Below are 56,861 nucleotides of genomic sequence, written 5' to 3'. Positions count from 1 at the left end.
CACGGTCAGCCAGCCGCCGTAGGGGGCGAACAGTGCCGCGGCGACCATGACCAGCGCTCCGACGAGTGCCAGGAACGGGGCCGTGAAGCCGCCGCCGGGACGCCGCAGCACGGCGGCGACGGCCTGGGCCGGCGGACCGGAGTCGGCGAGGTCGGCCAGTGCTCCGGCCGCGCGGTCGGTGCGCTGCGCCTTGCGGGTCAGCGAGCGGAGCAGCCGGCCGGCCGTCGTGTAGCAGGCGGCCAGGGCGCAGCCGATGAGCAGGGCGTAGAAGACGATCCGGGGTGTCGTCACGGCGGTGAGCACGGCGATCATGGCCCAGCGTTCGCCGATGGGCAGCACTATCATCCGGCGCAGCCAGACCGTCCAGCCGACACTGTCGAGCTTGTCGGAGAGCGCGGCGGTGGGGCTCGTGTTGGACACCGCGTCGTGGTTGGCCTCGTTGAACGAGAAGTCGACGACATGGCGGCATGCCTGGAGGACCATCGCGCCGAGTGCGAGGACCCAGACGTCGTCACCGCCGCGGGCGGCGCCGAGGGCGAGGCCCGCGTAGTACGCGTACTCCTTGGCCCGGTCGAAGGTGGCGTCCAGCCAGGCGCCCATCGTCGAGTACTGCAGCGAGTAGCGGGCGAGCTGCCCGTCGGTGCAGTCCAGGACGAAGGAGAGCAGCAGGAGCACTCCGGCCGCGACGTAACCGCCGCGGGTGCCGGTCGCCGCGCAGCCGGCCGCGATCAGCGCGGTGATCAGCGAGGCGGTGGTGACCTGGTTCGGGGTGAGGTTGCGACGGGCGCACCAGCGGGCGATGTAGCGGGAGTACGGGCTGATGAAGTACGTGGTGAAGAAGCCGTCGTGGGCCTTCACCGCGCTGCGCAGCCGTACGGCCTCGTCATCGACGGCGGCCACGGCGGCCCCCGCGGCGGTCCGCTCGTCGGGCTCGGTGGGTACCGCGGCCGTGAGTGAACCGAGCTCGGGGCGTTGCACGGCGGTGCCCTCGGCGTCCAGGGCCACGGCCAGCCGGCCCGGCACCGTGCGGTCCTCGGCGACGGGTGCCGCGCCGGGCGCGACGGGGCTCCCGGCGCCGACGGCGGCCACGGCCCTACGTAGGGCGCGGAGCAGGGCGGGGCGGGCCTCGGGCTGCGCGGTGAGCGCTCCGGGGATCGACGCGGCGGCGAAGCGGGGGTCGGTGAGTCCGAGCCTGAGGGCGTGGACATGGCCGACGAAGCGGGGGTCCACGAGCGCGACGCGCTGGCTCGCGGGGACTGCGGCGAGCAGCTCGGCGGCCTCGGAGGCGTCGGCTGCGGCAGTCACGTCAAAGCCGAGTGACCGCAGATCGTCCTCGAGCGACGACCCGGGTACCGGCGCACCGGTGAGAATGGCGGTCGACAGACGAACTCACTCCTTGGTGCTGACGGGAACGGCACGACATGCGGCCCGTACGGGGCCGACGGCACGTCGGCTGAGGCTATCGGATGAACGGAAGACCGAGTTCACCGGCCGTTTGTGCTCCGTTCGGGCGAATCGGCCATCATGCGGCGCCGTTCACGATCATCATTGTCGATCAATGCCTCGAGCCACAAACCGCGTCCGGGAAACGCATAAGCTGCCTGCATGACGTGGTTGATCACAGGCGGGGCCGGTTACATCGGGGCACATGTGGCACAGGCCATGACAGGGGCCGGGGAACGGGTCGTCGTGCTCGACGACATCTCGACGGGTATCGAGGAGCGGCTGCCCGCGGACGTGACGCTGGTGCGGGGTTCGGCCGCGGACCGCGCGGTGCTCGACCGGGTCCTGGCGGAGCACGCCGTCACGGGTGTGGTGCATCTCGCTGCGAAGAAGCAGGTCGGTGAGTCCGTCGAGAAGCCGCTGCTCTACTACCGGGAGAACGTGACCGGGCTCGCCGTGCTGCTGGAGGCCGTGGTCGCGGCCGGCGTGCGGCGCTTCCTCTTCTCCTCGTCGGCGGCGGTGTACGGCGTCCCCGACGTGGAGTTCATCACGGAGGAGACGCCGTGCGCGCCGATCAACCCGTACGGCGAGACCAAGCTCGCAGGGGAGTGGCTGGTGCGCGCGACGGGCCGGGCCCACGGCATCTCGACGGCCTGCCTGCGGTACTTCAACGTGGCGGGGGCCACAGAGCCGGGGCTGGCGGACACGGGAGTCTTCAACGTCGTACCGATGTTCTTCGACCGGCTCACACGGGGCGAGGCGCCGCGGATCTTCGGTGACGACTATCCGACACCGGACGGTACCTGTGTGCGCGACTACATCCATGTCGCCGACCTGGCGGACGCGCACCTCGCCGTCGCCCGGCATCTGGACACGCATCCGGACGGCGGGGACCTCACCGTGAACATCGGCCGGGGTGAGGGCGTGTCGGTGCGCCGGCTGGCCGAACTGGTGGGTGAGGTCACCGGGCTGCGCACGGAGCCCTTGGTCGAGCCGCGCAGGCCGGGTGACGCCGCGCAGGCGGTCGCGTCGGCCGCCCGGATGACCGGGGAGCTGGGCTGGACGGCGCACCGCGGCATGCGCGAGATGGTGGAGTCCGCCTGGGAGGGCTGGTGCCTGCGCCACCCGGAGGCCCGCTCCGCCGCACAGTGAGAGCCGGCACGCGCGCACGGCTCTGACCTGCACTCGTTTCCGCAGGTCAGAGCACATGACAACGGCTTTCAGTACCGTGTTGCCCGCTCCCCCTCCCCCGTAGTTCACTGGCCGCACCGGGCGCGGTTCGTCCGGTCGGACCGAGGCATACAGAGATACGACGGGTTGGCGGAGGCGTTGGCATGGGGGCTGGCCACGATCACGGGCATGTGCACGGAGGCCCGCTTCCGACGGGAACGGCCGCCGCCGCGTACCGGGGCCGGCTCCGGATCGCCCTGGGCATCACGCTCGGCGTCATGGTCATGGAGATCGTCGGAGGGCTGCTCGCCAACTCGCTCGCCCTGATCGCGGACGCGGCCCATATGGCGACCGACGCGCTGGGGCTGGGCATGGCCCTGCTGGCCATCCACTTCGCCAACAGGCCCGCGGGCCCCAACCGCACCTTCGGTTACGCCCGTGCCGAGATCCTCGCCGCACTGGCCAACTGTCTGCTGCTCCTCGGTGTCGGGGGGTATCTGGTCTTCGAGGCCGTCGACCGCTTCGTCAGCCCGGCGGAGACCAGGGGCGGCCTGGCCGTCGCGTTCGCCGCCGTCGGCCTGGTGGCCAACGTGGTCTCCCTGTCCCTGCTGATGCGCGGGCAGCGGGAGAGCCTCAATGTGCGGGGCGCCTATCTCGAGGTCGTCGCGGACACTCTGGGCTCGGTGACGGTGATCGTCTCCGCGGGCATCATCATGGCCACCGGCTGGCAGGCGGCCGACCCCGCGGCCTCACTGCTGATCGGCCTCATGATCGTCCCTCGGACGGTGAAGCTCCTCCGGGAGACGCTCGACGTGCTGTTGGAGTCGGCGCCCAAGGGGGTCGACATGGACGAGGTGCGTGCCCACATCACGGCCCTGCCCGGCGTTCTGGACGTCCACGACCTGCATGCCTGGACGATCACCTCGGGCATGCCCGTCCTGTCCGCCCATGTGGTCGTGCAGCAGGAGATGCTGGATTCGATCGGTCACGAGAAGCTCCTGCACGAACTGCAGGGCTGCCTCGGCCACCACTTCGACGTCGAACACTGCACCTTTCAGCTGGAGCCCAGCGGGCACGCCGAGCACGAGGCCAGGCTCTGCCACTGAAACAGCGGGCGCCCGGGGGCGTCCGCTGCTAGGGTCTGCGTCGATGTCTCCGGGACCGGAGACCGGTGACGAGTGAAGGCGTTGAGTTCGATGACTGTCGCGACGGCGGCTGCCCTGCGCAGCGAACAGTCCATCCTCATCTCCCGGGTCACCGGCTGACCGCTCGGCATTCCGCACGCGGCGTCGGCCGGGGCCCTGTCACAAAGGGTTTCCTGCCTTGACCGACCACATGTTCCACGCTTTCTTCGAACTGCACCACCGGCTGCCCCGGCAGAGCCCCGGCTCCGACGCCACGACGCGACGGCTGCTCGCCATGGCGGGCTCGCTGCCGGACCGCCCGCGCGTCCTGGACCTGGGCTGCGGCCCGGGCAGGGCGGCCCTCCTGCTCGCCGCCGAGGCGGGCGCGCAGGTCACGGCCGTCGATCTGCACCAGCCCTTCCTCGACGAGCTCACCGAGGCCGCCGAGGCGCGCGGGCTCGGTGACCGGATCCGTACCGTCCGGGCGGACATGGCCGATCTCGTCGGGCCCGGCTTCGCCGACGGGTCCTACGACCTGGTCTGGGCCGAGGGTTCCGTGTACGTCATCGGGTTCGACACCGCGCTGCGGGACTGGCGGCGGCTGCTCGCCCCCGGCGGCACGATGGTGATCACCGAATGCGTCTGGACCACCGGCTCCCCGTCTGCCGGGGCACGCGCCTTCTGGGACCCGCAGGCCTCGCTGCGGCCCGTCGCGGAGAACACCGCCGCGGCCGTGGAGGCGGGCTGCCACGTCCTCGGCGTCATGCTCCAGCCCGACAGCGACTGGGACGAGTACTACGTCCCGCTGACGGACCGGGTCTCCGCGGCGGATCCGTCGGCCCCCGGCATGCCGGAGGCGCTGGCCGCCACCCGCGAGGAGCTGGAGGTGCGCCGCCGCCACGGGTCGGAGTACGGCTACGCCGGCTATGTGCTGCGCCCCTTCGATCCCCGCTGGCCGGCCCGCCCCGAGACGGCCGCCGACCACGACGCGGTGCACGGGGTGGTGTCGGCCGCCTTCCCGACCCGGGCCGAGGCAGATCTGGTCGACACGCTGCGCACGGACCCCGGCGCGTGGCTGCCCGGCCTGTCGTACGTGGCCGAGGCCCCGGACGGCTCCGTCGCGGCCCACGCCCTGCTGACGCGGTGCCGGGTCGGGGACGTCCCGGCGCTCGCGCTGGCCCCGGTGTCCACCGCGCCGGACCACCAGCGCGCGGGCGCCGGGAAGGCTGTGGTCCGGGCGGTGCTGGACGCCGCACGGCTGCGCGGGGAACCACTCGTCCTGGTGCTCGGACACCCGGAGTACTACCCGGTCTTCGGTTTCGAGCCGGCGTCGCGGTTCGGGATCAGGCCGGGCTTCGGGGTGCCCGACGAGGCGATGATGGCGCTGGTCCTCGATGATTCCGTGCCGGTGCCCGAGGGAGTGATCCACTACCCGGCGGCCTTCGGGGTCTGACGGGGTGCCCCCTCCGCACCGCCCCGCCCTCCGGGGCGGTGCGGGAGGGACATGCCAGCACCCGCAGTGCGGACAAGCGGCTTTTGTACGGCAGACTTGACCGCACTCGAGGGGTCCGGCGCACGAGGCCGGGTACCAAAGCGAAGGATGGGTATGCCGACCACACCAGCCACCGCGGCGCACAGCTCGTCGAACGGCACAGCAGACGCGATCATGCTCGAACTGGTCGACGAGAACGGCACCACCATCGGCACCGCGGAGAAGCTCGCCGCTCACCAGGCTCCGGGCCAGCTGCACCGGGCGTTCTCCGTCTTCCTCTTCGACGAGCAGGGGCGGCTGCTGCTGCAGCGCCGCGCGCTCGGCAAGTACCACTCCCCCGGCGTGTGGTCGAACACCTGCTGCGGGCACCCCTACCCGGGAGAGGCTCCGTTCGCGGCGGCCGCCCGGCGGACGTACGAGGAGCTGGGGGTCTCGCCCTCACTGCTCGCCGCGGCGGGCACGGTCCGTTACAACCACCCCGATCCGGCTTCGGGCCTGGTGGAGCAGGAATTCAACCACTTGTTCGTCGGCATGGTGCAGGAGCGCCTGCGGCCGGACGAGGAGGAGGTCGGCGAGACGGCGTTCGTGACCGCGGGCGAGCTCGCGGAGCGGCACGCCGCCGCGCCGTTCTCGGCGTGGTTCATGACCGTGCTGGATGCCGCGCGGCCCGCGATCAGGGAGCTGACGGGGTCGTCCGCGGGCTGGTGAAGGCCGCCGCGCAGGGGCGGTCAGAGCTGCGTCTTCAGGGGCAGCGCCGCCCAGATGATCTTTCCGCCGCCCGCAGTGTGCTCGACGTCGCAGGTGCCGCCTGCCTCCGTGGTGATCTCCCGCACCAGGAGCAGCCCCCGGCCGCCGGTCTGCGCGTAGTCGGTGACCAGCGCCGTCGGGCGGTAGGGATGGTTGTCCTCGACGGCGACCCTGATCCACTCCGCCCCGACGGCCACCTCGACCGCCAGCTCGGGGGAGAGCAGCGCCGCGTGCCGGACCGCGTTGGTGACCAGCTCCGACACGATCAGCAGCAGCCCTTGGAGGATGTCGTCCTCGAGGGGTACGCCCTGACGCTCGAGCAGGTCACGCACGGCGTGCCGTGCCTGCGGCACCGAGACGTCGACGGCGGGGGCGGTGAAGCGCCACACCCCCTCGTACGACACGGGATCGGCCGGAACTCTCCCACGGCTCTCCATGGACCGCCACCCGCTCTCGACTCGCATGCCACTGGCCATCGGGTAATGAGTGTCGGGAAGAGTGTGGTCCGGATCGCGGCACTGACCACAAGTGGTCACGTCCGGACGTGATATGACCGGGTGAGTATGACGGCGTCAGGTGATTGGACTGCTTCTCACCTTCTTCGGGCGTCATCTGGTCCGTCAGCAGGCTGACGACCCGTCGCCCGCCCACGCCGATCGCGATCAGCCCGAGTCCGTCGACCAGCACCAGCAGGACGCCGAGCAGGGCGAGCCCGCCGAAGCTCCTGCAGAGTTACCTGCCCCCCGGTCGTGGGCCAGGCCGTCGACAGCTCCTCACGGTGCGTGCATGCTTCATGGCCCCTTCTTGGTCATAGGTTCGCGCCGTGCGGATAGCATCCGCCGCATGGACCTCAGGGAGCAGGCGGCCAGGACGGAACCCGGGCTGGAGCACGCGGTCGTGGAGGGCGTCGCCACCGTCGTCATCAGCAACCCCGCCAAGCGCAATGCGATGACCGCCGACATGTGGCAGGCGCTGCCCGTACTGCTGGAGAAGCTGGCGGCCGATCCCGGCGTACGCGTCCTCGTGCTCACCGGCGCGGGTGACACCTTCTGCGCAGGCGCGGACATCGCCTCCCTCCAGAACCCCGGAGGGAGGCCGCAGGCGCTCGCCGTCCGGGCCGAGGAGGCCCTGGCGGCGTTCCCCCGGCCGACGCTGGCCGCCGTACGCGGCTACTGCGTGGGCGGCGGCAGCCAGCTCGCGGCCGCCTGCGATCTGCGGTTCGCCGAGGAGGGTGCTTCCTTCGGCATCACCCCGGCCAAGCTCGGGATCGTCTACCCCTCGTCCTCGACGCGCCGACTGGTCGCGCTGGTCGGGCCGGCCGCCGCGAAGTTCCTGCTGTTCTCCGGGGAGCTGATCGGCACGGAACGGGCGCTGCGCACCGGGCTGGTGGACGAGGTCCTACCGGAGGGCGGGCTCGATGAGCGGGTGCACGCGTTCACACGGATCCTGGCGTCCCGTTCGCAGCTGACCCAGGCCGCGGCGAAGGAGTTCGCCGACGGCCGCGAGGACCGGGACGCCTACTGGGCGGGACAGGCAGGCGGCAGTGGCGACACCGCCGAGGGGGTCACCGCCTTCCTGGAGCGCCGCACTCCGTGCTTCGGCTACACGACGGAACCGGGCCCTGTCGCGCCTGCGTCGGGATGAACCGGCTCTCGGCCCGCCACTTCCCGGCCAGGGCCGCCGAGGCCTTCTCCGGTGCCCCGCGTCGTAGGGCGGCCGGGGCGGGACGACGGCGGTCCGCGCGGACGGTCCTTTCGCGGAAGGTCTCATGGGATGACGGGCTGGGTGCGGAATCGGCGCCGGTGTTGCGCGGGCGCCGTCCCGAGGGCTCCGACGACGGTACGGGGCGCATCGCCCGAGGGCTGCCGCCCCGGGACTACCCCACGTACCAACCAGTCGGTAACGTGCGGGCATGAGTACTCTTCCCCCGCGTGCCGGACGCCGCTGCCACAACGCGCTCAACCCGCTGCATTCCTGTGTCTACTTCTCCCCCGACCTCGGCAAGGAGTTCGGGGAGCTCGGCATCGACGACGAGAGCCGGGTCTACTTCGCCGCGCGCGGCGCGGCTCTCGGCGCGGCCGGGGCGGGTACGGTCACCGCCACCTTCTACAACTTCAACCACGGGCTGGTGGTCCGCCATCTGCCCGCCGTCTGGTCGGAGATCACCCCGCAGGCGGCGCTCGACGCCCGCCTGCGGGCCGCCGACTCGACGCTCCGCCGGGTGCTCGGCGAGGAGGCCCTCGCCTCCCCTGAGATGGCGGAGGCGGCCGGGCTGGCCCTGCGCGCCGCCGAGGCCTGCACCCGCCACGCCCGCCCGCTGTACGCCGCGCACGCGGACCTGGACGTGCCGGACGAGCCGCACCTGGCGTACTGGCACGCGGCGACACTGCTGCGTGAGCACCGCGGGGACGGGCACCTGGCCGCGCTGCTGACGGCCGGCCTCGATCCGCTCGAGGCTCTGGTCAGCCATACCGCCACCGGCAAGGGCATGGCGCCGCGCTGGATCCTCGCCACCCGTGGCTGGCGGCGCGCGGACTGGGACTCGGCGGTGGAGCGCCTGCGTGGCCGCGGTGTGCTGGACACGGCGGGCGAGCTGACCGACGCGGGCACGGCACTCAGGGCGGAGCTGGAGGAGGCGACGGACCGCATGGACGCCGCACCGTACGAGCACCTGGGCGCAGCCGGTGTGGAGCGGCTCACCGAGCTGGGTCGCGGATTCCTGTTCGCTGCGGCCTCCGCCGGGGCGTTCCCCGACGATCTGGTCGGCAAGGGCTGAGCCCGGACACGTTTACGACGGGTGGAACCGGCCAGGCGGTAGTCACACCCTACGAAGGAGGCACACCATGTTCCGTGCGATCGCAAACGCTCTGAGCACCGTCGGATCGGCCGTGGCCACCGTGGTGACTCTGCCCTTCCGGCTCCTGGCAGGACTTTTCGGTGGCGCATCGCGCAGCGGCAGGACCCGGCGCGCCTGACCGCACCGTTGGAGAGGATGTCGGGGCCGTGATCGACCAGGTCACGCGACACGGCCCCCGGCCACCCGGCACAATGCAGGCGAAGGGGACCACCCGGGTGTGGACCACCCCAGTGGCACAGCCAGCACAGCCAGTACGAGAAGGCGAGTCGGGAAAACCGTGACGACGTCCATCGAAGGCAGGATCGCCGAGGAGCTCGGCGTACGTGAGCGTCAGGTGAAGGCGGCCGTCGACTTGCTCGACGGCGGGTCGACCGTGCCGTTCATCGCGCGCTACCGCAAGGAAGCGACCGAGATGCTCGACGATGCGCAACTGCGCACGCTCGAGGAGCGGCTGCGATATCTGCGGGAACTCGAGGACCGCCGCTCGGCGGTCCTCGATTCCGTACGGGAACAGGGCAAGCTCGACACCGCCCTGGAGGCGCGGATCCGGGCGGCCGACACCAAGGCGCGGCTGGAGGACATCTACCTCCCTTTCAAGCCGAAGCGCCGGACGAAGGCGCAGATCGCGCGCGAGGCGGGCCTGGAGCCCCTGGCCGACGGGCTGCTCGGCGACCCGTCCGTGGAGCCGCTCGCGGCGGCCGCGGCGTTCGTCGACACCGAGAAGGGTGTGGCGGACCCCGCGGCGGCGCTGGAAGGTGCCCGGGCGATCCTGACCGAGCGCTTCTCGGAGGATGCCGATCTGACCGGTGAACTGCGCGAACGCATGTGGTCGCGCGGCAGGGCCGTCGCGAAGGTACGGGACGGCAAGGAGGAGGCGGGCGCGAAGTTCGCCGACTACTTCGACTTCTCCGAGCCGTTCACCGCGCTGCCCTCGCACCGGATTCTCGCGATGCTCCGGGGTGAGAAGGAGGACGTGCTCGATCTGGTCCTGGAGCCGGAGGAGCCGTCGCAGCAGCCGGGCCCCTCATCGTACGAGAACATGATCGCCCGCCGGTTCGGCGTGGCGGACCGGGGCCGCCCCGGGGACAAATGGCTGGGTGACACGGTCCGCTGGGCCTGGCGGACCCGGATCCTCGTGCATCTCGGGATCGACCTGCGGCTCCGGCTGCGTACCGCGGCGGAGGACGAGGCCGTACGCGTCTTCGCCTCGAACCTGCGCGATCTGCTGCTCGCCGCGCCGGCCGGTACCCGGGCGACTCTGGGGCTCGACCCGGGTTTCCGGACGGGGGTGAAGGTCGCCGTCGTGGACGCGACGGGCAAGGTCGTCGCGACGGACGTCATCCATCCGCATGTGCCGGCGAACAAGTGGGACCAGGCACTGACCACGCTGGAGCGTCTCGCCAAGGAGCACCAGGTCGATCTGATCGCGATCGGCAACGGTACGGCCTCCCGCGAGACCGACAAGCTCGCGGGTGAACTGTGCGACAGGCACCCGGAGCTGAAGCTCACCAAGGTGATGGTCTCGGAGGCGGGCGCCTCCGTGTACTCCGCTTCGGCCTTCGCCTCGCAGGAACTCCCGGACATGGACGTGTCGTTGCGCGGCGCGGTCTCGATCGCGCGTCGGCTGCAGGACCCGCTGGCCGAGCTGGTGAAGATCGACCCGAAGTCGATCGGCGTCGGCCAGTACCAGCACGACCTGTCCGAGGTGAAGCTGTCACGCTCCCTGGACGCGGTCGTCGAGGACTGTGTCAACGGCGTCGGGGTCGACGTCAACACCGCGTCGGCGCCGCTGCTCTCACGGGTGTCCGGCATCGGATCCGGGCTGGCCGAGAACATCGTGGCCCACCGGGACGCGAACGGCCCGTTCCGCTCCCGCCGTGCGCTGAAGGACGTGGCGCGGCTGGGCCCCAAGGCGTACGAGCAGTGCGCGGGCTTTCTCCGGATCCGGGGTGGCGACGACCCCCTGGACGCGTCGAGCGTGCATCCCGAGGCCTACCCCGTGGTGCGGACGATGGTGAAGCGGACGGGCGGCGACGTCGCCTCGCTGGTCGGCAACACGGACGTCCTGCGCTCGCTTCGGCCTGATGACTTCGTGAACGAGAAGTTCGGTCTGCCGACGGTGACGGACATCCTGAGGGAGCTGGAGAAGCCGGGCCGCGACCCGCGTCCGGCCTTCCGGACGGCCACGTTCAAGGAGGGTGTCGAGAAGCTCGGTGACCTGGCCCCCGGGATGGTGCTCGAGGGCGTCGTCACGAACGTGGCGGCGTTCGGCGCGTTCGTGGACGTCGGCGTCCACCAGGACGGTCTCGTCCATGTGTCGGCGATGTCGCGGACGTTCGTCAAGGAACCGAGGGATGTCGTGAAGCCTGGCGACATCGTGAAGGTGAAGGTCATGGACGTCGACATCCCGCGCAAGCGGGTCTCGCTGTCGCTGCGTCTGGACGACGAGGTCGGGGCGGCCCAGGGCGGCGGGCAGGGGCCCGGGCGCGAGAAGAGCGGGCAGGGGCAGGGTGGCGGCGGAGAGCGCCCGCCACGTCAGCGACAGGGCCAGGGCCAGGGGCAACGTCAGGGGCAGGGCGGTGGCCAGGGGGCCCGTCAGGCCAGCGGCCAGGGCCGTGACCGGCGCGGGGGCGGCGCCCAGGGTGGCGCGCGTCCGGCGGCCGCGCCGGCCAACAGCGCGATGGCGGACGCGTTGCGGCGTGCCGGGCTGAGCGGTTCCGACTCGGGCGGCCGCAAGCGCTGATCCCGGACCATGGCGGACGGGCGGGCAGGAGGCTTCTCCTGCCCGCCCGTCGCTGTATCTGATCGTTCGTCCCGTTGTATTGACCGCGCCCTGCACGTGACGTACGGTCACGGCGATTCATGTACACGAACTCGGTTCATCATGCAAATTGCTGGTGTGGAACCGGGGATGGTCTTCACCACCGCACCACCCACCGACAGGTGCCTGCGGAGGACACCGCAGGCGGTGAAAGGGACGCCTAGTGAATACAGGGAATCAGCAGGTCAGGAGACGCGGCGGCCGGGCGGCCGCCGTACTGGTCGCCGTCGTGTCACTCCTCGTCGCGGGCCTCACCGCGCTGTTCGCGACCGGCACGGCAGCAGCGGCCCCGGCCGCAGGCTCGTACAGAGTGGCGAACGCCGCGAGCGGGCTGTGTCTGGAGGTGCCCGGCTCCGGCACGTCTGCCGGCGTGCAGCTCAGCCAGAGCACGTGCGACGGCGGCGCCGACCAGACCTGGAAGCTCGCGGCCTCGGGCAGTGGCCACACGCTGACGGCCTCCCACAGCGCCAAGTGCGCCGGGGTACGGGGAGCCTCCACCAGTGCGGGCAAGGCGGTGGAGCAGCAGGACTGCAGCGGAGCGGCGACCCAGCTCTGGACACTGACGGCGGTCAGCGGCAACACCTACCGGGTCGTCAACAGCAACGGCGGCAAGTGCCTCAACGTGAAGGACAGCTCGACGGCGTCGGGCGCCCTGGTCCAGCAGAATTCCTGCGACTCGGTGACGAGCAAGAGCTGGACCTTCACGGCGTCGGGCTCGGTCCCCACGGACCCGCCGGACCCGACCGACCCGCCGGACCCGACGGACCCGCCCACCGACCGGCCGTCCTGGCCGACGGCGAACGGCAGCCAGGCGGTGTCTTCCACGATCGAGGTCTCGGGCACGTACGACGGGGGCATGAAGCGCCTCTACGGCAGCGGTGACCTGGGCAGCGGCGGTCAGGACGAGGACCAGCCCCCGATGCTCAAGCTGGCGGACGGCGCCACCCTGCAGAACGTCATCCTCGGGGCCCCGGCCGCCGACGGTGTGCACTGCGCGGGTACCTGCACGCTCAGGAACGTCTGGTGGGAGGACGTGGGCGAGGACGCCGCGACCTTCCGCGGCGGCTCCTCCTCGACGGTCCGCACGATCGACGGCGGCGGTGCGAAGCTGGCGGAGGACAAGGTGTTCCAGCACAACGGCGTCGGCACCCTGGTCGTGAAGAACTTCCAGGTCGACGACTTCGGCAAGCTCGTCCGTTCCTGCGGCAACTGCTCCACGCAGAACGCCCGGCACATCCAGCTCCAGAACATCTGGGCGACGGCCCCCGGCACGAGCCTCGTCGGCATCAACACCAATTACGGCGACACTGCCCGGATCTCGGGTGTCACGATCTACGAGGACGGCGACCGTGACATGAAGATCTGCACCAAGTACAGGGGCACGACGAGCGGCGAGCCGAGCGAGATCGGCTCGGGCGCGGACGGCACCAACTGCGTCTACTCCTCGTCCGACATCAGGTACGTCGACTGACGCGACCCTGGCTGACCGGCCCCGCTCCTCCCGTGCGACGGGACGGAAGGAGCGGGGCCTCGCGTCACCCGGCCTCGGTGACCTTGCCGTCGGCGACCTCGACGCGGCGGGTCGTGTGCACCGCGTCGAGCATCCGCCGGTCATGGGTGACCAGCAGCAGTGTCCCGGTGTACGCGTCCAGCGCCGACTCCAGCTGTTCGATCGCCGGCAGGTCCAGGTGGTTCGTCGGCTCGTCCAGCACCAGCAGGTTGACTCCCCTGCCCTGCAGGAGCGCGAGACCCGCCCGGGTGCGTTCGCCCGGGGAGAGGGTCATGGCGGGGCGCAGCACGTGGTCGGCGCGCAGGCCGAACTTGGCGAGCAGGGTGCGCACCTCGGCCGGCTCGGTGTCGGGAACGGCGGCGCAGAAGGCGTCCAGCAGACTCTCCGTGCCGTGGAACAGCTTGCGGGCCTGGTCGACCTCGCCCACCACCACGCCCGAGCCCAGCGAGACGTGGCCCGCGTCGAGGGGGAGACGGCCGAGGAGGGCGGCCAGCAGCGTGGACTTGCCCGCCCCGTTGGCCCCGGTGATGGCGACCCGGTCGGCCCAGTCGATCTGTAGAGTCGCCGGCCCGAAGGAGAAGTCCCCGCGGACGACGGCGGCGTCGCGGAGGGTGGCGACGACCGATCCGGAGCGCGGCGCGGAAGCGATCTCCATGCGGAGCTCCCACTCCTTGCGGGGCTCCTCCACGACGTCGAGGCGCTCGATCATGCGCTGGGTCTGTCTGGCCTTGGCGGCCTGCTTCTCGCTGGCCTCGCTGCGGAACTTGCGGCCGATCTTGTCGTTGTCGGTGGCCTTGCGGCGGGCGTTCTTGACGCCCTTGTCCATCCAGCCCCGCTGCATCTGGGCACGGCCCTCGAGCGCGGAACGCTTGTCGGCGTACTCCTCGAACTCCTCGCGGGCGTGTGCGCGGGCGCGTTCGCGCTCCTCCAGGTAAGAGGCGTAGCCGCCGCCGTAGAGGTTGATCTCCTGCTGGGCGAGATCGAGCTCGAGGACCTTGGTGACGGTGCGCATCAGGAACTCGCGGTCGTGGCTGACGACGACGGTGCCGGCGCGCAGTCCCGACACGAAGCCCTCCAGGCGCTCCAGACCGTCGAGGTCCAGGTCGTTGGTGGGTTCGTCGAGCAGGAAGACGTCGTAACGCGACAGCAGGAGCGAGGCGAGACCGGCGCGGGCCGCCTGGCCGCCGGAGAGCGCGGTCATCGGCAGGTCGAGGCCGATGGTGAGGCCCAGGTCGGCGGCCACCTCCTCGGCCCGCTCGTCCAGGTCGGCCCCGCCGAGGGCCAGCCAGCGCTCCAGGGTGTCGGAGTAGGCGTCGTCGGCGCCCGGCGCCCCGTCGACCAGTGCCTGGGTCGCGGCGTCCATCGCGGCCTGGGCCTCGGCTACCCCGGTGCGGCGGGCGAGGAACTCCCGTACGGACTCGCCCGCCCGGCGCTCGGGCTCCTGCGGGAGGTGCCCGACGGTGGCGGTGGGCGGGGAGAGCCGGAGCTCGCCCTCCTCCGGCCGGTCGAGCCCGGCGAGGAGACGGAGCAGCGAGGATTTGCCGGCGCCGTTGGCTCCGACGAGACCGATCACGTCGCCGGGCGCGACGACGAGGTCGAGCCCGGCGAAGAGGGTGCGGTCACCGTGCCCGGCGGCGAGTTCCTTGGCGACGAGAGTGGCAGTCATCAGGGTCCGATCCTAACCAACCGTTCCTATCCAGTGTGCATAAGTGAGTCCTGGACCCACTGATGTGTTCCGGGCGCGTCCCGAACGGTGTTGGATGCGCTGGGTTGCCGCTTTCGCGTCCCGTTCGGTGGCACGCCTCCAGGGGCGTGGTCCGTTACGGGTGGGCGGGTTCCCTCACGCCCTCGTGCACCTGGTCCGGCCTGGACGGTCCGATACCCCACACGATCACTCCGGTCGTGTGGGGGCGGTGCCGTCCGACGCCGGACCGGGTGTCCGAGAGCGCGTCGCCCGATCGCGATACCGGCGGCATCATGACGGGACATTCTGCGACGCGGGGTGACCAGCGGCCGGGGCGCCTGCCATCGGACACCGGGTGGGGCTGCGGCCGGCCCGGGACGCCGGGGTGCGCATCGAGGCGGAGGAACTGCCCGGGTGGCCGACTGCTCGTGCACGACTACGGGCACGGGGGCGCCGGGGTGACGGTGGCCCGGGGCCGGGACGAGGTGCGTGGAAGGCGCGGAGCGAGCGACGGGTCAGGCGGGCGGCTCGTGCTTGTGCCGCTCGTCGGAGGTGACCTCCGCGGGCCCTGGGCCGATCCGGATCTCGAAGTCCCCGTCGTACTTGGCGTGTCCCTGGATGACCGCTGATTCGACGGCCTCCACGCCGAACTCCCTGCGGACGATCATCGGGTCGTGGCGCAGATCCCTCATCAGGGACACGCACATGCCGATCATGACGACGGTGAAGGGCGCGGCCACCAGGATGGTCAGATTCTGCAGCCCCGCCAGCGCGTCGCCCTGGCCGTTGCCGATGAGCAGCATGACCGCCGCGACGGCGCCGGTGACGACGCCCCAGAAGATCACGACCCACTTGGCGGGTTCGAGGACGCCCTTCTGGGAGAGCGTGCCCATCACGATCGATGCGGCGTCGGCGCCCGAGACGAAGAAGATACCGACCAGGACCATCACCAGGATGCTCATGAGGGTGGCGACCGGGAACTGCTGGAGCACCCCGAAGAGCTGCGCCTCCGGGGTGTCGCCGACACCCTTGAGCTCCCCTGCCTCCTCCAGCCGGATCGCGGACCCGCCGAAGACGGCGAACCAGACCAGACTGACCGTGCTGGGCACCAGGATCACGCCGCCGACGAACTGGCGGATCGTCCGGCCCCTGCTGATCCTGGCGATGAACATGCCGACGAAGGGTGTCCACGAGATCCACCACGCCCAGTAGAAGACGGTCCAGCTGGCCAGCCAGTCGGCCACCTCCCCCTTGCCGGTGGCCTCGGTGCGCCCGGCGAGCTGGGCGAGGTCACCGAAGTACGCGCCGATGGAGGTGGGCAGCAGGTCGAGCACGATGATGGTGGGCCCGGCGATGAAGACGAAGATCACCAGGATCAGGGCGAGCACCATGTTGATGTTGGACAGCCACTGGATGCCCTTCTCGACCCCCGACACGGCGGAGACGACGAAGGCGACCGTCAGCACCGCGATGATCGCGACCAGCAGGCCGGTGCCGGTCTTCTCCATCCAGTTGAGCTCATGGAATCCGCTGCCGATCTGGAGCGCGCCGAGCCCGAGCGAGGCCGCCGAACCGAACAGGGTCGCGAAGATGGCGAGGATGTCGATGATCCGGCCGAGGGGCCCGTGGGCGCGCTTCTCCCCGATGAGCGGCACGAAGACGGAGCTGATCGTCTGCCGTCGGTGCCGGCGGTAGGCGCTGTACGCGATGGCGAGGCCGACGACGGCGTAGATGGCCCAGGGGTGCAGGGTCCAGTGGAAGAGGGTGGTGGCCATGGCCGTCTGCATCGCCTCGGCAGCGGCCGTGGGATGGGTGCCGGGCGGCGGATTGACGAAGTGGGCCAGCGGCTCACTGACGCCGTAGAACATCAGGCCGATTCCCATGCCGGCGCTGAACATCATCGCGACCCAGGAGACCGTCCTGAATTCGGGCTCCTCGCCTTCCTGCCCGAGGGCGATCTTCCCGTAACGGCTGATCGCGAGCCAGAGGGCGAAGACCACGAAGCCGGAAGCCGCCAGCATGAAGGCCCAGCCACCGTTGTGGATGAGCCCGTTGAGCAGACTGCTGGAGACGCTTTCCAACGAGTCGGTGGCCGTGGCGCCCCAGACCACGAAGGCGACGGTGAGCACCGCCGTGACGCCGAAGACCACCCGGTCGGTCGTGGGGCGCCGGCCGTGATGTGGTTCGGCGGGTAGATCGGCCGTGACCGGGAGATAGTCCCCCCGCCCGCCCGGACCCTGCTCTTCGTGTGACACAGATGGCACCTTTCACGCAGTGCGGGATTTCGCTCTCCGTAGGCAGTACCACACGTGGTGTAGATCTCGGCGGATCAACAAGCTGTTCCGGCTTGACCGTTTTGACCTGCAATCACCCATAATCATGGTGCGCTCATCCGTCGGACCGCGCCGACCAGGCGGTTAGGCTGACGGCGTTCGTGCCGAACCCGCCGGTTCCGCCGTTCCCAGCCGGAACGCGCGTGTCAAGGAGCGACTCTTGTCCGTCCCGACCCCCGATCCGAAGCGCGACGTCCGACCCACCCTGGAGGCCGTGGCCGCCCGTGCCGGGGTGTCCAGGGCCACGGCGTCCCGCGTCGTCAACGGCGGTGCGGGCGTACGGCAGCCCCTCGTGGACCAGGTGCGCAGGGCGGTCGACGAGCTCGGCTACATCCCGAACCACGCGGCGCGGACGCTGGTCACCCGACGCAACGGCGCGGTGGCCGTGATCATCGACGAGCCCGAGTTCCGGATCTTCTCCGATCCCTTCTTCTCCCGCCAGATCCGCGGTATCAGCCGCGAGCTCAACGCTCACGACGCACAGCTGGTCCTGCTCCTGGTGGAAGGCAGCGGGGACTTCGACCGGGTCACCCGCTATCTGGCAGGGGGGCATGTGGACGGTGTGCTCGCCTTCTCGCTGCACACGGACGACGAACTGCCCGCGATCATCCGGCGGTTCAGGGTGCCCACTGTCTACGGGGGCCGCCCGGAGCACCCGGCGGGGGGCGAGGACGCACCACAGGTGCCGTACGTCGACTGCGACAACCGGGGCGGTGCCCGTGAGGCCGTCCGCCATCTGGTCTCGCTCGGCCGACGGCGCATCGCGCACATCGCCGGGCCCCGTGACCAGACTTCGGCGCTGGACCGGATCGGCGGATACCACGACGTGCTGCCCGACTCGGGACCGGAACTCGTCGCGGACGGCGACTTCACCGCGGAGGGCGGCGCCCGGGCCATGGCGGGCCTGCTGGACGCCCACCCCGATCTCGACGCCGTGTTCGTGTCCAACGACCTGATGGCCTCGGGCGCCTTGCGGGTGCTGCGCGAGCGGGGCGTCCGGGTGCCGGAGGACGTGGCCGTGGTCGGATTCGACGACATGGCGTCGGTGGCGGAGGCCGCCGTACCACCGCTGACGACCGTCCGTCAGGACGTCGAGGGCATGGGGCGGCTGATGGTGCGGCTGCTGATGGAACGACTGAACAGCGACACGGGAACCTGGCCCGAGTCCGTGATCACACCGACCGAACTGGTCCGCCGCGCCTCGGCCTGATCCCCTGCCCGCCGGCCCTACGACGCTTCAGCCCGGCCGCCCCCGGCCGGCCCGCCACTCGGCCCGCGCCGACCTGGCGAGCGGCAGATAGCGCAGCCGCTCCGGGAGCAGCGGCACGATCCGGCGGACCACGGCACCGAAACGCCGCAGGCGCCGTTCCTGCTGCGGGGTCCAGTCGAGCCCGATGGCCTCGCGGGCGTCCGGCGGCATCAGTCCGACGGTGATGAATCCACGGAACCGAGCCAGCGGCGGGAGCAGCACCGGCCACAGCACCTTCAGGAGCAGCCGCAGGGCGAGGGGCCCCCGGTCGGGTGGCGGTACCGGAGCGTCCGTGGCGACCAGTTCCCGTACGACGACGGTGGCCTCCACCTCGTCGGCGAGCATGGCGCGGTAGTACGGCCAGAACTCCTCGATCGTCTGTGGCATGTCCCGGTCGTGGATGCCCAGGATCCGGCCGACCTGGAGCCACTCGCGGTACAGGGCGCGTTCCTGCGGCTCGGTGAGCGGGCGGACCAGATAGCGCGCGGCGTGCTGGTAGACGGGGAAGCCTGTGGCGTGCACCCACGCGTAGTTCGCGGGCGTGAGCGCGTGGTAGCGACGGCCCCGGGTGTCCGTCCCCTGGATCGTGCGGTGCAGCTTCCTGAGTCTGCGCCCCTCCTCCGCGGCGGCCTCTCCCCCGTACACCCAGAGCTGCAGCGAACTCAGGGAACGCTCGCCGCGCCCCCAGGGGTCCGTGCGGAAGACGGAGTGCTCGTCGACTCCTGCGCCGACGGCGGGACGGGCGACCTGGAGGGTGAGGGCGGCGGGCAGCATCAGCAGTCCGCGGATGTCGCCGGCGAGGCTCCACAGGACTCCGCCCGGCGGGGGTGGTGCGGGCTCTCCTGCGCTGGTCATGCGGGTACTCCCCGGAGTCGGCGGGCGGCCGGGCCGGTGCCGGCCCGTGTGTGTTCCAGTATGCGATCCCGTCGCAGTGTTGACGCACCGCGTGAAACAAGTCAATAGTATTTGTAACTTTGACTCTCCAGGGCGAGAGGGTCTGTCAACTGCCGCACACAGAAGCTGTGTTGAGCGGGGGAGGGCGCACACCATGGGCCGCTACAGCCGATTACGTGAGATACGCCGGATGGACCCCGCCCAGGACTGCGCGGAGATACTCCGGCTCATGTCGCAGTACGAGTTCCCCTGGGACTACCGGCAGGGCATCAGCGTCGCCTTCCTGCGCGACTACGGCGTCCCGAGGATCTCCGTGCTCCTCGACCGCACCCAGGAGTTCGAGCGCAACGGGCAGAAACGCTATGACGACACCGTCCTGTTCGGATACGAGATGGCGGCCGACGGCTTCGATTCTGAGCGCGCCCGGGCGGCGGCCCGCCATCTCAACCGGATCCACGGCAAGTACCGGATTCCGAACGAGGACTACCTCTATGTGCTGGCCACCACGGTCGTCGGCCCCAAACGCTGGATCGACCGTTTCGGGTGGCGGCCCCTGTGCGTGCAGGAGGCGGAGGCGCTGGCGGAAGTGGGACGGCGGATGGCCTCCATGATGGGCATCGACGGCGCTCCCGACAGCTACGAGGGGTTCGAGAAGCTGCTCGACTCCTACGAGGACCGGATGTTCGCCTACGACCCGGCGAACCGCCGGGTCACCAACGCCACCTTCCGGGTCATGGCCGCGTGGTACCCGGCTCCGCTGCGCCCCCTGGTGGCGAGGTTCTCGCTCGCCCTGCTGGACGAGCCGCTGCTGCGGGCGCTGGGCTTCCCCTCGCAGCCGGAGTGGGCGCGGGCGGCGGCCGCGGGGCTGGTGCGCGCCCGGTCGACCGGCGTACGCCTGCTGCCCGCCCGGCCCCGGTGGCTCCCCTCTCGTCCCCGGCCGCGCAGTTATCCCTTCGGATACCAGCTCGACGACCTCGGGCCCCACTGGGCGCAGAGCCGTCCGCTGGAACCCCTGCCCATGGAGAAGCCATGAAGAGCGAAACAGAGGGTGCGGTGCACGGCATCGAGGACGTCCGCGCCGCGGTGGCAGAGGCCAGGAGCGCCGGCCGCAGCTGGGCCGCGCTCGGGGCGCGGGCACGGCGCGCGTCGCTGCTGCGGTGGAAGCGGGAACTGGCTCGCCGCGCGGACGAGTTCGCCGGTCTGATCGCCAACGAGACCGGGAAGCCGGTGCACGACGCCCGCTCCGAAGTGCTGCTGACAGCGGTTCACCTGGACTGGGCGGCGCGCAAGGCCGGCCGGGTGCTGGGCCGGCGGCGGGTCTCCTCCGGCCTGCTGTCGGTCCATCAGCGGGCGCTGCTGGCCTATCGGCCGCTCGGGGTGATCGGCGTGATCGGGCCGTGGAACTATCCGCTCTACACACCGATGGGATCGATCGGCTACGCCCTCGCGGCGGGCAACGCCGTGGTGTTCAAGCCTTCCGAACTCACCCCAGGAGTCGGGGCCCTGCTGGCCCGGAGCTTCGGGGAAGCCGTCCCGGACCACGCGGGTCTGCTGCGGACGGTCATGGGTCCGGCTTCCACCGGGGCGGCCCTGGCCGGGGCGGAAGGGCCGTCCGGGGTGGACAAGATCGCCTTCACGGGATCGCCCGGCACCGCCCGCAAGGTCGCGGCGGCCTGCGCGGCCACGCTCACACCTCTGCTCGCCGAGTGCGGGGGCAAGGACGCGGTACTGGTCGCGGCGGACGCTGATCTGGACGCGGCGGCCGACGCGATCGTGTGGGGTGCGATGGGCAACGCCGGACAGACCTGCGCGGGCGTGGAACGGGTGTACGCGGTGGCCTCGGTGCACGAGGCCCTGTGCGCTCGCATCGTGAGCCGGGCGCGGGCGCTGACGCCCGGAGAGGCGTACGGCCCGCTCACGCTGCCGTCCCAGCTCGGCGTGGTCGAACGCCATGTGAAGCAGGCGTTGCTGGACGGCGGTACGGCCAGACTGGGCGGACCAGATGCCCTGGGAGCACGTGTGCCCGGACCGGTGGTGCTGTCGGACGTGCCGGAGGATTCACCGGCCGTGGAGGAGGAGACCTTCGGCCCGGTCGTCGTGGTGAACCCGGTGCGCGACATGGACGAGGCCGTGGACCGGGCCAACGCGTCGGCGTACTCCCTGGGAGCCGCCGTCTTCACCCGCTCCCGGGCGGCAGGGCTCGCCGTGGCCGAGCGCCTCGGCTCGGGCGCCGTGTCGGTGAACACGGTGCTCGGCTTCGCAGCGATCCCCTCGTTGCCGTTCGGCGGTGCGGGCGAGTCGGGATTCGGGCGGATCCACGGTGAGGAGGGGCTGCGGGCCTTCGCTGCGCCGCACTCCGTCACCGTGCGGCGGTTCGCACCGGTGGCTGACCTGACGTCGTTCGCGACGCCCCGGGAGACGGCCGCCCGGGCGGTCGAGCTGGGCAGGAAGCTGCACGCCCGGTTCTGAGGGTGGTCACCGCACGCTGAGCAGCGGCACCAGACAGCGGCGGGCGAAGGCGCGCACCTGCTCGTCGTCGTCGAGTTCGAAGCAGCTCACCGGGTTGAGGAGGAAGGAGACGGTGATCCGCACCATCAGCTCGGCGACCGGTGTCGGGTCCGTCTCCGGCCTCCCTTCGGCGCGCTGGGCGCGGCGGAGCCGGTCGGCCAGATATCCGCGCATCGCGAGGAAGGCGGGACCGCTCTCCAGCGTGAGGAAGGGCAGCATGGTCTCCGGTTCCAGCCTCAGCAGTCCGCCCACCAGCGGGTGTTCCCGGATGTGCTTGAGGACGGTGACGAAGCCGGCGACGAGCCGGTCCTCCATGGTCGGCAGGGCGGCCACCGCCTCGTCGACGTCCACGACGAAATTGCGGTACTCCCGCAGCAGGCAGGCCGAGACCAGGCTGTCCTTGTTGCCGATACGGCGGTACACGGTGACCCGCGAGACCTTGGCGCGCTTGGCCACGTCGTCGACGGTCGAGCGGCGCAGCCCGAAGGTCATGAACTGCTCGCGCGCCGCGTCCAGGATCTGCTCGCTCAGCGCGTCGGACGGTGGTGACTCGCCGAGTGCCCTGGCCAGCAGTGTCTCGTCGGTACCTGGTGCCGCCATGAGCCCTCCCCGTCCGTTGTCACCACTCAACCATAACGAGAACGCAACAGTGTTACCTGGCCCATGTCTTTGTAACTTCCCCTGTCCGGAGGTTTCCCATGTCCACCACCCCCGCCCTCCCGCGTTCGGTCTCCTGCGAGCAGCGGGCATTCGTCACGGCTCTGCGCGACTTCGCCCGACGCGAGTGCGGTACGCGTGAGCAGCGCGACGTGCTGGCCGCTGAGGCGGGCGGCCCGCACGCCCCGTCGCTCTACGCCCGGCTGGCGGAGCTCGGCTGGCTCGGTGTGTGCCTGCCGGAGGCCTACGGGGGCTCGGGCGGCGGGATGACCGACGCGTGCCTGTTCCTGCGGGAGACGGCACGCGGCCTCGTGCCGGCCGGCGGGTTCATCACCTCGGTGATCACCGCGAAGGCGTACGAGCGTTTCGGCAGCGAGGCCCAGTGCAAGACGGCGATCAGCGGTGCGGTGGCGGGCCAGGTGCTGTCCATCGCGATGTCGGAGCCGGAGGCCGGATCCGACGTGGGCGCACTGCGGTGCAGGGCCGAACGCGCACCGGACGGCGGCTGGCTGGTCAACGGCCACAAGACGTGGATCTCCAACGCTCACCTGGCCGAGCACATCCTGCTGGTGGCCCGGACCGACGCGAGCGGCGCCAAGCATGAAGGGCTGACCATGTTCCACGTCCCGGCCGGCACACCGGGCATCGGGATCCGGCCGATCGAGACGATGGGTGGCCGTGAGGTCAACGACGTCTTCTTCACCGACGTCAGGCTGCCGGCCGACGCCGTGGTCGGCACGGCCGACCACGCCTGGACGCAGCTGATGGCCGGCCTCGACGCGGAGCGGCTCTTCCTCGCGGCGAACATGCTGGGTCTGGCGGAGAGGATCCTGGAGGACACCGTCGCGTATGTGCGGGGCCGCGAGCAGTTCGGCCGCCCGGTCGGCTCCTTCCAGGCCCTTCGGCACCGGCTGGCCGATCTGGCGACCGAGATCGAGTGCGCGCGACTGCTGGTCTTCGACGTGGCGGCGGCCTGCGACGCGGAACCGGGGAAGCGGATCCCCCGTGAGGCGTCCATGGCCAAGCTGAAGGCGACCGAGACGGCGAAGCACGCGGCGCTGGAGGGCATGCAGATGATGGGCGGCTACGGCTACGCGACCGAGTACGACATGGAGCGCCATCTGCGGGCGGCGGTCGTGTCGACGGTGTACGGCGGCACGAGTGAGATCCAGCGCGACATCATAGGCAGGAGTTACGGCCTGTAGAGCGCCCTGGCGGGGCGGGACTCAACCGACGTCGTACACCGTCACGGCGATGCCGCGACTCACCAGCCGGTCGGTGACGAGGGGCTCCACCCGGGGCCAGGTGCCGCCCGCCAGCCCGCAGCCGATCCGCGGCATGTGGACGGAGGCCCCCAGCTCGGCGGCCTTGGCGGCCACCTTCTCCAGACCGGCGTCGATCGCCTCGTAACGCACCGGCACCCCCTTGCTGCCGGTGCGTGTTCCCCGCTGGCCCACGACGTTCGCCACCCAGACGTACGGCTCGACCCGGACGAACTGTGCGGCCCCCGGCCCGAAGTCGTTACCGGCGCGCTCGCGGTGCCAGCGGCGGTAGGCGGCTTCGGGACCGGGCCATCGGCGGGACAGGGCGAGGACGAAGCCCTTGCCCCAGCCGCCCAGGTCGTTGCAGCAGTGCACGATCAGTTTGACGCCCTTGCCCTGGGGGCTGGTGGCGTCCCCTCGTACGTAGGTGATCCCCGACATGCCCTCACCGTACGGCCCGCCTCCGACAACCGGCCCCGGTCAGGTGGCGCTCTCCTCGTAGAGGGCGTCCAGTACCTTTTCGTACTGCTCGCGGACGACGCGGCGGCGCAACTTCAGTGAGGGCGTCAGCTCACCGGTCCCGGGGCCCCATTCCCTGGCCAGCAGCCGGTGGTGCTTGACCTGCTCGGTGCGGTTCAGCCGGGCGTTGGCAGCCTCGACGGCGCGGTCCACCTCCTCGCGCACGGCGGGGTGGGCGGCGAGCGCGGCCATGTCCTCGCCGCCCTCGATGCCCCGGGCCGCCGCCCAGGCGGGTGTCATCTCCGGGTCCAGGACGAGGAGCGCCACCAGGTAGGAGCGTCCGTCACCATGGACGAACGCCTGTCCGATCAACGGGTGTTCCTTGAGGGCGTTCTCCACCAGGGCCGGGGAGACGTTCTTCCCGGTCGAGGTGATGATCATTTCCTTCTTCCGGTCGGTCAGCCAGAGGAAGCCGTCCTCGTCCAGGCGCCCGATGTCGCCGGTCGCGAACCAGCCGTCCTCGTCCAGGACCTCTTCCACGGTGCCGTCGGCGCGCAGATAGCCCTGGAACACGGTCTCGCCACGGACCAGGATCTCGCCGTCCTCGGCGATCCTCAGCTCCACCCCGTCCAACGGCCTGCCGACCGAGCCGAGACGGAATCCGGAGGGGCTGTTGGTGGTGCACACCCCGACGGTCTCGGTGAGCCCCCAGGCGTCCATCACGACGATGCCGAGGCCGGACCAGAAACGGACGACGTCGAGCGGCATGGGTGCGGAGGCGCTGGCCGTCCACACCAGTCGGTCGAAGCCGGCGAGGGAGAGCACCGGGTCCAGAACCGTCTCCTTGACGCGGCGGTAGGCGGTCTCCAGCTCCGCGGGCGGCTGTTCGCCCCGCTCGCGGAAGGCCACGTGCGCACGGGCCGTGTCCCCGGCCGTCTCGACAGCGGCCCGCTGTGCCTCGGGAAGGCCGGAGAGCGCGGCCTTGACGGAGGCGGCGAGCTTCTCCCACACCCGGGGGACGCCGAAGAACTGGGCGGGGTGCAGGGAGCGGGCGGCCGCGGCGACGGCCGCCGTCTCGGCGCAGAGGTGGACGTGCGAGGCACGGAAGACCGGCAGGTAGATCCCGAGCATCCGCTCGGCGATGTGGGCGAACGGCAGGTAGCAGATGTGCGCGACGTGGTCCGGCAGTTCCACCACCCGGTCCAGGGCCAGCGCGTTGACGACCACGCTGCGGTGGGTGAGCGGCACGGCCTTCGGGTCGCCGGTGGTTCCCGAGGTGTAGACGACCGTGAGCGGGTCGTCGGCACCCGATGCCCGCCAGGCCGCTTCGAACTCCCCTTCGTCGTAGGCCATCTGTCCTGCCGCGTACAGGGAGGCGTACGTCGGGCGCCCATCGGCTTCCTCCGGGTCCACGACGATCAGTACCTCCAGGGGGACGCCGCCGTCGGCGAGGAGGGGTTCCCAGCGCTCGCGCTCCTGCGCGCCCTCGACGACCGCCAGCCGGGCGCCGCTGTGCCGGGCGATGTGAGCGATCTGTTCGGGGGCGGCGGTGCCGTACACGGTGACCGGCACCGCGCCGAGATGGGTGAGGGCCAGGTCACTGAGCCAGTGCTCGGGGCGGTTGCCCATCATCATGAGGACCTGCTGACCGCGTGCGACGCCTCGGGCGGCGTATCCGGCGGCGAGCACCCCGGCCTCTCGCCGCACCTCCCGCCAGGTCAAGGTGGTCCATCCGTCGTCGTCGGGGCTCCACCAGGAGAGTGCGGGCAGGTCCCCGTGGTCCTCGGCGTTACGAGCCAACAGGGCCGGCAGGGTGAGCCGGTCGGTTTCGGTGGGAACTCGCAGGATCGTGGTCACGGCCGTCTCCTGTTGCCGTCGGCCGGACCGCACGGGGCCCGCACCGGAGGAATGACGCGCTTCGATGGTGCCGGAGACTTTCACACCACCAGTGAGACAGCAATACTGTTGCACCTCATTGGTACAACGCCTCACACGGCGGAACCGGCGTCCACGTGCGCGAACGAACGCCTCAGGCTGCCCCCGGGCACCAGAGACTCCCACCCACGAGGCACTTTCACCCCAGTGGTGCGACAGCAATACTGTTGCACCAGATCGACCCAGGCCCAGGGCGGGCCTGTCCGCGACGAGGAGCAGCCATGGCGACCGGGACCGACGGACCGACGCTGACCGTCGACGAACTGGCGGCGCGTGCGGGAGTCACCGTGCGCACCGTGCGTTTCTACAGCACCAGGGGCCTGCTGCCGCCTCCGGTGATCGGGCCCCGCCGCGTCGGACACTACGGGCCGGACCACCTCTCCCGGCTGGCCCTCATCGAGGAACTCCAGCACCAGGGCATGACGCTGGCCGCCATCGAGCGTTACCTCCAGCAGCTGCCGCCCGACCTGAGCGCGCAGGATCTGGCGATCCACCGCGCTCTGGTGGCGTCCTGGGCGCCGGACTCGGCCGAGGAGATGGAGCGCGCCGAGCTGGAGCGACGGGCGGGCAGGGCCCTCAGCGAGCAGGACGTGGACCGGCTGGCGGCCATGGGGGTGCTGGAACGTCCGGGGAAGGCCGGAGGGCCGCTCCTCGTGGACCCGGGCCTGGTGCGGCTCGGGGTGGAGCTCCTGGAGGTGCCCATCGCCCACGAGACCATCCTGGCCGCGCGCACGGTGCTGCTGGAGCACACCCGCTCGGCAGCCCATGAGCTGTCCCGGCTGTTCCGGGACGAGGTGTGGACCCCTTACCGGGAGCGGGAGTCGGACCCGGAACACGTCAAGGCGATGAAGTCGCTGTCTGCGCACATGCAGCCGATGGTTCTCCAGGCGCTGCTGACCGCCTTCCAACGGTCGCTCAAGGAGGAGCTGCGGGCCGCGTTCACCTCGGGCGACGAGGAGTGAACACGGCCCGCGGGAAGCGCCGTCAGTCGTGGAAGGTCTCGCCCTTCTCCGCCTTCTCCACCAGCAGCGGCGACGGCAGGAAACGGTCGCCGTAGCGCTCCGCGAGCTGCCGGGCCCGCGCCACGAAGCCGGGGAGCCCGCCCTCGTACCCGTTGACGTACTGGAGTACGCCGCCGGTCCAGGCCGGGAAACCGATGCCCATGACGGAACCGATGTTGGCGTCGGCGACGGTCATGAGGACGTTCTCCTCCAGGCACCGGACGCTGTCCAGGGCCTCGGAGAAGAGCATCCGCTCCTTCATGTCCTCGAAGGGCATGTCGGTGCCGGGCTTCGTGAAGTGTTCGCGCAGCCCCGGCCAGAGCGCACCCCGCCTGCCGTCCTCGCCGTACTCGTAGAAGCCCGCGCCTCCGCTGCGTCCTGGCCGCCCGAACTCGTCGACCATCCGGTCGACGACCTCGTCCGCGGGGTGCGTGGCCCAGGTGCCGCCCGCCTCCTCGACGGCGCGCCGGGTCTCGACGCGGATCTTGCGGGGCAGCGTGAGCGTGAGCTCGTCCATGAGGGAGAGCACCTTGGCCGGGTAGCCGGCCTGCGCCGCCGCCTGCTCGACCGATGCGGGCTCGACGCCCTCACCGACCATCGCGACGCCCTCGTTGATGAAGTGGCCGATGACGCGCGAGGTGAAGAAGCCGCGCGAGTCGTTGACGACGATCGGGGTCTTCTTGATCCGGCGCACCAGGTCGAAGGCGCGTGCCAGGGCCTCGTCACCGGTCTTCTCGCCCTTGATGATCTCGACGAGCGGCATCTTGTCCACGGGTGAGAAGAAGTGCAGCCCGATGAAGTCGGCCGGGCGCGTGACCCCGGCGGCGAGCGCGGTGATGGGCAGCGTCGAGGTGTTGGAGCAGAGGAGTGCGTCGGGGTCGACGATGTCCTGGATCTCCTGGAACACCTGGTGCTTGAGCGCGGTGTCCTCGAAGACCGCCTCGATCACGGCGTCGCAGCCCGCGAGGTCGGCCGGGTCACCGGTCGGGGTGATGCGGGCCAGCAGTTCGTCGCGCTTCGCCTCGGTCGTGCGGCCCCGGGAAAGCGCCTTGGCGAGGAGCTTCTCGCTGTACGCCTTTCCCCTGGCGGCCGCTTCGGCGCTCACGTCCTTGAGGACGACGTCGAGGCCGGCGCGGGCGCAGGAGTAGGCGATGCCCGCGCCCATCATCCCGGCGCCGAGGACGGCCACCCTGCGGACCTGGCGCTCCTCGATGCCCGCCGGCCGGCTGGCACCGGAGTTGACGGCCTGGAGGTCGAAGAAGAACGCCTGGATCATGTTCTTCGCGACCTGGCCTGTCACCAGCTCGGTGAAGTAGCGCGCCTCGATGGTCTGCGCGGTCTCGAAGTCGACCTGTGACCCCTCGACGGCCGCCGCCATGATGTTGCGGGGGGCGGGCATGGGCGCGCCCGCGAGCTGTTTCCTCAGGTTGGCGGGGAAGGCCGGCAGGTTGGCCGCGAACTTCGGGTTCGATGGGGTGCCGCCGGGAATCCGGTACCCCTTGACGTCCCAGGGCTGCTGGGACTCCGGGTGGGAGTCGATGAAGGCGCGGGCCTTGTCGAGCATCTCCTCCCGGGTGGCGGCCACCTCGTGCACGAGGCCGTTGTCGAGCGCCCGCCGCGGGGTGTACTGGGTGCCCTGCAGGAGGACCTTCAGCAGCGCGTCGGTGATGCCCATCAGCCGTACGGTGCGGGTGACGCCGCCGCCGGCGGGCAGGAGGCCGAGGGTGACCTCGGGCAGGCCGATACGGGAACCGGGTGTGTCCAGGGCGATGCGGTGGTGGGCGGCGAGCGCGATCTCGTAGCCGCCGCCGAGCGCGGCGCCGTTGATGGCGGCGACGACCGGCTTGCCGAGGGTCTCGATGGTACGCAACGACTTCTTGATGGCGGTTCCGGCGTCGAACGCCGCCCGGGCGTCGTCCGGACCGATCTTGATCATGTCCTTGAGGTCGCCGCCCGCGAAGAAGGTCTTCTTGGCGGAGGTGTAGATGATGCCCCGGATGGAGTCCTTCTCGGCCTCGGCGCGCTCGGCGACGGCGGCGATGGACTCCTTGAATCCCTGGTTCATCGTGTTGGCGGACTGGTCGGGGTCGTCGAGTACGAGGGTGACGACGCCGGTTTCGTCCTGTTCCCAGCGGATGGTCGTGCTCTCGGTCATTGCTTGTCTTCTCCGTAGGCCGTAAGCGGGGGTGCCGGGGGACGGTCAGAGACGCTCGACGACGGTGGCGATGCCCATGCCGCCGCCGACGCAGAGCGTGGCCAGGCCGTAGCGCTTGTCCTGCCGCTCCAGCTCGTCGATGAGCGTGCCGAGGATCATCGCGCCGGTCGCGCCGAGCGGGTGGCCGAGTGCGATGGCGCCGCCGTTGACGTTGACCTTGTCGAGGCTCAGGCCCATGTCCTTGGCGAAGCGCAGGACGACTCCGGCGAAGGCCTCGTTGATCTCGACGAGGTCGATGTCGTCGATGGTGAGCCCGGCCTTGGCCAGCGCCTTGCGGGTGGCGGGGGCGGGTCCGGTGAGCATGATGGTCGGCTCGGAGCCGGACACGGCGGCCGAGACGATCCGGGCGCGCGGGGTGAGTCCGTAGCGCTCGCCGGTCTCCTTGGAGCCGATCGCGACGAGGGCGGCGCCGTCGACGATCCCGGAGGAGTTGCCCGCGTGGTGGACGTGGTCGATCTTCTCGACCCAGTGGTACTTCTGGAGCGCCACGGCGTCGAATCCGCCCATCTCACCGATCGTGGCGAACGAGGGCTTCAGGGAGGCGAGCGAGTCCGCGGTGGTGCCGGGGCGCATGTGCTCGTCGTGGTCGAGGACGAGCAGCCCGTTGCGGTCCCTGACCGGGACGACCGAGCGGGCGAAGCGCTCCTCCTTCCAGGCGATGGCGGCGCGCTCCTGGGAGAGGGCCGCGTACTCGTCGACGTCACGCCGCGAGAAACCCTCGATGGTGGCGATGAGGTCGGCTCCGATGCCCTGCGGGGCGAAACCGGTCTCGAAGCTGGTCATCGGGTCCATGGCCCATGCCCCGCCGTCGGAGCCCATGGGGACCCTGGACATCGATTCGACACCACCGGCCAGGACGAGGTCCTCCCAGCCCGAACGCACCTTGGCGGCGGCCAGGTTGACGGCCTCCAGACCGGAGGCACAGAAGCGGTTCTCCTGGACGCCGGCGACGGAGTCCGGAAGGCCGGCGGCGATCGCGGCGATACGGGCGATGTCGGAGCCCTGGTCACCGAGCGGGCTGACGACGCCGAGGACGATGTCGTCGACGGCCGCCGGGTCGAGGCCGGGGAACCGGTCGCGGATCTCGTGGATGAGGCCGACGACGAGGTCGATCGGCTTGGTTCCGTGCAGGGCTCCGTTGGCCTTGCCGCGGCCGCGCGGGGTGCGGATCGCGTCGTAGACGAATGCTTCGGTACTCAAGGCAGCTGCCTTTCGGGGTCGGTGCTGGGCGGGGAGGTCAGGCGAGCAGCGAGCGGCCGATGATCTCCTTCATGATCTCGGTCGTGCCGCCGTAGATGGTCTGGATACGGCCGTCGGTGAAGGCCTTGGCGACCCGGTACTCCGTCATGTAGCCGTATCCGCCGTGGAGTTGCAGACAGCGGTCGGCGACCCGCTTCTGCAGTTCGGTGGCCCACCACTTGGCCATCGAGGCGTGGACGGCATCGAGCGTTCCCTCGGAGTGGTCGACGATGCACCGGTCGAGGAAGGCCCGGGTGACGGCGCACTCGGTGGCCATCTCGGCGATCTCGAAGCGGATGTGCTGGAGCTTGGAGAGCGGACGTCCGAACGCCTCGCGCTCCTTGACGTACCGGGTGGTGATCTCCAGGAGGTGTTCGGCGGCGGCGATTCCGGCGACCGCTATGCCCATGCGCTCCTGGGCCAGGTTGGTCATGAGGTGGATGAACGCGCCGTCGAGCTCACCGAGGAGGTTCTCCTTGGGGACGCGTACGTCGTGGAAGAACAGCTCGGCGGTGTCCTGGGACTTCTGACCGATCTTGTCGAGGTTGCGGCCCCGCTCGAAGCCCTCGGCGCCGCGCTCGACGACGAGCAGTGACAGGCCCTTCGCGCCGCCCTCGGGTGCGGTCCTGGCAACGACGATCACCAGGTCGGCGAGGATGCCGTTGGAGATGAAGGTCTTCGAGCCGTTGAGGAGCCAGTGGTCGCCCTTGTCCTCGGCGCTCGTACGGATGCCCTGGAGGTCGGAGCCGGCACCGGGCTCCGTCATGGCGATGGCGGTGATGGTCTCGCCGCTGCAGAAGCCGGGCAGCCAGCGCCGCTTCTGCTCCTGGGAGCCGAGGCCGGTGAGGTAGGGGCCGATGATGTCGTTGTGCAGGCCGAGCGCCAGCCCGGAGACCCCGGCCCGGGTGAACTCCTCGGCCAGTACGGCGCTGTAGCGGAAGTCGGCGTTGCCACCGCCCCCGTACTCCTCGGGGACGGCGAGGCCCAGCAGCCCCTGACGGCCGGCCGCGAGCCAGGCCTCGCGGGAGACCATGCCGTCCTTCTCCCACTGCTCGTAGTGCGGGAGGACCTCCTTGGCCAGGAAGGTGCGGACGGTCTCGCGGAACGCGTCGTGCTCCTCGGTGAAGATCTGCCGCTGCACTTCAAGCCCCCTGGAGCCAGTTCTTGACGGTGGAGATCAGCCGCGCCGGCTCGGGACCGACCGGCGTGACGTTGAGCATGGTGACGCCGGCCTCACGGAAGGCCTCGATGCGGTCGCGTACGTAGCCCTCGGGGCCGCAGAGCGTCATGAGCTCGCAGAACTCGTCCGGGACGGCGGCCTCGGCCTCCCTCTTCTTACCGGAGAGGTAGAGCTCCTGGATGGTCGCGGCCTCCTTCTCGTAGCCGTAGGCGACAGCGAGGTCGTTGTAGAAGTTCTTGCCGCGCGCGCCCATACCGCCGACGTACAGCGCGATCTGCGGGCGGGCGAGGTCCCGGACGGCGGCCGCGTCCTCGCCGATGGCCAGCAGGCCGCCCGCGACGGTCCGCAGCGGGCCGAGCGCCGGGTCGCGTTTCGCCGCGCCTTCGGCGAGTGCCGTGCCCCAGACCTGCTGGGCCTTCTCCGGGATGTAGAGGGTGGGCAGCCAGCCGTCGGCGATCTCGGCGGTCAGCCGGACGTTCGCGGGGCCGAGGGAGGCGACGTAGAGGGGAATGGTGTCGCGTACCGGCCGGGTGAGGATCTTCAGCGGCTTGCCGAGCTTGCCGCCCTTCTCCTTCGGCAGGGGCATGTCGGTGATGCCGTGGTGGTCGATGACCTCGCGGCGCCAGATCCGGCGGCAGAGCTCGACGGTCTCGCGGGTCCTGCCGAGCGGCTTGTCGTACGGCTTGCCGTGCCAGCCCTCCACGACCTGCGGGCCCGAGGCGCCGAGGCCGAGCAGGGCACGGCCACCGGACACGGCGTCGAGCCCGGCTCCTGTCTGGGCGATGAGGGCGGGGGTGCGGGAGTAGACGTTGAGGATCGCCGCGCCGATCTTCAGGCGTTCGGTGCGCGCGGCGAGGTAACCCATGAGGGTGGGCGAGTCGAAACCGTACGCCTCGGCGACCCAGACGGCGTCGAGGCCGGCGGACTCGAGTTCCGCCACCTCGTCGCAGGCGGCGCGCGGGTCGCCCGCGTAGTTCAGCGGCAGGGAGAGTTCCATCAGCCGGTCTTTTCCTTCCCGGAGGTCAGCAGACCCGGCAGGCCCCAGTCCGCGGCGACGGCCTCGGTGTCCGCGCCGGGCAGCGCGGGACCGGTACGTACGGAGACGGGAGTCGCGGAGAAGCGGGGTGCGGGGGCGGGCTGGGTGAGGCCGCCGTGCTCCAGATAGGTGGAGCGGGCGGCGAGGTGGGGATGACGGGGTGCCTCGTGGAGCGAGAGGACGGGGGCCACACAGGCGTCCGTCCCTTGGAAGACCTCGGTCCACTCGGCGCGCGTGCGGGTGCTGAACCGGTCGGCGACCAGGGTGCGCAAGGCCTCCCAGCGCCCGGGGTCGTTGCGGTCGGGGGCCTCGTCCCCGAGTCCGAGGAGCCCGGCGAACTCCTCGTAGAAGCGTGGTTCCAGAGCTCCGACCGCCATGTACCCGCCGTCGGAGGTCTCGTAGGAGCCGTAGAAGGGGCAGCCGCCGTCGAGGAGGTTGGAGCCGCGCCGGTCCTGCCAGCTGCCGGCCGCCAACATGCCGTGGATCATTGTGGCGAGATGAGCCGCTCCGTCGACGATGGCCGCGTCGACGACCTGTCCGGTCCCGCCGGGCGTACGGGCGTGCTGGAGAGCGGCGAGTACGCCGACGACGAGGTAGAGCGAGCCGCCCGCGTAGTCACCGACCAGATTGGCGGGAACCGTGGGCGGTTCGCCGGACCTGCCGATCATGGACAGGGTGCCGGTGACCGCGATGTAGCCGATGTCATGCCCTGCCCGCTCGGCCAGCGGCCCGTCCTGGCCCCAGCCGGTCATGCGTCCGTAGACGAGCTTCGGATTGCGTTCCAGACACGCGTCGGGGCCGACGCCCAGGCGTTCGGCGACACCCGGCCGGAAGCCTTCGATCAGGACGTCGGCACGCTCGGCGAGGTCGAGGACCTGCTCGGCTGCACCCTCGGCCTTCAGATCGACGACGACCGATCGCTTGTTGCGGTTGGTGAGGTCGAAGGCCGGTTCGATGCCGATGACCGAACCCCCCGGCCGGTCGACGCGCACCACGTCGGCGCCGAGGTCGGCGAGGAGCATCGCGGCGAACGGCCCCGGGCCGATGCCCGCCAGTTCGACGACGCGCACTCCGGTCAGCGGGCCCTGCGACCCGCGTCCTGTCGTTGCCATCAAGCCCCCAGCGGTGTGACACAACTGATGTAACATCGATGATGCTAAGAACGCACCGCTCTCCGCACAAGGCTTTTGGCCGAGCAAGCGCTTAGTTCTTCCCCGGATCCTCTCGCACCAAGGCCCTCCCAGGCGCGCAGCGCCACGAAGTCCTCCGCTAGCCTCTGGCTGCAACGTCGGCGGCGACCCCCTGCGGAGGGACTCATGAACAGGCAGAACGGGGCGGAACGCCGCCCTTATGACGTCGTCCTTTTCGGAGCCACCGGTTTCGCGGGGGCACTCACGGCCGCCTATCTCGCCGCACACGCGCCGGACGGCTGCCGCTGGGCCCTGGCCGGCCGCAGCCGGGGCAAACTGGAACAGCTGCGCGAGCGCCTCGCCGTGATCAACCCGACCTGCGCGGGCCTCCCCCTGCTGACGGCCGACGCGGACGACGCCGACGCGCTGCGCGAACTCGCCGAGTCCTCGCACGTGGTGGCGTCCACGGTCGGACCGTACGTCCGGTACGGCGAGAAGCTGGTCGCCGCCTGCGCGGAGGCCGGGACCGACTACACCGACCTCACCGGTGAGGCGGAGTTCGTCGACCGGATGTACCTGGAGCACGACGGCCGGGCCCGCGAGACGGGGGCACGCCTCGTGCACGCCTGCGGCTTCGACTCCGTACCGCACGACCTCGGCGTCTGGTTCACCGTCCAGCAGCTCCCCGAGGGCGTTCCGCTGACCGTCGACGGCTACGTCCGCACCAACGCGGCGTTCTCCGGCGGTACGTTCGCCTCGGCGCTCACGGTGCTGGGCCGCGGGCCGCAGACGGTCCGGGCGGCGCGGGAACGGCGTCTGCACGAGCCTCGCCTGGTCGGCCGCCGGGCCCGCGCCCCGCAGGGGGCGCCGCACTTCAGCTCGGAGACCGGCACCTGGGCCCTGCCGCTGCCGACCCTGGACCCCCGCGTCGTGGAACGGTCCGCGCGTGGGCTGGAGCGCTACGGCCCGGACTTCCGCTACCGGCACTTCGCCTCGGTGAAGCATCTGCCGGTGGCGATCGGCGGCGCGGCGGCAGCTGGCCTGCTGACGGGGGCCGCGCAGATCCCGGCCGTGCGGCACTGGCTGTCGGCCCGGGTAGAACCGGGTACAGGTCCCGGCGAAGACCGCAGGGGACGCAGCTGGTTCACGGTGCGCTTCATCGGGGAGGGCGGCGGCCGGAGGGTCTACACGGAGGTGTCGGGCGGCGACCCCGGCTACGACGAGACGGCGAAGATGCTGGCCGAAGCGGCTCTCGCGCTCGCCCTCGACGACCTGCCGGCGACGTCGGGCCAGGTCACGACGGCCGTGGCGATGGGTGATGCGCTGCTGGAGCGGCTTCAGGCGGCCGGGCTGCGCTTCCGGGTCGCGGCGGTGCGCTGAACCCCGTAGGGCACCGGTCCCGCCCGGTCAGAGCATCCAGGAGGCCAGCGTGACGACCATGGACACGGTCCAGCCGGCGCCCGCGAGGACACCCAGGGTCATGCCCACAGCGACGCCACGCTGGGAGAGACGTACGGTTCCGGTGCTCATCTGAGGTGTGTGGTGGTCGATCATGTGTACCAGCCTGCCCCTGATGTGCGACAAACAACATCCGTATATGTACTCAGTCGGCAACAGATCCCTGAGCGGGGCTACGGTCAGCCGATCGCTTCCTTCAGAGCGGCCCGGCACAGGGCGTCGGCCCTGCGGGTGGTCTCCGGCTGACGGAAGTCGCGGGCCAGGGCGAGCGTATGGGCGCAGGCGTTGTCCAGCCCGGTGCGGTGCCCGACGGAGACGAAGACGGGTTTCGTGGCCCCCTGCGTGCGCAGGGCCCGCCCCACTTCCTCGTCCCCGTCCATGAGCGGGGTGAAGTCGCCGCGCCGGAGCCCCGGTTGCTCGTAGCGGAAGGTGAAGGGATTCTTCGCGACGCCGATGACCGGCAGACCCGTGAGGACACCGAGATGGCTGGCGAGCCCGAACCTGCGCGGGTGGGCCCGGCCGTAGCCGTCGCAGACGATGAGCCCCGGGTCCACCGACAGGCCTTCCAGCGCGGCCAGGACGGCCGGGAGCTCCCGGAAGGCCAGCAGCCCGGGAACGTACGGAAACGTCACACGCCCGTCGGCGGTGGACTCGGCGATCACCTCCAGGGTCGCCGCGTCCAGGACGACGGCCGCCGCGACGACGAGGTCCCGCTCGTCGTCGTAGGCGACGTCGACCCCGGTGACCCGGCCGGCCCCCGGCACCGGCCCCGGCTCGTCCAGAATCACCCTCGAGCGCAACGCGTCCTGGACGGCACGGGCTTCCGCCTCGTCGGAGGGCATCCGGAACGTTTCCATGAGACCCAGTCTAGGCAGCCCGCCGGCCTCGTGATCATGTTCGTACTCGAGTTGCCCTACCTCGCACCGGTCGAGCACGTCGACGCCCTCATGAATGAGCACGTCAGCTGGCTGGACGCCCAGTACGCGGCCGGGGCCGCCCGGACGCGCCCGCGACGGCGGTGTGATCCTGGCCCTGGGCGACGACCGCGCCGAGACGGAGAGGATCGCGGCGTCCGACCCCTTCGCCACGCACGAGGTCTGTGCCTACCGGATCACCCTCGCGACGAAGACCTCGGACGCACGGGCTCCGTACCGGCAGCGACTGCCTCAGGACAGTCGCCCGCCACGGTGATGGCGCTCGCCCAGGTCCTCGACGAGACCCTGGTGCACAGGATGCCAGCCGAGCAGCTCTCGCGTACGGGCGCCGGCCGCCGGTACGTCGAGACCGAAGAGGTGGGCCAGCCACCCGAAGTGGCGCCCGGCTTCGTCGGGGCGACGGACACCGCACGAAGACGCGCAGGGGGATACGGGCCCGTCACCAGGGCACCTCTCCCGCGTCGTCGAAGAACCTGCCGCTCGGGCCGTCGTCGGGCAGGGTCGCGAGCCGGATCGGCGTCGCCGCGCCCTGCTGGGGGGTGCCGGCACCGCGGAAGCCGTTGAGGTCGGTCGCCACGAAGCCGGGGCAGGCCGCGTTGATCAGTATGTTCGTGTCGCTCAGTTCCTTGGCGTACTGGATCATGACGGCGTTGAGGAACGACTTCGACGGCGCGTAGGCGACGGCGACCGGCCCCGTCTCCGCGCCGGGCGTGGTCTGCAGGGTGAGCGAGCCGACACTGCTGGACACGTTCACGATCCGCGGCGACGCCGAGCGGCGCAGCATGGGCAGCATCGCGTTGGTCACGCGGATGACACCGAAGACGTTGGTGTCCACGGCCGCCCGCACCCTCGCGAGATCGATCGTGCTGGGCTCCTGCGGTCCGCCGCCGGTGATGCCCGCGTTGTTGACGAGCACGTCGAGGCCGCCGGCGGTTTCCTCGATGAGCCGGGCGGCCGCGGCGACACTCGCGTCGTCGGTCACATCGAGCGGTACGCCGAACGCGTCCACACCGGCCCCGCGCAGCTTCTCCACGGCTGCCTCGCGCCGCTCCTCGTCCCGGGCGCCGACCCCCACCTTCCAGCCGAGGGCGCCGAGCCCGGCCGCGATCTCGTAACCGATCCCCTTGTTCGCGCCGGTGACCAGCGCGGTCTTCTTCTCACTCATGCGTCCATCGTGTGCGGGCGCCGAGAAACGCGCCAACACCGTTCAGGTGTGCGGCGATACCGTACGGGTATCGACACCGGGTGAGCCCCGCCGGCCCCGGTACGCTGCGGGTATGGAGACACGCGAGTTGCGCTATTTCGTCGCTGTCGCCGAGGAACTGCATTTCGGCAGGGCGGCGGAGCGGCTGGGAATGGCGCAGCCACCGCTGTCGCGGGCGATCGCCAAGCTGGAGCGGCACCTGGGAACGGCACTTCTGGCGCGGAGCAGCCGCGCGGTCTCACTGACCGAGGCCGGGGCGGTGCTGCTGCGGGAGGCACGGGCGGCGTTGGACGCGGTGGAGGCCGCGGAGCGCCGCACCCGTCGTGCCGCCCCCACCGCGGCCGGTCAGGCCGGTGTCGTGCTCGCGGCGAAGGCGGGGGCGTCCAGCGAGTTCCTGGCGAAACTGCTGGACGCCTACGCGGCGGAGCCCGACGCGTTGACCGTGGATCTTCTGCTGTGCGGCATCGGGGAGCAGGAGCGACTGCTCCGGGACGGCCGGGCCGATGTCGCTCTGCTGCACCGGCCGTTCGACGCGACGGCCGGGTTCGACACCGAGGACGTGTCCACGGAGGGACAGATCGCGGTGCTGCCCGCCTGGCACGACCTGGCCGGGCGGTCCGGCGTGCACCTGGCCGAGATCTCCACCCTGCCCGGGCTGCCGATGCCGCGGTGGCCGCGTGCGGACGGGACGTACCCGGACGGCACCGGTCCACAGGTGCGTGACCACACGCAGCTGCTCCAGCTGGTCGCGCTGGGCCGGGCTGTCATGATCGCCCCGGAGTCGTGCCGGGCCCAGCTCGGGGGCGATCTGACCGCCGTGCCGGTGCTGGACGCGCCGTCGATCACGACCGTCATCGCCTGGCCGCCGCAGAGCCGGTCCGTGGCCGTCGCGGGCCTCGTCCGCACCGCGGCGCGTCTCTGAGGAGCGTGGCCCGCGTCCGGACGGCCCGCCGCTACCGCAGCCGCGCGACCCGCCCCTGCTCACCCGCGGCCCAGCACCCGCCGTCCGGCGCGCAGTCGACCGTGTCGTACGAGCCGGTGTCCACGGTCCGCCACGTGCGCCCGCCGTCCCGGGTGACGTCGGTGCCGCTCGGCCCCACGGCGAGCGCCGACCGCCGGCTGTGCGGCAGCCAGGCGACACCGGACCGGTAGGCAGCGGGCGGCGTCGCCGCACCGTGCCAGCTCCGACCGCCGTCCCCCGTGACGGACGCGGCGTCCGGCGAAGCCTGGTCCGCCCGGTAGTCACCGCCGACCGCGATGCCGTGCGTACGGTCCCTGAACGCGAGGCCGAACACCCCACGCGCCGGGTCCCCCGCCGGCACCGGCGACGGCGCCTGCGTCCAGGTGAAGCCGCGGTCGCCGGAGTGCAGCACCCGGGCGGTCGCGGCACCGCCGGTGGCGAGCCAGACGTCCTTGCCGCCCGAGCTCACGAGGCACTGGCCGCTCGCCGCGAACCCTGCCTCGCCGGGCTGCGCCGCGGGCATCCCGGCATCGGGCAGTACCCGCCAGTTCCGTCCGCCGTCCGAGGTCGACAGGATGCGGAACTTCCCGTCCACCGGGTCACTCATCGCAAGCCCGTGACGGCTGTCGAAGAAGGTCAGACAGTCGTAGAAGGCCCGGGCGTCGGTGTTGCGGAAGGACTCGGCCCAGGACGCGCCCCCGTCCTCGGTACGGAAGACCCGGGACGCCTCGCCCTCGCCGATGGCCAGAGCCACCGCGCGCCGCCGGTCGAACGCCTCGATGTCACGGAACTCCAGCCCTGCCGCACCGGCCGGCGCGACATCGCGCCAATGGCGCCCACCGTCGGTGGTGCGCAGGACCGTGCCCCCTGAGCCCGCGACCCAGGCGGCCTCGCGGTCGACGGCGGCAAGGCCGCGGAAGCGGGCGTCCGTTGCCGTCGCCGTGAGCGCCCATCGCGGCTCCCGGCCGTCGGACCCGCCCGCCGTGGCCTGCGCCGACGGCACGGCCAGGGCGGCGGCCGCCGCCGCGCCGCACAGGACGGGTACCAGAAGCCTTCTCGTCTTCCCCATGGCCCTCATGGCGCTGGAAGCTAACCCACCGGTGGACGCGCGTCCAGGGTGCCTCGCACGAAACGGGGCAGTCGACCGGAGGGGGCCGGAGCGGTGACGCAGCTCACGCCGTCCCCCGGTGCACGGATGGAGGCGTTCCGTCGTCTACTCCAATGCCGGGAACCGTTCGTCCGAGGCGAGAGGGAGCAGGTCTTGTCCAGCGTTATCGAGCAGTCCGTGCAGGCCCGTATGGTCGCGTCCGCGCCGCGTATGGAGACCCTGCCCGCCACTCTGCACTACGACCGCCATGATCCTTTCGCCGTCCGCATGGCGTTCCCGGGCCCGGCGACCCTCGAAGGCACCGAGGTGTCCTGGGAGTTCTCCCGTGAACTGCTCGCCACCGGCATGGACTCGCCGGCCGGCGTCGGCGACGTGCGGGTCCGGCCGTTCGGGTACGACCGCACGGTGCTGGAGTTCCACGCGGTCGAGGGCATCGCGATGGTGCATGTCCTGACGTCCGAACTGCGCCGCTTCCTGCAGCGGGCGCAGGAGCTGGTCCCGGTGGGTGACGAGTACCGCTTCATGGACCTGGACGGCGATCTGACGGATCTGCTGGGCGGGCCGTCCTGAGCTGAACGGTCCCTGCGCGCGTCCCCACGGCCCCGGGACGTCACGGACACGGCCCGGCCGAATTCGGTTGCGTGCCGGCAGGGCCGCTCGTAACGTCTCCGGTGGCCCTGTTGTCGTCGTATCGGAGAAGGACGTTGCTCCACATCTGAGGTGTCCGCACACCGCACCGCGTGCCTTGACGCACGTGTGCCCTGCGTGACCCCGGTGTCCGAGCCGCCCTTCGTGATCCCTCGACGCAACCAGGAGGCCTCTGTGCCCGCATCCACCCCGCATGTCCTCTGCTCCTCCCTCTCGTTCGCCTGGCCCGACGGGAGCGAGGCCTTCGACGGCTTCCACCTGGCCGTGGGGCCCGGCCGGACCGGGCTGATCGGTCTCAACGGCAGCGGCAAATCCACCCTGTTGCGGTTGATCGCCGGTGAACTCACCCCGACGTCAGGACACGTCAGGACGGTCGGCGATGTCGGCCATCTCCCCCAGAACCTCGTCCTGGACACGGCCCTGAGGGTCGACGAGGTGCTGGGTGTCGCCGCGACGCGGGCGGCGCTGCACGCCATCGAGGCGGGTGACGCCACCGAGGAGCACTTCGCCGCGGTCGGGGACGACTGGGACGTCGAGGAACGCGCCCACGCCGTGCTCGATCAGCTCGGCCTGGCCGGTATCGGTCTCGACCGGACCATCGGCGAGCTGTCCGGCGGCGAGTGCGTACTGCTGCGCCTGGCCGCGCTGCTGCTGGCACGTCCCTCCGTCCTGCTGCTGGACGAGCCGACCAACAACCTCGACCTGTATGCCCGTGAGCGGCTGTACGACGCCGTTGAAGCCTGGACGGGCGTGCTGGTCGTGGTCAGTCACGACAGGGAGCTGCTGGAGCGGGTGGACCGGATCGCGGATCTCCGGGACGGCGCCGTCACCTGGTACGGCGGCAGCCTGTCGGCGTACGAGGAGGCCTTGGCCGTGGAACAGGAGGCCGCCGAGCGGATGGTGCGGGTCGCGGAGGCCGACGTGCGGCGCCAGAAGCGCGAACTCGCCGACGCGCACGTCAAGCTGTCCCGGCGCAAGCGGTACGGGCAGAAGATGTGGGACACCAAGCGGGAGCCGAAGGCCGTGATGGGTCAGCGCAAGCAGACCGCTCAGGAGTCGGCCGGCAAGCACCGCATCATGCACACCGAGCGGCTGGCTGACGCGCAGGAGCGCCTCGGCGAGGCGGTCGAAGCGGTGCGGGACGACGAGGCGATCCGGATCGAGCTGCCGCACACCCGGGTGCACCCGGGCCGTGGCGTGCTGCTGCTCCGGGACCTCGAACTCACCTACGGGGCGCGGGTGCGGGGCGAGTGGGATCTGCGCGGCCCGGAGCGGATCGCGCTGGTCGGCCGCAACGGCGCGGGGAAGACGACGCTGCTGCGCACGATCGCGGGCGAGCTGGACCCGGTGTCGGGTGTGGCGACCGCCCAGGTGCCGGTGGGTTTCCTGCCGCAGCGTCTCGACGTCCTCGACGACGCTCTGTCCCTGGTGGACAACGTGGCACGCGTCGCGCCGGGCACCACGGACAACGGCATCCGGGCGAGGCTGGCACACTTCCTCTTCAAAGGGGCGCGGGCGGACCGCCCGGCCGGCACGCTCTCGGGCGGTGAGCGGTTCCGGGCCGCGCTGGCGGCGCTGCTGCTCGCCGAGCCGGCGCCCCGGCTGCTGATGCTGGACGAGCCGACGAACAGCCTCGACATGTCCGGCGTGCGCCGCCTGACATCGGCCCTGGAGGCGTACGAGGGCGCGCTGATCGTGGCGAGCCACGACGTGCCGTTCCTGCACTCCCTGGGGATCACCCGGTGGCTGCTGCTGGACGCGGACGGACTCCGGGACATCGCCCCCGGCCAGCTGCCGGGAACCGGGGGCGACCCTGCCTGACTTGTCCCCTCGTACACGCTTTTGACCTGCATGGATAACAGTGAGTGAGCACACACTGCGAGGGTCGGGCTTGGCTATGGCCTTACCGCCGCCTTAACCTACGGTCACGTAACCTACGAAGCCGTAGGTAATTCTCCCGTCCCCAGGAGCTCCCCGTGACAATCGCCTCTCCCCACCTCGGCAGTTCGAAGGCGTGGACAGACGCCCAACTGCTGTACGCGCTGGAAGAGGTGGTGGAGAAGGAACTCAACCGCCATCTCAAGGTCGCCAAGGACTGGATGCCCCACGAGTACGTGCCGTTCTCCGACGGCCGCAACTTCCCCGGCCTCTTCGAGGACGGCGAGGCGTGGGAGACCAGCCAGTCCAAGGTCACCGACATCGGCCGCATCGCCCTCGTCGTGAACCTGCTGACCGAGGACAACCTCCCCAGCTACCACCACGAGATCGCCTCCCTCTTCGGGCGCGACGGCGCCTGGGGCACCTGGGTGCATCGCTGGACCGCGGAGGAGGGCCGGCACGGCATCGTGATGCGCGACTACCTGCTCACCTCGCGCGCCGTGGACCCGGACAAGCTGGAGCAGTTCCGCATGGCGCACATGGCGGAGGGCTTCGAGTCCGACAACCGCCACTCCATGCTGCACTCCGTGGCGTACGTCGCCTTCCAGGAGCTCGCGACCCGCGTCTCGCACCGCAACACCGGCCATCAGTCGGGCGACCCCGTCTGCGACCGGATGCTGGCCCGGATCGCGACCGACGAAAACCTCCACATGGTCTTCTACCGCAACCTGCTGGGCGCCGCCTTCGACCTGGCCCCGGACCTCACGATGCAGTCCGTGCGCGACGTCGTCGTCAACTTCCGGATGCCCGGACACGGCATGCCCGGCTTCGAGCGGGCCGCCGCACAGATGGCGATCGGCGAGATCTACAACATGCGCATCCACCACGACGACGTGATCCAGCCCGTCCTGCGGTACCTGAAGGTGCTCGAGATCGACGGCCTCGGCCCGGAGGGCCTCAAGGCGCAGGACGAACTCGGGCTGTACATGAACGGCCTGGACAGCGAGGCCTCGAAGTTCGACGAGAAGCTGGCGGCCCGAAAGGCGCGCATGGCTGCCCGGGCGGAACAGGGCTGATCAGCCCTTCGACCGCCCGGCCGGGCTCGGGAACCGCTCCCCGATCCGCGTTCGGTGGCGGCGCGCATGGCACGCGCGCCGCCACTTCGCGTGCGCTGCGTCCAGGCTGACCCCACGGCTTCACAGACCGTACTCTGTGCCCGTGAAACCTGTGACGCGTCTTGTTCTTTTCGGTGCACCGATCGCCATTGTCGCTTCGATCCTGTTCAGCGGAGGCGACTCGGAGCCGCCTACGGTCGTCCAGCAGACGGGCGCCGGAAAAACCGGTACGGCAAAGCCGGAAGCCGCCGAACCGGCCGACGAGCACACCGCGGACATCGACGCGCTGCCTGCCGGCCTCGCCGCTCCGGCGATGAAGGAGACGGCGGCCAGACTCGTGGCCAGCGCGGAAGCGTCCACCGTGGACTGGCGCAGCCAGTACGGAGCGATCGAGGACGTGGGCGACGGCACCGGCTACACCGCCGGCATAGTCGGCTTCTGTTCCGGTACGAACGACATGCTGCAACTGGTCGAGGCCTACACCGAGAAGCATCCGGAGAATCCGCTCGCCTCGTTCCTCCCCGCCCTGCGCGCGGTGGACGGCACCGACTCGCACGAGGGTCTGGATCCGGGCTTCACCGACGCCTGGCGCCAGGCCGCGCAGGACCCGGCGTTCCGGGAAGCGCAGGACACGACGCGCGACGAGCTGTACTTCGAGCCGGCGGTCCGGCTGGCGAAGATGGACGGCCTCGGCACTCTGGGGCAGTTCATCTACTACGACGCGATGGTCCTGCATGGCCCCGGTGTCGAGGCGAACGGCTTCTACGGCATTCGCGACGCCGCCATGGCAGCGGCGGACACGGCCGCCGAGGGCGGCGACGAGAAGGCGTATCTGAACGCCTTCCTCGATGAGGGCCGGTCGGCGATCCAGGCCCGGAAGGTCCAGCGCGACACGACCCGGATCGACACGGCGCAGCGGGTGTTCCTGCGCGAGGGCAACCTCGAGCTGAAGCAGCCACTGGTGTGGCAGGTGTACGGCGAGACGTTCCGCATCGCCTGACGGGAACGGACGGCAGGGGCCGGCCCGTCGGGGACGGGCCTCGCCCGGCACGACTGCTCAGCCGCGGCCGGAACGGCCTCTACGCAGCCGCTCCCGCTCCTTCTCGGAGAGCCCGCCCCAGACGCCGAAGCGCTCGTCCTTGGCGAGTGCGTACTCCAGGCAGGCGATCCGGCCCTCGCACGCATTGCACAGCTGCTTGGCCTCCCGGGTGGAACTGCCCGGCGCCGGGAAGAAGAACTCGGGCCCGGCCTGCGCGCACAACGCGGTCTCCTGCCAGGCGAGCTCGTCGGTCTCGGTCATGGTGTTGATCGGCATGAGTCACACGGTGCCGGGGTGCGATAAACAAGCGATCAACGATGGTTCAACGCCGCCCGGGCCGGAATCGGCCGGCCCGGGCGCCACGGTCCTCTTCTACTCCATCGGCGCCGGCTTGATCACGGCGAACGCCGCACCCGCAGGATCGGTGAACGTGGCGATCCTGCCGACCTCCGGCACGTCCGTGGCGGCCATGGCCACCCGGCCGCCCAGCCGCTCCGCACCGGCGACCACCGCGTCGGTGTCGTCCACGGCGATGTACGGCAGCCAGTGCGGCCCCGCCTCGGCCTGGCTCGGCACCGCGTCGAGGGGCACGATCCCTCCGAAGGAGGAGTCGGCGTCCTCGCTCCCCGCGGGGCGGATCATCGTGTAGGAGCCACCGGGATACGCCATGGCATCGGTCTGCCATCCGAAGACGGTGTGGAAGAACGCGGCCGCGGCCGGGACGTCCGGGGTGTACAGCTCGGCCCAGACCAGTGCGCCCGGTTCCATGATCATGCCGAGGCCGGTGAGCGTCCCGGGCTGCCAGGCGCCGAAGTACGCGCCGGTGCTGTCCGTGAAACCCCCCATGCGCCCGTAGTCGAGGACGTCCATCGGAGGAAACGCCGCGGTGCCTCCGGCCTGCTCGACCGTACGCGCGGTGGCATCCGCGTCGGGGGTCTGGAAGTAGACCGACCAGGCCGGCTGCCCCTGGTCCTCAGGGACGGTCATGACCCCTGCGACCGTCCTGCCCCGCAGCTGGTACATGCCGTAGCCACCGGTCTCGGGGCCGCCTGGCACCAGCTCCCAGCCGAAGAGACCGTGGTAGAAGTCGGTGGCCGCCTCGATGTCGGGGGTACCGAGGTCGATCCAGTTGGGGACGCCGGTAACGAAAGCCGGGTCGAGCATGGTGTGCTCCTTCAGCGAGTCGCGTCGGCCCGCTCGTCTGGTCGGACACGGAGATGCCGCATGTCTCCGAGTCTTGCACCAGGCACCGGCAACCGCAGTCCGCGCCGTGCCGTGAGCCGCGCGAGGAGCACCCGCGGCTCATCGAACGGCCCGGCCCGCGCCGTCTCAGTGGTCGTGTTCCTCGGCCGCGCCGGCCGCGTGGTGCGGCGGGTCGTACCCCGGGACCGTGCCGTCCGCCTTGGCGACGAGCAGCAGACCGGCCATCCCCATGTCGGAGTGGCTCTGCACATGGCAGTGGTACATCCAGGCACCGGCCCCCACGTGTTCGCCCGCGATGATCTGGAAGCCGAAGGAGTCGGCAGGGCCGCAGATCTTCGTGTCGACCACGCGGCTCGGGTCGTCCGGCCCGGTGAGCAGCCCCGTCCTGTTGTCCGCCCAGCGGTGCCCGTGGATGTGGAACGTGTGGTAGTACTCACCGTGCGTGATCATGACGACCTCGACCCGGTCCCCCACCGTGGCCTCGAAGTCCGGGCTCTCGTGGGCCGCCTTGTTGTTGATCGTCATGTCGTTGAAGACGATCGTGATCGTCTTGTCCGGAAGGATGTCCCCCTTGCGCCGGACGACGAGCGGCCCGTACAGACCCTTGCGGATGCCGCCGGTGCCGTGATCCGTACCGACGACGTGGTCGTGGTAGTGCCAGTAGCCGGCGCTGCCCGCCCGCCAGGTGCCGTCCTTGCGGCGGCCCGGGACGTGGGTCCGCCAGGTGTACGTCCGCGTCCCGCCGGGTTCCACATGGCTGCGGTTCATCCGGGTGCCGTCGCTCGCGATGTCGTAGTCGACGCCGTGGACGTGGAGGCTGGCGTCGACGTCCGTGGTGTTCTCGAATTCGATGTGCAGCGTGTCGCCCTCGGTGATCTCGATGAGCGGCCCGGGGATCGACGCCTTGCCCTTCTCCAGACCGTAACCGAGTTGACCGTCCGCCAGTTTCTCCGCGTACAGCTTCATATGACGGACGGCTCCGCCCGCCGGTGCGGTCTTCGCCGGGTTCTCCGCGGAGGTGGCCTGCACCGCGCCGAGCGACATCGATGTCACGCCCGTGGCCGCCGCCACCCCGCCGCCCACCAGCATCCGACGGTTGAAGGTCCTTCGGTCCATGTCGAACTCCCCACTGCGAGACGGAACCTGACGCGCTGCTCCCCTGGACGGCCCACACGGTAGCCGGGGGACGAGGGTTTATCCACACTCAGGACAAAGTTCGTTCAATTGCTGCCATACCTATTGGCGAGCCGCGAAAAGAGGTCTAGCTTCGTGCGCTGTCGCAGTGACCACAGAGGTGCGATGACGAGAGAAGTGACCGGAGTAGTGACCAAGAGGGGTGGGTGACCACATGCAGCGCACACCACATCACAGGTCCAGATCACGCCGCGGCATCGCGGCGGCAGTGGCGGCGGGCGCACTGACGGCGTCCCTGCTCGGCGGCAACGCGGCCACCGCCAGCCCCTCCCCGGACCCGGGGCTGAAGGAGCGGATGGCGACAACGTTGTCCCTGCCCACGCCCCCCGGCGGGGCCAACGTCAGGGTGCTGGTGTTCCACGCTTCGGCGGGCGAGGAGCCGCCCACCGTGGACGCGGGCATCGCGGCCATCGAGAAGATCGGCCTGAGCGGTCCTGAGGCCGGACGCTTCAAGACCGTCGCCACCGACGACGCCGCGGTCTTCACCAACGGCAAACAGCTCGGCAAGTACAACGCGGTCGTGTTCCTGACCGGCGGCGGCGACGTACTCGATCCGGAGCAGGAGGCGGGCCTGGAGGCGTACATGGAAGCCGGTGGCGGCTTCCTGGGCATCCATGACGCGGCGCGCACCGAACCGTACTCCGACTGGTTCACCGGTCTCGTCGGCGCCCGTCCGGCAGCGGACAGCCCTGCCGGCGTCCAGCGCGCCACCGTGGAGATCGGCGACCGGCAGCACCCCGCGACGAAAAACCTCCCGCTGGAGTGGAAGCGCCCGGACAAGTGGCTGAACTGGAAGGACAACCCGTCCGGCGACGTGCACACGGTGGCCCGCGTCCGGGAACTCACCTACGCGCCGGGCAAGAGCGCCAACGGCTGGGACCACCCGGTCTCCTGGTGCCGTGACTACGACGGCGGCCGCTCCTTCTACACCGCCATGGGCGGTACGGCCGGCAGCTTCGCCGAGACCGACTTCCGCGACCATCTGCGGGGCGCCCTGGCCTGGACGAGCCGCCTCTCGCAGGCCGACTGCACGGCCACCATCGACTCCAACTACACGGCCGAGCGGCTCACCCAGCCCAATCAGCCGGGGCAGAACGACCAGATCGGCGAGCCGCACGGCCTGGTGACGGCGAAGGACGGGCGGATCTTCTACATCGGTCGCGGCGGCACGGACAGCAGCGTGCCGGTGGTCACCGACTGGAACGACCCGAATGTCGGCAAGGGCGAGGGCGAGGTCCATGTCTACGACCCCTCGACCAAGAAGGTCACCCTCGCCGGCAAGCTGAGCGTCTTCGGTAACAAGGGTGGTGGCGAGGAACTGATCAAGGTGGAGGAGGGCCTGCTCGGGATCGAGCTGGACCCCGACTTCGCCACCAACGGCTGGGTGTACCTCCACTACACCCCGCACGCGAAGATCGACCGCGACAAGCAGATGGCGGTGCGCCAGGTCTCACGCTTCACCTTCGACCACGGGACGAACAAGCTGGATCTGGCGTCCGAGAAGGTTCTGCTGAACTGGCCGGTCCAGATCCACAGTTGCTGCCACGCTGGCGGCGGCATGGCCTGGGACTCGAAGGACAACCTCTACATCGCCACGGGTGACAACAACTCCTCGGGCTTCAGCGGCGGTTACTCGGGCAACAACCCGCAGCCGAACTACAAGGGCGTCTCGTTCGCCGATGCCCGCCGTACCGCGGGCAACACCAACAACCTCAACGGCAAGATCCTGCGGATCCACCCCGAGGACGACGGGACCTACACCCTGCCCGAGGGCAACCTCTTCACCGGCGAGGAGCCGGACGAGGGCGGTGGCAAGACCCGCGGTGAGATCTATGTGATGGGCGTCCGCAACCCGGCGCGCATCTCCGTCGACACGTCGACCGACACGCTGTACGCGGGCTGGGTCGGCCCCGACGCGGGCGCCCCGAGCACGACCTGGGGTCCCGCCAAGTACGACACGTTCGCGGCGATCACGAAGGCCGGAAACCACGGCTGGCCGTACTGCATGGGCAACAAGCAGCCCTACCGTGACCGCAACCTGCCCGATCCGTCCAAGCCGCTCAGCTGGTACGACTGCGACGCGCCGAAGAACGAGTCGCCGAACAATGACGGCCTGGTCAACCTGCCGCCGGTGACCGGCAACACCATCTGGTACTCGCCCCAGGGCGGTGGCGTGGACTACCCCCGCGACGGCGACGGCATCCCGAGCTACAAGGCGGAGGACCAGAAGGAGCTCCTGCCCTGGCTCAAGGGCGGCGGCCAGGCCACGATGAACGGCCCCGTCTACCGCTACGACGCGGCGAGCACGAGCGAGGCCAAGTGGCCGGCGTACTGGGACGGGAAGTGGTTCGTCGGTGACTTCTACGACGACACCCAGCCGCGTCACGCCGTGCTGACCGATCCGAAGACGGTCGGCAAGGGCGGACTGCCCACCCACGCCGAGTCCCTGAAGAAGATCATTCCGGTCGGTGCGGACGGCATCCGCAACCTGATGGACTGGAAGTTCGCCCCGGACGGCTCGCTCTACGTCCTGGACTACGGACGCGGCTTCTTCACCTCCGACTCCAAGTCCGCGCTGTGGCGCGTGACGTACAAGGGCGGTGGCCCGACCCCGGCCGCCGCAGACCTGGCCAGGAAGGCGGCAGCGCAGTGAGACACCCTTCGCTCCTCGCGCGACGGCGGTACGGGCCGGCCCGGTGGTGGCTCGCCCTGCTCGGATCGTTCCTGATGGTCCTCGGGCTGGCGTCGACCGCCGCGTACGGCCGCGACGACGACCGGGCGGCGGCAGCGGCCGACCAGGTCCTCACCTGGACCGCCGGCGACCCCATCGACCGCTATCTGACGGCTCCCACGACAGCGGTGGCCGGCGCCGCGACCCTCGTGTTCGAGAACAGCGCGGCCACGGGCAACACGACGGGCATGCCGCACACGCTGACGTTCGGTGTGTCCGACCCGGAGTACAACAGCGACGTCCAGGTGAACATCCTGGCCAACCCCAGCGACAGCACGGGTGGCAAGCACAGCGTCGAGGTCACCCTCACGCCCGGGAAGTACTTCTACCACTGCACGATTCCCGGCCACGGCTCGATGCAGGGCGTGCTCACGGTGACCGAGGACGGCGGCGGCGAGGACACCACCGCCCCCGAGACCTCGGCGACGGTGGACGGCGACAAGAACGCCGACGGCGCGTACATCGGCCAGGCCACGGTCACCGTGGCTGCGTCCGACGCCGGTGCGGGAGTCGGCACCGTCGAGTACGCGACCGGGACGGACGGCGCCTGGCAGCCGTACACCGCACCCGTCGTGGTGAGCGAGGTGGGCACGCACACCGTCCGCTACCGTGCCACCGACAAGGCCGGCAACACGGCTGCGGAGAAGACGGTCGACTTCGAGGTCGCCGCGCCGTCGACGGACGACAGGACACCGCCGGAGACCTCGGCGACCGTGTCGGGTGAGAAGGACGACGCGGGCGCCTACCTCGGTATGGGCACGGTCACCGTGACCGCGTCCGACACCGGGTCCGGCGTCAACACCATCGAGTACGCGAAGGGGACGGACGGCGCCTGGCAGCCGTACACCGCACCCGTGATGGTGCACGAGGTGGGCACGCACACCGTCCGCTACCGCGCCACCGACAAGGCCGGCAACACGGCTGCGGAGAAGTCCGTCGACTTCACCGTCGTCGAACCGCCGTCGCAGGACCGGACCCCGCCGGAGACCTCCGTGGTGGTCTCCGGTGACAAGAACTCGGACGGCGCGTTCATCACGAGCGCCAAGGCCACGGTCGCCGCGACCGATGCCGACTCGGGCGTGGACAAGGTCGAGTACTCCCTCGACGGCGGCCCGTACCTCGCGTACACCACCCCTGTGATCGTCGACCGCGTCGGATACCACGTCTTCGCCCACCGGGCGACGGACAAGGCCGGGAACACCTCCGAAGCGAAGCAGATCTCGTTCACGATCGCGCAGAGCGGCGGCGTCCCGGCGCCCAACTGCCCCGAGTACGACGAGCGGCTCACCGTCATCGTCGGCACGGTGGACTCCGGTGTCCCCAACCGGCTCACCGGTAACCGCTGCACGATCAACGAGCTCATCGAGGACGAGAAGGACTGGTCCTCGCACGCGCTGTTCCTCAAGCACGTCGACAAGGTCCTGGACAAGCTGCTCACCGACGGGGTCGTCGACGCCCGTGAGCACAAGAAGATCTACCGGGCGGCCAAGCAGTCCGGCATCGGCAAGCCCGGCCAGGACGAGGGCTACCGCAAGCTGTTCGACGGTACCGCCGAGTCCCTCGCCCGGTGGCAGCACGTCGGCGGCGGACAGTTCGGGCTGAACGAGGAGGAGGGCTCGATCACCAGCTCCACCACGGTGGACGGGATGGGCATGCTGTGGTTCCCGGCCCGGCAGTACGAGGATTTCTCGCTGAAGCTCCAGTGGCGTGACGACGCCCCGGCAGCGGGCAACGCCAACGGCGGGGTGTTCGTACGCTTCCCGGACGTCAACGACCATCCGGAGGAGCCCCGTCCGGAGTGGGTCGCCATCAAGTACGGCCATGAGATCCAGGTCAACGACCGGCCCGACGGCGACATGTACAAGACCGGTTCCGTCTACGGCTTCGACCGGGTCGGTCTCGGCGGCGCCGCGGTCACGCCCAAGGGCACCTGGAACGACTACGAGATCCGGGTGGTGGACCAGCACTACGAGGTCTACCGCAACGGTGTCCTGATCAACGAGTTCGACAACAACGGCGGTCAGCTCTTCGAGCCGCCGCGCGGTGACGACCCGGGCACCGACGGCCGGCGGTACGCCTCCGGTTACATCGGTCTCCAGGTACACGGCACCACGGACGTGATCTCGTACCGCGACATCCGCATCCAGGAGTTGTAGGGAGAGCTCACACTCAGGCGGCCGTGGCCGCGTGCTCCGGCACGCGGTCACGGCCTCCGGGGTGCCGGTGGCGCCAAATCCAGAAGACCGTGCAGGAGACCAGCGACCAGGCCGCCAGCACGAGGTACGGGAAGACGTACTGGTGGCCCTGGTAGTAGACCGCCGTGTGCTGGGCGTTGACCGAGGCACCCGGTGGCAGCCAGCGGCCGATGTGCCCGAGCAACGACGGCAGCAGGGGCCAGGAGACCGCGCCGCCGGACGACGGGTTGCCGAGGAGCACCATGACGCCCCAGGTGGGAATCATCGCCCAGCGCCCCATGATGGTGTTGAACATGGTGAAGACCATGCCCGACGTGAACATGGTGAACGCGAGGATCAGCCAGGACTGGAAGAACGGCAGATCCACCGCGCCGAGCAGCCAGTCCACGACGGCCGCGATGGCGAAGCCGCCGAGGAGGGCGTAGCCGATCGTGAAGGAGATCCGCTCCAGTGGGTTCAGCTTCCGGGCGTGCACACTGAGCTGGATCGATCCGACGAAGCCGATGATGACGGCCGCGAGCGAGATGTAGAAGAGGGCGAGGCCGCGCGGGTCGCCCTTCTGCTGCGGTTTGACGTCCGTGACCGCGAGCGGGACGTCGACGCGCTCCGCGACCTCGACGCCGGTCTCACCGAGCAGCTGGGCGACGGTCGCTCCGGACGCCGCTGCGACGTCCATGGCCACTCCCCCCTGCCCGGCGGGACGCAGGATCGCGAAGACCTTCTGCGCCTCCAACGCCGCACCGGCTTCGGCCCGGGTGGTGTACGGGTGGAGTTCGAGGGAGGCGTCGAGCGCCTCCTCCATCCCGTCGACGAACCTGTCGACGCCGGGAGCCGCGGGGCCGCCGGTGACCAGGGCGGCCGGGATGCGGTGCGGGGTCGGATTGGCCAGTGCGTAGGTGTACGAACCGGCGAACAGTCCCGCCGCGGCAGCGATGATCAGGGTCAGCACCATCGCCGGGAAGTACGGCGACTGCTTGTACTCCTGCCACTTCTCACGCCGGGTGAGGGGCCTGCCGTGCGCTCCGTGCTCGGCAGGACGGCCGGAGCTCATCCTTCGCTCTCCTCGTCTTTCCGTGCGCGGCTGGGCTGCACCCGTTTCGGTTCGCCCGGCATCTTCGGGTACTCCGGCGGATAGGGCAGGTCCCCCAGCTTGTGCTCGTGTTCATCACGCCTCGCCAGCTCCAGTACCTGGTCGAGCCGGAAGGCGTGGTCGTCCATGTCGGCGTGCAGGTCGCCCACTTCGGCGTAGCGCACGGGCATGCTCCGGAGGTCGAAGTCGCGCGGCTCGGCGTCGTCGATCTCCTCCCAGCGCAGGGGTGCGGAGACCGGGGCGTGGGGGAAGGGGCGCACGGAGTAGGCGGAGGCGATGGTGCGGTCGCGGGCCGTCTGGTTGTAGTCGACGAAGATCCGTTCGCCGCGTTCCTCCTTCCACCAGGCCGTGGTCACCCGGTCCGGCATCCTGCGCTCCAGCTCCCGCCCCACCGCGATGGCCGCGCGCCTGACCTGGGTGAAGGTCCACTCCGGGACGAGGGGGACGAAGACATGGATGCCACGCCCGCCGGAGGTCTTGGGCCAGCCGCGCAGTCCCTGCTCCTCCAGGACCGCGCGTAGTTCGTGGGCCGCCCGCACCGCGTCGGCGTAATCGGTGCCGGGCTGCGGGTCGAGGTCGATGCGCAGCTCGTCGGGGTGGTCGGTGTCCGCCCTGCGCACGGGCCAGGGGTGGAAGGTCAGGGTCCCGAGGTTGACCGCCCAGAGAACGGCCCCCAGTTCGGTCGGGCACATCTCGTCGGCGTGCCGGCCGCTGGGGAATTCGATCCGGGCGGTGGGGGTCCAGTCGGGGAGGTTCTTCGGCGCGCGCTTCTGGTAGAAGAAGTCGCCCTGGACCCCGTCGACGAAGCGCTGCAGGGTGGTGGGCCGCTCGCGCAGGGCGCGGAGGACACCCGGCCCCACGGCCTGGAAGTACTCGGCCACGTCCTTCTTGGTGTAGCCCTTCTCCGGGAAGTACACCTTGTCCGGGTTGGACAGCCTCACGGCCCGCCCGTCCGCGTCCAGCTCCATCGCTGTTCCTGCTCCCATGTCGGACACCGTAGGCCGGTCCCACATATGCCGCATATCGGAAGACGTGCTCCGCGCGGTGCGTGAGAATCGGGGTCATGGACCTGCCGGTGATGCCTCCTGTGAAGCCGATGCTCGCCAAGTCCGTGTCCGCGATTCCCCCCGGCATGCAGTACGAGGCGAAGTGGGACGGATTCCGGGCGATCGTGCACCGGGACGGTGACGAGGTGGTGATCGGCAGCCGGACGGGGAAGCCCCTCACCCGCTACTTCCCCGAGGTGGTCACCGCCGTGCGGGAGAACCTGCCGGCACGCTGTGTGATCGACGGCGAGATCGTCCTGCCGTACGAGGGGCGGCTGGACTTCGACCGGCTGAGCGAGCGCATCCATCCCGCCGATTCGCGGGTGCGGATGCTGGCCGAGCAGACACCGGCGGGTCTCGTCGCCTTCGACGTCCTCGCCCTGGGCGACTCGTCCCTGCTCGCCACGCCGCAGACCGAACGGCGAACGGCTCTGGAGAAGGCCTTGGCGCACGCCTCGGCCCCTGTGCACCTCGCCCCGTCCACCACGGACCCGGCTCTCGCACAGGACTGGTTCGAGCGGTACGAGGGAGCGGGGCTGGACGGGGTGGTCGCCAAACCGCTCGATCTCCCGTACCGGCCGGACGCCCGCGTCATGTACAAGATCAAGCACGAGAGGACGGCCGACTGCGTGGTGGCGGGTTACCGCTTCCACAAGAGCGGCCCGGTGGTCGGCTCGCTGCTGCTCGGGTTGTACGACGCGGAAGGCGCCCTCCAGCACGTGGGCGTGTGCGCCGCCTTCTCGATGAGACGGCGCGCCGAGCTCCTGGAGGAGCTGGACCCGTTGCGCGTCGACCCCGCCGCTCACCCGTGGGCGGCCTGGGCGGACGCGGCGGCTCACGAGGGGTCACGGCTGCCGGGCGCGCCGAGCCGCTGGTCGGGCAAGAAGGACCTGTCCTGGGTGGCACTCGCGCCGGAGCGGGTCTGCGAGGTGGCGTACGACCACATGGAGGGCGACCGTTTCCGCCACACCACCCAGTTCCGGCGGTGGCGGCCGGACCGCACCCCCACCGGCTGCACCTACGCGCAGCTGGAGGAAGTGGTGCGGTACGACCTGTCCGAGGTGCTCGACGCCCGCTGAGCCGTTCAGGCGGTGGGAGTGACGCAGGGTTCGTCGGCCGGTGTGCCGGCGGGGGCGGTCTCCACGGAGGGCGTGGGGCAGTCAGGGGCCGAGGTCGGGTCCGGGGACGTGGTGGGGTCCGGCGTGGTCGTCGGATCCGGCGTGGTGGTCGGATCCGGTGTCGTCGTCGGGTCCGGTGTCGTCGGCTCCGTGGGACCGCTGTCGGTGGGGTCAGGGCCGGGGCCCGGGACCGTGGGGCTCGGGGACTCGCCGGGGCCGGGGCTGCCGGAGTCCGTGGGTGTGGGCGTTTGCGTGGCGGTGGGTGAGGTGGAGGGGCGCGGTGTGCCGCTGGGCTGTGGGCCCACCTCGATGCCACCGCCACCGCCCTTGCCGGGGCCACTCGGGCTGCCGGGGCCTCCGACCGGGGTTTTCGGCACGTGGGGTCCGCCCGCACCCGGGCTCTCGGGGATCACGCCCGCACCGTCGGCGACGGGGTGGGCCCCCTTGCGGTAGAACTCCAGCCAGGACAGGACCGTACGCAGATAGGTGTCCGAGCGGTTGTAGCTGAGGATCGCCCCGTCGAGGTCGCCCCGCACGGACAGGTCGCGCGTCCCGGCGCAGAGGTAGTGGCCCGCGGCGAGGGCCGCGTCGGCGATGTTGTCCGGGTCCTTGCGGCCGTCGCCGTTGCCGTCCTTCCCCCAGTGCGCCCACGTGGAGGGGATGAACTGCATCGGGCCGACCGCCCGGTCGTAGCGGGTGTCGCCGTCGTACGCCCCGCCGTCGGTGTCCGGGATCTCGGCGAATCCGGCGCCGTTGAGGACGGGGCCGAGGATCGGCGTGAGCGTCGTGCCCGCGGAGTCCACCCTCCCTCCTCCCGCGTGGCCGGACTCCACCTTGCCGATGGCCGCGAGCAACTGCCAGGGGAGACGGCAGCCGGGGTCGCTGCGGCCGAGGACGCTCTGCGCGTCGCGGTAGGCGGCAAGGACGGTGGCGGGGATGCCGGCCTCGGTCCAGGACGGGGTGACCCCCTTACCGGGCTTCGTCCCGGTCCCGGTGCTCTTCGGCGGCTCCGGTGACTCCAGGGGCGGCAGCTCGGTGTGGTAGCTGTCGTCGTTCGGCGCCTCGGTCCAGATCACGTCGTCCGACGCCACGTTCTTCATGTCGTCGGTTCCGCCGCCCATGAGTCCCGGGGCCTGGGACGCGGTGAGCGCCGCCATGGCGGCCACCGCGGTGGCGGTGCCGGTGAGTCCGCGGCGCATGGTTCCGTCGAACCTCATGTGTCCTCCCTCTTCCGGGTCAGCGAGTGAACGTGTCGATGGCCGCGATCCGCCAGGTGTCACCGCGGCGGAGGGCGTCCACGGCGAACATGGCGGCCGCGTACGTCGTCTCCTCCTCCTTGTCGGTACGGGTGTTGCTCTGGTCGGCGAAGACCAGCAGGCGGGCCCGGTCGCCGTCGAGCACCTCGACACCGCTCTGGGTGACGGTCGTGGTCAGGACCAGCTTCTGCTTGGGCGCCTGTGCGCGTACCTCGGCGAGCATGTCCTCGTGCTGCTGGACCGCCTTGCCGGTCAGGTGCTTCCGCGCGGCCAGGTCGGCCTTCTCGGGCGAGGCGTAGTCGTAGGAGAAGACCGCGCCCACGGCCTCGGTGATCTGCCCCTTGACCTCGCTGGTCCGGCTGATGTCGGTGAGGGCCGCGTTCCGCCGGCCCGGGTCGTCCCGCAGTGTCCCGGCCGACGTGAACGACCAGGCGGCGAAGGCGCCGAGGAGCAGTGTCGCGGCGCAGAGGACGGCGGGCAGCCGGATGCGCAGACGGGGCAGCCGCCTGCGTGGGGGGCCGTCCCCGGCAGCTTCCTCGTCCTCGGTGTCGGCCGCGTCCTCCGGGGGCTCGGAGGGCTCCGGCGCTTGAGGGGATGCGGGTTCGAGCGCCTCGACCGCCCGGGAAGCCGGTTGCGGGGTCCCGGCGGTGCGCGGCGGTGCGGTCGTCCCGGCGACGGTGGCGAGCCGGCGGCGGCGGTTGACGAGGTGTCGGGTCGTCGACATGACGGTGGTCCT

Annotated in this window: 47 protein-coding genes and 2 pseudogenes (1 of these 49 only partly in view); 25 read left to right on the top strand and 24 right to left on the bottom strand. The window is 70.8% G+C overall.

Annotated elements, in window-relative coordinates; translation table 11 throughout:
* On the bottom strand, positions 1 to 1,305 hold the 5' portion of the coding sequence (locus ACFYSH_RS07675; RefSeq protein WP_388751355.1) for a DUF5941 domain-containing protein. It extends 447 nt beyond the left edge of the window; 1,305 of the gene's 1,752 nt are visible here — the first part of the coding sequence; its start codon is at positions 1,303 to 1,305; its stop codon lies beyond the left edge, outside the window.
* 300 nt (positions 1,306 to 1,605) lie between these two features.
* Here ACFYSH_RS07675 and galE point away from each other — a divergent pair, with 300 nt between their 5' ends.
* The 4 genes from galE (at position 1,606) to idi (ending at position 5,937) form a co-directional block, all read left to right on the top strand.
* Positions 1,606 to 2,595, top strand: coding sequence for a UDP-glucose 4-epimerase GalE (gene galE, locus ACFYSH_RS07670; RefSeq protein WP_359464958.1), 990 nt, complete (start codon positions 1,606 to 1,608; stop codon positions 2,593 to 2,595).
* A 182-nt stretch (positions 2,596 to 2,777) separates the two neighbouring features.
* Positions 2,778 to 3,719 (top strand): cation diffusion facilitator family transporter, encoded by a 942-nt coding sequence (locus ACFYSH_RS07665; protein ID WP_359464956.1) that lies wholly within the window; start codon positions 2,778 to 2,780, stop codon positions 3,717 to 3,719.
* 229 nt (positions 3,720 to 3,948) lie between these two features.
* Entirely contained in the window at positions 3,949 to 5,190 is a 1,242-nt protein-coding gene (locus ACFYSH_RS07660; RefSeq protein ID WP_388751650.1) for a GNAT family N-acetyltransferase, read from the top strand.
* 153 nt (positions 5,191 to 5,343) lie between these two features.
* Entirely contained in the window at positions 5,344 to 5,937 is a 594-nt protein-coding gene (gene idi / locus ACFYSH_RS07655) for an isopentenyl-diphosphate Delta-isomerase (protein WP_359464954.1), read from the top strand.
* Between the two features lie 20 nt (positions 5,938 to 5,957).
* On the opposite strand, the gene ACFYSH_RS07650 is transcribed toward idi, so the two are convergent.
* Positions 5,958 to 6,413: an ATP-binding protein gene (locus tag ACFYSH_RS07650; protein WP_359464952.1), complete on the bottom strand. Its 456-nt coding sequence runs from the start codon at positions 6,411 to 6,413 to the stop codon at positions 5,958 to 5,960.
* Between the two features lie 406 nt (positions 6,414 to 6,819).
* Between ACFYSH_RS07650 and ACFYSH_RS07645 the strand changes: the two genes are divergently transcribed.
* The 5 genes from ACFYSH_RS07645 (at position 6,820) to ACFYSH_RS07625 (ending at position 13,125) form a co-directional block, all read left to right on the top strand.
* Positions 6,820 to 7,620 carry an enoyl-CoA hydratase/isomerase family protein gene (locus tag ACFYSH_RS07645; RefSeq protein ID WP_388751352.1) on the top strand — a complete coding sequence of 267 codons (801 nt, stop codon included), beginning with the start codon at positions 6,820 to 6,822 and terminating at the stop codon, positions 7,618 to 7,620.
* Positions 7,621 to 7,888: 268 nt separating this feature from the next.
* Complete coding sequence (locus ACFYSH_RS07640) at positions 7,889 to 8,752, top strand: hypothetical protein (RefSeq protein WP_388751350.1); 864 nt, start codon at positions 7,889 to 7,891, stop codon at positions 8,750 to 8,752.
* Positions 8,753 to 8,819: 67 nt separating this feature from the next.
* Positions 8,820 to 8,951 (top strand): LPFR motif small protein, encoded by a 132-nt coding sequence (locus tag ACFYSH_RS07635; RefSeq protein ID WP_274383015.1) that lies wholly within the window; start codon positions 8,820 to 8,822, stop codon positions 8,949 to 8,951.
* A 159-nt stretch (positions 8,952 to 9,110) separates the two neighbouring features.
* A complete protein-coding gene (locus ACFYSH_RS07630; RefSeq protein ID WP_359464942.1) occupies positions 9,111 to 11,576 on the top strand; it encodes a Tex family protein in 2,466 nt (821 codons plus the stop codon).
* 241 nt (positions 11,577 to 11,817) lie between these two features.
* Complete coding sequence (locus tag ACFYSH_RS07625; RefSeq protein WP_359464939.1) at positions 11,818 to 13,125, top strand: pectate lyase; 1,308 nt, start codon at positions 11,818 to 11,820, stop codon at positions 13,123 to 13,125.
* Between the two features lie 64 nt (positions 13,126 to 13,189).
* Here the strand turns inward: ACFYSH_RS07625 and ACFYSH_RS07620 are convergent, their stop codons facing one another.
* Complete coding sequence (locus tag ACFYSH_RS07620) at positions 13,190 to 14,830, bottom strand: ABC-F family ATP-binding cassette domain-containing protein (protein WP_359464936.1); 1,641 nt, start codon at positions 14,828 to 14,830, stop codon at positions 13,190 to 13,192.
* A gap of 346 nt (positions 14,831 to 15,176) precedes the next feature.
* Here ACFYSH_RS07620 and ACFYSH_RS07615 point away from each other — a divergent pair.
* Positions 15,177 to 15,324, top strand: a pseudogene (locus ACFYSH_RS07615) (amino acid oxidase); the annotation flags it as partial.
* A gap of 39 nt (positions 15,325 to 15,363) precedes the next feature.
* Here ACFYSH_RS07615 and ACFYSH_RS07610 read toward each other — a convergent pair.
* Positions 15,364 to 17,103 (bottom strand): BCCT family transporter, encoded by a 1,740-nt coding sequence (locus tag ACFYSH_RS07610; RefSeq protein ID WP_359464933.1) that lies wholly within the window; start codon positions 17,101 to 17,103, stop codon positions 15,364 to 15,366.
* Between the two features lie 238 nt (positions 17,104 to 17,341).
* On the opposite strand from ACFYSH_RS07610, the gene ACFYSH_RS07605 reads away from it, so the two are divergent.
* Positions 17,342 to 18,391, top strand: coding sequence for a LacI family DNA-binding transcriptional regulator (locus ACFYSH_RS07605; protein WP_359464931.1), 1,050 nt, complete (start codon positions 17,342 to 17,344; stop codon positions 18,389 to 18,391).
* Between the two features lie 27 nt (positions 18,392 to 18,418).
* Here ACFYSH_RS07605 and ACFYSH_RS07600 read toward each other — a convergent pair whose 3' ends face one another.
* On the bottom strand, positions 18,419 to 19,285 hold the full coding sequence (locus ACFYSH_RS07600) for an oxygenase MpaB family protein (RefSeq protein ID WP_359464929.1): 867 nt from the start codon (positions 19,283 to 19,285) through the stop codon (positions 18,419 to 18,421).
* 193 nt (positions 19,286 to 19,478) lie between these two features.
* On the opposite strand from ACFYSH_RS07600, the gene ACFYSH_RS07595 reads away from it, so the two are divergent.
* On the top strand, positions 19,479 to 20,357 hold the full coding sequence (locus ACFYSH_RS07595) for an oxygenase MpaB family protein (RefSeq protein ID WP_359464927.1): 879 nt from the start codon (positions 19,479 to 19,481) through the stop codon (positions 20,355 to 20,357).
* On the top strand, positions 20,354 to 21,793 hold the full coding sequence (locus ACFYSH_RS07590; RefSeq protein ID WP_359464925.1) for an aldehyde dehydrogenase family protein: 1,440 nt from the start codon (positions 20,354 to 20,356) through the stop codon (positions 21,791 to 21,793). The genes ACFYSH_RS07595 and ACFYSH_RS07590 overlap by 4 nt, the downstream gene beginning before the upstream one ends.
* A gap of 6 nt (positions 21,794 to 21,799) precedes the next feature.
* Here the strand turns inward: ACFYSH_RS07590 and ACFYSH_RS07585 are convergent, their stop codons facing one another.
* Entirely contained in the window at positions 21,800 to 22,432 is a 633-nt protein-coding gene (locus tag ACFYSH_RS07585) for a TetR/AcrR family transcriptional regulator (protein WP_359464923.1), read from the bottom strand.
* A 98-nt stretch (positions 22,433 to 22,530) separates the two neighbouring features.
* Between ACFYSH_RS07585 and ACFYSH_RS07580 the strand changes: the two genes are divergently transcribed.
* Positions 22,531 to 23,694, top strand: a complete 1,164-nt coding sequence (locus ACFYSH_RS07580) for an acyl-CoA dehydrogenase family protein (protein WP_359464921.1) — start codon at positions 22,531 to 22,533, stop codon at positions 23,692 to 23,694.
* Between the two features lie 21 nt (positions 23,695 to 23,715).
* Here ACFYSH_RS07580 and ACFYSH_RS07575 read toward each other — a convergent pair whose 3' ends face one another.
* Both ACFYSH_RS07575 and ACFYSH_RS07570 read right to left on the bottom strand, forming a co-directional pair.
* On the bottom strand, positions 23,716 to 24,192 hold the full coding sequence (locus ACFYSH_RS07575) for a macro domain-containing protein (RefSeq protein ID WP_359464919.1): 477 nt from the start codon (positions 24,190 to 24,192) through the stop codon (positions 23,716 to 23,718).
* Positions 24,193 to 24,231: 39 nt separating this feature from the next.
* On the bottom strand, positions 24,232 to 26,067 hold the full coding sequence (locus ACFYSH_RS07570; RefSeq protein WP_359464917.1) for an AMP-dependent synthetase/ligase: 1,836 nt from the start codon (positions 26,065 to 26,067) through the stop codon (positions 24,232 to 24,234).
* A gap of 299 nt (positions 26,068 to 26,366) precedes the next feature.
* Here ACFYSH_RS07570 and ACFYSH_RS07565 point away from each other — a divergent pair, with 299 nt between their 5' ends.
* On the top strand, positions 26,367 to 27,107 hold the full coding sequence (locus ACFYSH_RS07565) for a MerR family transcriptional regulator (RefSeq protein ID WP_359464913.1): 741 nt from the start codon (positions 26,367 to 26,369) through the stop codon (positions 27,105 to 27,107).
* A 22-nt stretch (positions 27,108 to 27,129) separates the two neighbouring features.
* On the opposite strand, the gene ACFYSH_RS07560 is transcribed toward ACFYSH_RS07565, so the two are convergent.
* From ACFYSH_RS07560 to ACFYSH_RS07540, 5 genes are read right to left on the bottom strand one after another with little or no spacing between them, the layout of a single operon-like run.
* Positions 27,130 to 29,301 (bottom strand): 3-hydroxyacyl-CoA dehydrogenase NAD-binding domain-containing protein, encoded by a 2,172-nt coding sequence (locus ACFYSH_RS07560; protein WP_359464911.1) that lies wholly within the window; start codon positions 29,299 to 29,301, stop codon positions 27,130 to 27,132.
* A 45-nt stretch (positions 29,302 to 29,346) separates the two neighbouring features.
* A complete protein-coding gene (locus ACFYSH_RS07555; RefSeq protein WP_359464909.1) occupies positions 29,347 to 30,561 on the bottom strand; it encodes an acetyl-CoA C-acetyltransferase in 1,215 nt (404 codons plus the stop codon).
* 37 nt (positions 30,562 to 30,598) lie between these two features.
* A complete protein-coding gene (locus ACFYSH_RS07550; protein ID WP_359464907.1) occupies positions 30,599 to 31,741 on the bottom strand; it encodes an acyl-CoA dehydrogenase family protein in 1,143 nt (380 codons plus the stop codon).
* A gap of 1 nt (position 31,742) precedes the next feature.
* Positions 31,743 to 32,777, bottom strand: a complete 1,035-nt coding sequence (locus ACFYSH_RS07545) for an LLM class F420-dependent oxidoreductase (RefSeq protein ID WP_359464904.1) — start codon at positions 32,775 to 32,777, stop codon at positions 31,743 to 31,745.
* Positions 32,777 to 33,928, bottom strand: a complete 1,152-nt coding sequence (locus tag ACFYSH_RS07540; protein WP_359464902.1) for a CaiB/BaiF CoA-transferase family protein — start codon at positions 33,926 to 33,928, stop codon at positions 32,777 to 32,779. The genes ACFYSH_RS07545 and ACFYSH_RS07540 overlap by 1 nt, the downstream gene beginning before the upstream one ends.
* Positions 33,929 to 34,132: 204 nt before the next feature.
* Between ACFYSH_RS07540 and ACFYSH_RS07535 the strand changes: the two genes are divergently transcribed.
* Positions 34,133 to 35,326, top strand: a complete 1,194-nt coding sequence (locus ACFYSH_RS07535; protein ID WP_388751342.1) for a saccharopine dehydrogenase family protein — start codon at positions 34,133 to 34,135, stop codon at positions 35,324 to 35,326.
* Positions 35,327 to 35,353: 27 nt separating this feature from the next.
* On the opposite strand, the gene mmpA is transcribed toward ACFYSH_RS07535, so the two are convergent.
* Positions 35,354 to 35,500, bottom strand: a complete 147-nt coding sequence (mmpA, locus tag ACFYSH_RS07530; protein WP_383114287.1) for a morphogenic membrane protein MmpA — start codon at positions 35,498 to 35,500, stop codon at positions 35,354 to 35,356.
* 83 nt (positions 35,501 to 35,583) lie between these two features.
* Complete coding sequence (locus tag ACFYSH_RS07525) at positions 35,584 to 36,261, bottom strand: endonuclease V (RefSeq protein ID WP_359464896.1); 678 nt, start codon at positions 36,259 to 36,261, stop codon at positions 35,584 to 35,586.
* Positions 36,262 to 36,297: 36 nt separating this feature from the next.
* Here ACFYSH_RS07525 and ACFYSH_RS07520 point away from each other — a divergent pair.
* Positions 36,298 to 36,595, top strand: a pseudogene (locus ACFYSH_RS07520) (YciI family protein).
* A gap of 183 nt (positions 36,596 to 36,778) precedes the next feature.
* Here the strand turns inward: ACFYSH_RS07520 and ACFYSH_RS07515 are convergent.
* Positions 36,779 to 37,504: an SDR family oxidoreductase gene (locus tag ACFYSH_RS07515; RefSeq protein ID WP_359464893.1), complete on the bottom strand. Its 726-nt coding sequence runs from the start codon at positions 37,502 to 37,504 to the stop codon at positions 36,779 to 36,781.
* A gap of 112 nt (positions 37,505 to 37,616) precedes the next feature.
* Here ACFYSH_RS07515 and ACFYSH_RS07510 point away from each other — a divergent pair, with 112 nt between their 5' ends.
* Positions 37,617 to 38,465, top strand: coding sequence for a LysR family transcriptional regulator (locus tag ACFYSH_RS07510; RefSeq protein ID WP_359464890.1), 849 nt, complete (start codon positions 37,617 to 37,619; stop codon positions 38,463 to 38,465).
* Positions 38,466 to 38,496: 31 nt separating this feature from the next.
* Here ACFYSH_RS07510 and ACFYSH_RS07505 read toward each other — a convergent pair whose 3' ends face one another.
* Entirely contained in the window at positions 38,497 to 39,582 is a 1,086-nt protein-coding gene (locus ACFYSH_RS07505) for an oxidoreductase (RefSeq protein ID WP_359464888.1), read from the bottom strand.
* Positions 39,583 to 39,765: 183 nt separating this feature from the next.
* Here ACFYSH_RS07505 and ACFYSH_RS07500 point away from each other — a divergent pair, with 183 nt between their 5' ends.
* The 4 genes from ACFYSH_RS07500 to ACFYSH_RS07485 all read left to right on the top strand — a co-directional run bounded on the left by ACFYSH_RS07500 (position 39,766) and on the right by ACFYSH_RS07485 (position 44,253).
* Entirely contained in the window at positions 39,766 to 40,182 is a 417-nt protein-coding gene (locus tag ACFYSH_RS07500; protein ID WP_359464886.1) for an SsgA family sporulation/cell division regulator, read from the top strand.
* Positions 40,183 to 40,434: 252 nt separating this feature from the next.
* A complete protein-coding gene (locus tag ACFYSH_RS07495) occupies positions 40,435 to 42,081 on the top strand; it encodes an ATP-binding cassette domain-containing protein (protein WP_359464883.1) in 1,647 nt (548 codons plus the stop codon).
* A 155-nt stretch (positions 42,082 to 42,236) separates the two neighbouring features.
* A complete protein-coding gene (locus tag ACFYSH_RS07490; RefSeq protein WP_359464880.1) occupies positions 42,237 to 43,214 on the top strand; it encodes an acyl-ACP desaturase in 978 nt (325 codons plus the stop codon).
* Between the two features lie 151 nt (positions 43,215 to 43,365).
* A complete protein-coding gene (locus tag ACFYSH_RS07485) occupies positions 43,366 to 44,253 on the top strand; it encodes a chitosanase (protein ID WP_359465245.1) in 888 nt (295 codons plus the stop codon).
* A gap of 57 nt (positions 44,254 to 44,310) precedes the next feature.
* Here ACFYSH_RS07485 and ACFYSH_RS07480 read toward each other — a convergent pair whose 3' ends face one another.
* The 3 genes from ACFYSH_RS07480 to ACFYSH_RS07470 form a co-directional block, all read right to left on the bottom strand.
* On the bottom strand, positions 44,311 to 44,568 hold the full coding sequence (locus ACFYSH_RS07480; protein ID WP_359464878.1) for a WhiB family transcriptional regulator: 258 nt from the start codon (positions 44,566 to 44,568) through the stop codon (positions 44,311 to 44,313).
* Positions 44,569 to 44,664: 96 nt separating this feature from the next.
* Complete coding sequence (locus ACFYSH_RS07475) at positions 44,665 to 45,456, bottom strand: VOC family protein (RefSeq protein ID WP_388751338.1); 792 nt, start codon at positions 45,454 to 45,456, stop codon at positions 44,665 to 44,667.
* 165 nt (positions 45,457 to 45,621) lie between these two features.
* The gene (locus ACFYSH_RS07470) at positions 45,622 to 46,611 is read right to left on the bottom strand and encodes a multicopper oxidase domain-containing protein (protein ID WP_359464873.1); all 990 of its coding nucleotides are present in this window, start codon (positions 46,609 to 46,611) and stop codon (positions 45,622 to 45,624) included.
* A 232-nt stretch (positions 46,612 to 46,843) separates the two neighbouring features.
* On the opposite strand from ACFYSH_RS07470, the gene ACFYSH_RS07465 reads away from it, so the two are divergent.
* Together ACFYSH_RS07465 and ACFYSH_RS07460 are read left to right on the top strand one after the other, a co-directional pair.
* Positions 46,844 to 49,342, top strand: coding sequence for a ThuA domain-containing protein (locus ACFYSH_RS07465; protein ID WP_388751335.1), 2,499 nt, complete (start codon positions 46,844 to 46,846; stop codon positions 49,340 to 49,342).
* Entirely contained in the window at positions 49,339 to 51,576 is a 2,238-nt protein-coding gene (locus ACFYSH_RS07460) for an OmpL47-type beta-barrel domain-containing protein (RefSeq protein WP_359464867.1), read from the top strand. The genes ACFYSH_RS07465 and ACFYSH_RS07460 overlap by 4 nt, the downstream gene beginning before the upstream one ends.
* A gap of 13 nt (positions 51,577 to 51,589) precedes the next feature.
* Here the strand turns inward: ACFYSH_RS07460 and ACFYSH_RS07455 are convergent, their stop codons facing one another.
* The gene (locus ACFYSH_RS07455) at positions 51,590 to 52,666 is read right to left on the bottom strand and encodes an ABC transporter permease (protein WP_359464865.1); all 1,077 of its coding nucleotides are present in this window, start codon (positions 52,664 to 52,666) and stop codon (positions 51,590 to 51,592) included.
* A complete protein-coding gene (ligD, locus tag ACFYSH_RS07450; RefSeq protein WP_359465243.1) occupies positions 52,663 to 53,673 on the bottom strand; it encodes a non-homologous end-joining DNA ligase in 1,011 nt (336 codons plus the stop codon). The genes ACFYSH_RS07455 and ligD overlap by 4 nt, the downstream gene beginning before the upstream one ends.
* Positions 53,674 to 53,768: 95 nt before the next feature.
* Between ligD and ACFYSH_RS07445 the strand changes: the two genes are divergently transcribed.
* On the top strand, positions 53,769 to 54,830 hold the full coding sequence (locus ACFYSH_RS07445; RefSeq protein ID WP_388751333.1) for an ATP-dependent DNA ligase: 1,062 nt from the start codon (positions 53,769 to 53,771) through the stop codon (positions 54,828 to 54,830).
* Between the two features lie 5 nt (positions 54,831 to 54,835).
* Here the strand turns inward: ACFYSH_RS07445 and ACFYSH_RS07440 are convergent, their stop codons facing one another.
* Positions 54,836 to 56,086: a lytic transglycosylase domain-containing protein gene (locus ACFYSH_RS07440; protein WP_388751331.1), complete on the bottom strand. Its 1,251-nt coding sequence runs from the start codon at positions 56,084 to 56,086 to the stop codon at positions 54,836 to 54,838.
* Positions 56,087 to 56,105: 19 nt separating this feature from the next.
* Positions 56,106 to 56,849 (bottom strand): hypothetical protein, encoded by a 744-nt coding sequence (locus tag ACFYSH_RS07435; RefSeq protein ID WP_388751329.1) that lies wholly within the window; start codon positions 56,847 to 56,849, stop codon positions 56,106 to 56,108.
* Positions 56,850 to 56,861 lie beyond the last annotated feature (12 nt).

Origin of the sequence: Streptomyces sp. NPDC005791 (assembly GCF_042871485.1) — a bacterium.
Taxonomy (GTDB): domain Bacteria; phylum Actinomycetota; class Actinomycetes; order Streptomycetales; family Streptomycetaceae; genus Streptomyces.
The sequence above is the reverse complement of the archived record's forward strand: the minus strand, read 5'-3'. Positions and strand labels throughout refer to the sequence as shown.

Coding starts and splice junctions, on each gene's coding strand:
- ACFYSH_RS07575 (WP_359464919.1), bottom strand. CDS start 24,192: ATGTCGGGGATCACCTACGTACGAGGGGACGCCACCAGCCCCCAGGGC.
- ACFYSH_RS07465 (WP_388751335.1), top strand. CDS start 46,844: ATGCAGCGCACACCACATCACAGGTCCAGATCACGCCGCGGCATCGCG.
- ACFYSH_RS07470 (WP_359464873.1), bottom strand. CDS start 46,611: ATGGACCGAAGGACCTTCAACCGTCGGATGCTGGTGGGCGGCGGGGTG.
- ACFYSH_RS07515 (WP_359464893.1), bottom strand. CDS start 37,504: ATGAGTGAGAAGAAGACCGCGCTGGTCACCGGCGCGAACAAGGGGATC.
- ACFYSH_RS07620 (WP_359464936.1), bottom strand. CDS start 14,830: ATGACTGCCACTCTCGTCGCCAAGGAACTCGCCGCCGGGCACGGTGAC.
- ACFYSH_RS07595 (WP_359464927.1), top strand. CDS start 19,479: ATGGGCCGCTACAGCCGATTACGTGAGATACGCCGGATGGACCCCGCC.
- ACFYSH_RS07645 (WP_388751352.1), top strand. CDS start 6,820: ATGGACCTCAGGGAGCAGGCGGCCAGGACGGAACCCGGGCTGGAGCAC.
- ligD (WP_359465243.1), bottom strand. CDS start 53,673: ATGGAGCTGGACGCGGACGGGCGGGCCGTGAGGCTGTCCAACCCGGAC.
- ACFYSH_RS07585 (WP_359464923.1), bottom strand. CDS start 22,432: ATGGCGGCACCAGGTACCGACGAGACACTGCTGGCCAGGGCACTCGGC.
- ACFYSH_RS07455 (WP_359464865.1), bottom strand. CDS start 52,666: ATGAGCTCCGGCCGTCCTGCCGAGCACGGAGCGCACGGCAGGCCCCTC.
- idi (WP_359464954.1), top strand. CDS start 5,344: ATGCCGACCACACCAGCCACCGCGGCGCACAGCTCGTCGAACGGCACA.
- mmpA (WP_383114287.1), bottom strand. CDS start 35,500: ATGATCGACCACCACACACCTCAGATGAGCACCGGAACCGTACGTCTC.
- ACFYSH_RS07590 (WP_359464925.1), top strand. CDS start 20,354: ATGAAGAGCGAAACAGAGGGTGCGGTGCACGGCATCGAGGACGTCCGC.
- ACFYSH_RS07440 (WP_388751331.1), bottom strand. CDS start 56,086: ATGAGGTTCGACGGAACCATGCGCCGCGGACTCACCGGCACCGCCACC.
- ACFYSH_RS07525 (WP_359464896.1), bottom strand. CDS start 36,261: ATGGAAACGTTCCGGATGCCCTCCGACGAGGCGGAAGCCCGTGCCGTC.
- ACFYSH_RS07435 (WP_388751329.1), bottom strand. CDS start 56,849: ATGTCGACGACCCGACACCTCGTCAACCGCCGCCGCCGGCTCGCCACC.
- ACFYSH_RS07580 (WP_359464921.1), top strand. CDS start 22,531: ATGTCCACCACCCCCGCCCTCCCGCGTTCGGTCTCCTGCGAGCAGCGG.
- ACFYSH_RS07565 (WP_359464913.1), top strand. CDS start 26,367: ATGGCGACCGGGACCGACGGACCGACGCTGACCGTCGACGAACTGGCG.
- ACFYSH_RS07640 (WP_388751350.1), top strand. CDS start 7,889: ATGAGTACTCTTCCCCCGCGTGCCGGACGCCGCTGCCACAACGCGCTC.
- ACFYSH_RS07505 (WP_359464888.1), bottom strand. CDS start 39,582: ATGAGGGCCATGGGGAAGACGAGAAGGCTTCTGGTACCCGTCCTGTGC.
- ACFYSH_RS07660 (WP_388751650.1), top strand. CDS start 3,949: ATGTTCCACGCTTTCTTCGAACTGCACCACCGGCTGCCCCGGCAGAGC.
- ACFYSH_RS07480 (WP_359464878.1), bottom strand. CDS start 44,568: ATGCCGATCAACACCATGACCGAGACCGACGAGCTCGCCTGGCAGGAG.
- ACFYSH_RS07535 (WP_388751342.1), top strand. CDS start 34,133: ATGAACAGGCAGAACGGGGCGGAACGCCGCCCTTATGACGTCGTCCTT.
- ACFYSH_RS07665 (WP_359464956.1), top strand. CDS start 2,778: ATGGGGGCTGGCCACGATCACGGGCATGTGCACGGAGGCCCGCTTCCG.
- ACFYSH_RS07510 (WP_359464890.1), top strand. CDS start 37,617: ATGGAGACACGCGAGTTGCGCTATTTCGTCGCTGTCGCCGAGGAACTG.
- ACFYSH_RS07635 (WP_274383015.1), top strand. CDS start 8,820: ATGTTCCGTGCGATCGCAAACGCTCTGAGCACCGTCGGATCGGCCGTG.
- ACFYSH_RS07545 (WP_359464904.1), bottom strand. CDS start 32,777: ATGGAACTCTCCCTGCCGCTGAACTACGCGGGCGACCCGCGCGCCGCC.
- ACFYSH_RS07445 (WP_388751333.1), top strand. CDS start 53,769: ATGGACCTGCCGGTGATGCCTCCTGTGAAGCCGATGCTCGCCAAGTCC.
- ACFYSH_RS07650 (WP_359464952.1), bottom strand. CDS start 6,413: ATGGAGAGCCGTGGGAGAGTTCCGGCCGATCCCGTGTCGTACGAGGGG.
- galE (WP_359464958.1), top strand. CDS start 1,606: ATGACGTGGTTGATCACAGGCGGGGCCGGTTACATCGGGGCACATGTG.
- ACFYSH_RS07475 (WP_388751338.1), bottom strand. CDS start 45,456: ATGCTCGACCCGGCTTTCGTTACCGGCGTCCCCAACTGGATCGACCTC.
- ACFYSH_RS07540 (WP_359464902.1), bottom strand. CDS start 33,928: ATGGCAACGACAGGACGCGGGTCGCAGGGCCCGCTGACCGGAGTGCGC.
- ACFYSH_RS07560 (WP_359464911.1), bottom strand. CDS start 29,301: ATGACCGAGAGCACGACCATCCGCTGGGAACAGGACGAAACCGGCGTC.
- ACFYSH_RS07600 (WP_359464929.1), bottom strand. CDS start 19,285: ATGACCAGCGCAGGAGAGCCCGCACCACCCCCGCCGGGCGGAGTCCTG.